Annotated in this window: 61 protein-coding genes (2 of these 61 only partly in view); 53 read left to right on the top strand and 8 right to left on the bottom strand. The window is 59.6% G+C overall.

All coding sequences use genetic code 11. The features are described from left to right. The 12 genes from JFT81_RS28855 to JFT81_RS28800 all read left to right on the top strand — a co-directional run. Positions 1-788, top strand: partial view of a DNA internalization-related competence protein ComEC/Rec2 gene (locus tag JFT81_RS28855; protein ID WP_201231031.1) — the end only. Its footprint begins 1,447 nt before the window's first position; the window shows 788 of its 2,235 coding nt (coding positions 1,448-2,235); the start codon falls outside the window, past its left edge; its stop codon occupies positions 786-788. Between the two features lie 101 nt (positions 789-889). Beyond that, positions 890-1,525: a MotA/TolQ/ExbB proton channel family protein gene (locus tag JFT81_RS28850; RefSeq protein ID WP_201231030.1), complete on the top strand. Its 636-nt coding sequence runs from the start codon at positions 890-892 to the stop codon at positions 1,523-1,525. Beyond that, the gene (locus tag JFT81_RS28845; protein ID WP_127929345.1) at positions 1,522-1,950 is read left to right on the top strand and encodes a biopolymer transporter ExbD; all 429 of its coding nucleotides are present in this window, start codon (positions 1,522-1,524) and stop codon (positions 1,948-1,950) included. The genes JFT81_RS28850 and JFT81_RS28845 overlap by 4 nt, the downstream gene beginning before the upstream one ends. Further along, the gene (lpxK, locus tag JFT81_RS28840) at positions 1,950-2,960 is read left to right on the top strand and encodes a tetraacyldisaccharide 4'-kinase (RefSeq protein ID WP_201231029.1); all 1,011 of its coding nucleotides are present in this window, start codon (positions 1,950-1,952) and stop codon (positions 2,958-2,960) included. The genes JFT81_RS28845 and lpxK overlap by 1 nt, the downstream gene beginning before the upstream one ends. Positions 2,961-2,982: 22 nt before the next feature. Next, positions 2,983-3,168, top strand: a complete 186-nt coding sequence (locus JFT81_RS28835; RefSeq protein WP_003174668.1) for a Trm112 family protein — start codon at positions 2,983-2,985, stop codon at positions 3,166-3,168. Next, positions 3,165-3,929 carry a 3-deoxy-manno-octulosonate cytidylyltransferase gene (kdsB, locus tag JFT81_RS28830; protein WP_201231028.1) on the top strand — a complete coding sequence of 255 codons (765 nt, stop codon included), beginning with the start codon at positions 3,165-3,167 and terminating at the stop codon, positions 3,927-3,929. The genes JFT81_RS28835 and kdsB overlap by 4 nt, the downstream gene beginning before the upstream one ends. Then, positions 3,929-4,393, top strand: a complete 465-nt coding sequence (locus tag JFT81_RS28825; protein WP_201231027.1) for a low molecular weight protein-tyrosine-phosphatase — start codon at positions 3,929-3,931, stop codon at positions 4,391-4,393. Before kdsB ends, JFT81_RS28825 begins: the two co-directional genes overlap by 1 nt. Further along, on the top strand, positions 4,390-5,409 hold the full coding sequence (gene murB / locus JFT81_RS28820) for a UDP-N-acetylmuramate dehydrogenase (protein ID WP_201231026.1): 1,020 nt from the start codon (positions 4,390-4,392) through the stop codon (positions 5,407-5,409). The genes JFT81_RS28825 and murB overlap by 4 nt, the downstream gene beginning before the upstream one ends. Before the next feature lie 332 nt (positions 5,410-5,741). Beyond that, on the top strand, positions 5,742-6,212 hold the full coding sequence (locus JFT81_RS28815; RefSeq protein ID WP_201231025.1) for a (2Fe-2S)-binding protein: 471 nt from the start codon (positions 5,742-5,744) through the stop codon (positions 6,210-6,212). Further along, a complete protein-coding gene (locus JFT81_RS28810; RefSeq protein ID WP_201231024.1) occupies positions 6,209-8,530 on the top strand; it encodes a xanthine dehydrogenase family protein molybdopterin-binding subunit in 2,322 nt (773 codons plus the stop codon). The genes JFT81_RS28815 and JFT81_RS28810 overlap by 4 nt, the downstream gene beginning before the upstream one ends. After that, positions 8,530-9,510, top strand: a complete 981-nt coding sequence (locus JFT81_RS28805) for an XdhC family protein (protein ID WP_201231023.1) — start codon at positions 8,530-8,532, stop codon at positions 9,508-9,510. Before JFT81_RS28810 ends, JFT81_RS28805 begins: the two co-directional genes overlap by 1 nt. After that, positions 9,507-10,106, top strand: a complete 600-nt coding sequence (locus JFT81_RS28800; protein ID WP_201231022.1) for a nucleotidyltransferase family protein — start codon at positions 9,507-9,509, stop codon at positions 10,104-10,106. The genes JFT81_RS28805 and JFT81_RS28800 overlap by 4 nt, the downstream gene beginning before the upstream one ends. 190 nt (positions 10,107-10,296) lie before the next feature. Here the strand turns inward: JFT81_RS28800 and rne are convergent, their stop codons facing one another. Further along, the gene (rne, locus tag JFT81_RS28795) at positions 10,297-13,557 is read right to left on the bottom strand and encodes a ribonuclease E (RefSeq protein ID WP_201231021.1); all 3,261 of its coding nucleotides are present in this window, start codon (positions 13,555-13,557) and stop codon (positions 10,297-10,299) included. 699 nt (positions 13,558-14,256) lie between these two features. Between rne and rluC the strand changes: the two genes are divergently transcribed. Genes rluC through sppA form a run of 3 tightly spaced genes read left to right on the top strand, consistent with a single transcriptional unit; the run spans position 14,257 to position 16,879 of the window. After that, positions 14,257-15,216, top strand: coding sequence for a 23S rRNA pseudouridine(955/2504/2580) synthase RluC (gene rluC / locus JFT81_RS28790; RefSeq protein WP_201231020.1), 960 nt, complete (start codon positions 14,257-14,259; stop codon positions 15,214-15,216). Further along, positions 15,203-15,865, top strand: a complete 663-nt coding sequence (locus JFT81_RS28785) for an HAD-IA family hydrolase (protein ID WP_201231019.1) — start codon at positions 15,203-15,205, stop codon at positions 15,863-15,865. Before rluC ends, JFT81_RS28785 begins: the two co-directional genes overlap by 14 nt. 24 nt (positions 15,866-15,889) lie before the next feature. Continuing rightward, positions 15,890-16,879: a signal peptide peptidase SppA gene (gene sppA / locus JFT81_RS28780; protein ID WP_201231018.1), complete on the top strand. Its 990-nt coding sequence runs from the start codon at positions 15,890-15,892 to the stop codon at positions 16,877-16,879. A gap of 94 nt (positions 16,880-16,973) precedes the next feature. Here sppA and JFT81_RS28775 read toward each other — a convergent pair whose 3' ends face one another. Further along, positions 16,974-17,552 (bottom strand): nucleoside triphosphate pyrophosphatase, encoded by a 579-nt coding sequence (locus JFT81_RS28775; RefSeq protein ID WP_201231017.1) that lies wholly within the window; start codon positions 17,550-17,552, stop codon positions 16,974-16,976. A gap of 105 nt (positions 17,553-17,657) precedes the next feature. On the opposite strand from JFT81_RS28775, the gene JFT81_RS28770 reads away from it, so the two are divergent. From JFT81_RS28770 to JFT81_RS28640, 27 genes are all read left to right on the top strand, one after another. Then, positions 17,658-18,185 (top strand): YceD family protein, encoded by a 528-nt coding sequence (locus tag JFT81_RS28770; protein ID WP_160059012.1) that lies wholly within the window; start codon positions 17,658-17,660, stop codon positions 18,183-18,185. 13 nt (positions 18,186-18,198) lie between these two features. Beyond that, positions 18,199-18,381 carry a 50S ribosomal protein L32 gene (rpmF, locus tag JFT81_RS28765; protein ID WP_008152339.1) on the top strand — a complete coding sequence of 61 codons (183 nt, stop codon included), beginning with the start codon at positions 18,199-18,201 and terminating at the stop codon, positions 18,379-18,381. A gap of 4 nt (positions 18,382-18,385) precedes the next feature. Continuing rightward, the gene (gene plsX / locus JFT81_RS28760; protein ID WP_201231016.1) at positions 18,386-19,396 is read left to right on the top strand and encodes a phosphate acyltransferase PlsX; all 1,011 of its coding nucleotides are present in this window, start codon (positions 18,386-18,388) and stop codon (positions 19,394-19,396) included. Positions 19,397-19,519: 123 nt separating this feature from the next. Further along, a complete protein-coding gene (fabD, locus tag JFT81_RS28755) occupies positions 19,520-20,458 on the top strand; it encodes an ACP S-malonyltransferase (RefSeq protein WP_201231015.1) in 939 nt (312 codons plus the stop codon). Positions 20,459-20,474: 16 nt separating this feature from the next. Beyond that, complete coding sequence (gene fabG / locus JFT81_RS28750) at positions 20,475-21,218, top strand: 3-oxoacyl-ACP reductase FabG (protein ID WP_008086267.1); 744 nt, start codon at positions 20,475-20,477, stop codon at positions 21,216-21,218. Positions 21,219-21,414: 196 nt separating this feature from the next. Continuing rightward, the gene (acpP, locus tag JFT81_RS28745) at positions 21,415-21,651 is read left to right on the top strand and encodes an acyl carrier protein (protein WP_003175607.1); all 237 of its coding nucleotides are present in this window, start codon (positions 21,415-21,417) and stop codon (positions 21,649-21,651) included. A gap of 112 nt (positions 21,652-21,763) precedes the next feature. After that, positions 21,764-23,008: a beta-ketoacyl-ACP synthase II gene (fabF, locus tag JFT81_RS28740; RefSeq protein WP_201231014.1), complete on the top strand. Its 1,245-nt coding sequence runs from the start codon at positions 21,764-21,766 to the stop codon at positions 23,006-23,008. Beyond that, positions 23,008-23,823 carry an aminodeoxychorismate lyase gene (gene pabC / locus JFT81_RS28735; protein WP_201231013.1) on the top strand — a complete coding sequence of 272 codons (816 nt, stop codon included), beginning with the start codon at positions 23,008-23,010 and terminating at the stop codon, positions 23,821-23,823. The genes fabF and pabC overlap by 1 nt, the downstream gene beginning before the upstream one ends. 3 nt (positions 23,824-23,826) lie before the next feature. Beyond that, the gene (gene mltG, locus JFT81_RS28730) at positions 23,827-24,996 is read left to right on the top strand and encodes an endolytic transglycosylase MltG (RefSeq protein WP_201231012.1); all 1,170 of its coding nucleotides are present in this window, start codon (positions 23,827-23,829) and stop codon (positions 24,994-24,996) included. 19 nt (positions 24,997-25,015) lie between these two features. Then, on the top strand, positions 25,016-25,648 hold the full coding sequence (gene tmk, locus JFT81_RS28725; protein WP_201231011.1) for a dTMP kinase: 633 nt from the start codon (positions 25,016-25,018) through the stop codon (positions 25,646-25,648). Continuing rightward, the gene (locus tag JFT81_RS28720) at positions 25,641-26,624 is read left to right on the top strand and encodes a DNA polymerase III subunit delta' (RefSeq protein WP_201231010.1); all 984 of its coding nucleotides are present in this window, start codon (positions 25,641-25,643) and stop codon (positions 26,622-26,624) included. The genes tmk and JFT81_RS28720 overlap by 8 nt, the downstream gene beginning before the upstream one ends. 42 nt (positions 26,625-26,666) lie before the next feature. Then, positions 26,667-27,023, top strand: coding sequence for a PilZ domain-containing protein (locus JFT81_RS28715; protein WP_201231009.1), 357 nt, complete (start codon positions 26,667-26,669; stop codon positions 27,021-27,023). A 14-nt stretch (positions 27,024-27,037) separates the two neighbouring features. Next, a complete protein-coding gene (locus tag JFT81_RS28710; protein ID WP_201231008.1) occupies positions 27,038-27,829 on the top strand; it encodes a TatD family hydrolase in 792 nt (263 codons plus the stop codon). Between the two features lie 351 nt (positions 27,830-28,180). Continuing rightward, a complete protein-coding gene (locus JFT81_RS28705) occupies positions 28,181-28,819 on the top strand; it encodes a TetR/AcrR family transcriptional regulator (RefSeq protein WP_007908276.1) in 639 nt (212 codons plus the stop codon). Between the two features lie 137 nt (positions 28,820-28,956). Next, positions 28,957-29,925 carry a radical SAM protein gene (locus tag JFT81_RS28700; RefSeq protein WP_201231007.1) on the top strand — a complete coding sequence of 323 codons (969 nt, stop codon included), beginning with the start codon at positions 28,957-28,959 and terminating at the stop codon, positions 29,923-29,925. Between the two features lie 168 nt (positions 29,926-30,093). Then, positions 30,094-30,699: a DUF4823 domain-containing protein gene (locus tag JFT81_RS28695; protein ID WP_201231006.1), complete on the top strand. Its 606-nt coding sequence runs from the start codon at positions 30,094-30,096 to the stop codon at positions 30,697-30,699. 15 nt (positions 30,700-30,714) lie between these two features. Then, positions 30,715-31,275, top strand: coding sequence for a DUF1285 domain-containing protein (locus JFT81_RS28690; protein WP_201231005.1), 561 nt, complete (start codon positions 30,715-30,717; stop codon positions 31,273-31,275). A gap of 200 nt (positions 31,276-31,475) precedes the next feature. After that, on the top strand, positions 31,476-32,192 hold the full coding sequence (locus JFT81_RS28685; RefSeq protein WP_201231004.1) for a FadR/GntR family transcriptional regulator: 717 nt from the start codon (positions 31,476-31,478) through the stop codon (positions 32,190-32,192). A 140-nt stretch (positions 32,193-32,332) separates the two neighbouring features. Beyond that, on the top strand, positions 32,333-33,208 hold the full coding sequence (locus JFT81_RS28680) for an SMP-30/gluconolactonase/LRE family protein (RefSeq protein WP_201231003.1): 876 nt from the start codon (positions 32,333-32,335) through the stop codon (positions 33,206-33,208). 270 nt (positions 33,209-33,478) lie between these two features. Beyond that, the gene (locus JFT81_RS28675) at positions 33,479-34,297 is read left to right on the top strand and encodes an SDR family oxidoreductase (RefSeq protein WP_201231002.1); all 819 of its coding nucleotides are present in this window, start codon (positions 33,479-33,481) and stop codon (positions 34,295-34,297) included. Positions 34,298-34,432: 135 nt separating this feature from the next. Beyond that, the gene (locus tag JFT81_RS28670; RefSeq protein WP_201231001.1) at positions 34,433-35,437 is read left to right on the top strand and encodes a substrate-binding domain-containing protein; all 1,005 of its coding nucleotides are present in this window, start codon (positions 34,433-34,435) and stop codon (positions 35,435-35,437) included. A gap of 55 nt (positions 35,438-35,492) precedes the next feature. Next, a complete protein-coding gene (gene araG / locus JFT81_RS28665) occupies positions 35,493-37,037 on the top strand; it encodes an L-arabinose ABC transporter ATP-binding protein AraG (protein ID WP_201231000.1) in 1,545 nt (514 codons plus the stop codon). 12 nt (positions 37,038-37,049) lie between these two features. Continuing rightward, a complete protein-coding gene (araH, locus tag JFT81_RS28660) occupies positions 37,050-38,018 on the top strand; it encodes an L-arabinose ABC transporter permease AraH (protein WP_129395010.1) in 969 nt (322 codons plus the stop codon). Between the two features lie 245 nt (positions 38,019-38,263). Continuing rightward, a complete protein-coding gene (locus tag JFT81_RS28655) occupies positions 38,264-38,977 on the top strand; it encodes a GntR family transcriptional regulator (protein WP_201230999.1) in 714 nt (237 codons plus the stop codon). After that, positions 38,974-39,972, top strand: a complete 999-nt coding sequence (locus JFT81_RS28650; protein ID WP_201230998.1) for an ADP-ribosylglycohydrolase family protein — start codon at positions 38,974-38,976, stop codon at positions 39,970-39,972. Before JFT81_RS28655 ends, JFT81_RS28650 begins: the two co-directional genes overlap by 4 nt. Before the next feature lie 201 nt (positions 39,973-40,173). Further along, positions 40,174-41,640, top strand: a complete 1,467-nt coding sequence (locus JFT81_RS28645; RefSeq protein ID WP_201230997.1) for a cytosine permease — start codon at positions 40,174-40,176, stop codon at positions 41,638-41,640. Continuing rightward, on the top strand, positions 41,633-42,562 hold the full coding sequence (locus JFT81_RS28640; protein ID WP_201230996.1) for a PfkB family carbohydrate kinase: 930 nt from the start codon (positions 41,633-41,635) through the stop codon (positions 42,560-42,562). The genes JFT81_RS28645 and JFT81_RS28640 overlap by 8 nt, the downstream gene beginning before the upstream one ends. 99 nt (positions 42,563-42,661) lie before the next feature. On the opposite strand, the gene JFT81_RS28635 is transcribed toward JFT81_RS28640, so the two are convergent. From JFT81_RS28635 to JFT81_RS28615, 5 genes are all read right to left on the bottom strand, one after another. Next, positions 42,662-43,042 (bottom strand): Rho termination factor N-terminal domain-containing protein, encoded by a 381-nt coding sequence (locus JFT81_RS28635; protein WP_201230995.1) that lies wholly within the window; start codon positions 43,040-43,042, stop codon positions 42,662-42,664. A 131-nt stretch (positions 43,043-43,173) separates the two neighbouring features. Further along, entirely contained in the window at positions 43,174-43,428 is a 255-nt protein-coding gene (locus JFT81_RS28630; RefSeq protein WP_092279308.1) for a hypothetical protein, read from the bottom strand. Positions 43,429-43,472: 44 nt separating this feature from the next. After that, positions 43,473-43,817, bottom strand: coding sequence for a hypothetical protein (locus JFT81_RS28625; RefSeq protein ID WP_201230994.1), 345 nt, complete (start codon positions 43,815-43,817; stop codon positions 43,473-43,475). Between the two features lie 82 nt (positions 43,818-43,899). After that, on the bottom strand, positions 43,900-45,096 hold the full coding sequence (locus tag JFT81_RS28620) for an MFS transporter (protein ID WP_201230993.1): 1,197 nt from the start codon (positions 45,094-45,096) through the stop codon (positions 43,900-43,902). A 110-nt stretch (positions 45,097-45,206) separates the two neighbouring features. After that, positions 45,207-45,860 (bottom strand): HD domain-containing protein, encoded by a 654-nt coding sequence (locus tag JFT81_RS28615; RefSeq protein WP_201230992.1) that lies wholly within the window; start codon positions 45,858-45,860, stop codon positions 45,207-45,209. 219 nt (positions 45,861-46,079) lie between these two features. Between JFT81_RS28615 and JFT81_RS28610 the strand changes: the two genes are divergently transcribed. The 11 genes from JFT81_RS28610 to JFT81_RS28560 all read left to right on the top strand — a co-directional run bounded on the left by JFT81_RS28610 (position 46,080) and on the right by JFT81_RS28560 (position 55,344). After that, complete coding sequence (locus JFT81_RS28610) at positions 46,080-46,559, top strand: GNAT family N-acetyltransferase (RefSeq protein WP_008085506.1); 480 nt, start codon at positions 46,080-46,082, stop codon at positions 46,557-46,559. A gap of 159 nt (positions 46,560-46,718) precedes the next feature. Further along, positions 46,719-47,381 (top strand): hypothetical protein, encoded by a 663-nt coding sequence (locus JFT81_RS28605; protein ID WP_201230991.1) that lies wholly within the window; start codon positions 46,719-46,721, stop codon positions 47,379-47,381. Continuing rightward, positions 47,378-47,872 (top strand): PAAR domain-containing protein, encoded by a 495-nt coding sequence (locus tag JFT81_RS28600; RefSeq protein WP_242485673.1) that lies wholly within the window; start codon positions 47,378-47,380, stop codon positions 47,870-47,872. The genes JFT81_RS28605 and JFT81_RS28600 overlap by 4 nt, the downstream gene beginning before the upstream one ends. A 5-nt stretch (positions 47,873-47,877) precedes the next feature. Then, complete coding sequence (locus tag JFT81_RS28595; RefSeq protein WP_201230990.1) at positions 47,878-48,606, top strand: alpha/beta hydrolase; 729 nt, start codon at positions 47,878-47,880, stop codon at positions 48,604-48,606. Between the two features lies 1 nt (position 48,607). Continuing rightward, the gene (locus tag JFT81_RS28590) at positions 48,608-49,138 is read left to right on the top strand and encodes a hypothetical protein (protein ID WP_201230989.1); all 531 of its coding nucleotides are present in this window, start codon (positions 48,608-48,610) and stop codon (positions 49,136-49,138) included. Next, positions 49,135-50,061, top strand: coding sequence for a hypothetical protein (locus tag JFT81_RS28585; RefSeq protein ID WP_201230988.1), 927 nt, complete (start codon positions 49,135-49,137; stop codon positions 50,059-50,061). The genes JFT81_RS28590 and JFT81_RS28585 overlap by 4 nt, the downstream gene beginning before the upstream one ends. Positions 50,062-50,150: 89 nt before the next feature. Then, the gene (locus tag JFT81_RS28580; RefSeq protein ID WP_201230987.1) at positions 50,151-51,140 is read left to right on the top strand and encodes a 2-dehydro-3-deoxygalactonokinase; all 990 of its coding nucleotides are present in this window, start codon (positions 50,151-50,153) and stop codon (positions 51,138-51,140) included. Positions 51,141-51,159: 19 nt separating this feature from the next. Then, positions 51,160-51,780, top strand: coding sequence for a 2-dehydro-3-deoxy-6-phosphogalactonate aldolase (locus tag JFT81_RS28575; RefSeq protein ID WP_150651138.1), 621 nt, complete (start codon positions 51,160-51,162; stop codon positions 51,778-51,780). A 60-nt stretch (positions 51,781-51,840) separates the two neighbouring features. After that, positions 51,841-52,989 (top strand): galactonate dehydratase, encoded by a 1,149-nt coding sequence (gene dgoD, locus JFT81_RS28570; RefSeq protein ID WP_201230986.1) that lies wholly within the window; start codon positions 51,841-51,843, stop codon positions 52,987-52,989. Between the two features lie 180 nt (positions 52,990-53,169). Next, the gene (locus JFT81_RS28565) at positions 53,170-54,480 is read left to right on the top strand and encodes an MFS transporter (protein ID WP_201230985.1); all 1,311 of its coding nucleotides are present in this window, start codon (positions 53,170-53,172) and stop codon (positions 54,478-54,480) included. A 60-nt stretch (positions 54,481-54,540) separates the two neighbouring features. Then, positions 54,541-55,344: an IclR family transcriptional regulator gene (locus JFT81_RS28560; RefSeq protein ID WP_201230984.1), complete on the top strand. Its 804-nt coding sequence runs from the start codon at positions 54,541-54,543 to the stop codon at positions 55,342-55,344. On the opposite strand, the gene JFT81_RS28555 is transcribed toward JFT81_RS28560, so the two are convergent. After that, positions 55,341-56,188: the 3' portion of an NAD(P)-dependent alcohol dehydrogenase gene (locus tag JFT81_RS28555; protein ID WP_201230983.1), read on the bottom strand. The gene runs 205 nt beyond the window's last position; only the last 848 of its 1,053 coding nucleotides appear in the window; the start codon falls outside the window, past its right edge; the stop codon is at positions 55,341-55,343. The two genes, JFT81_RS28560 and JFT81_RS28555, sit on opposite strands and share 4 nt — an antisense overlap.

Genomic DNA, 56,188 nt, shown 5'->3' with positions numbered 1-56,188 from the left:
CCCGTGAGCGAGTGGCCGAAGGGCTGGCGGACATCTGGCAAGTGGATGTCGGCCAGGGGCTGGCGATCCTCATCCGCACCCGCCATCACACGGTGCTGTACGACGCCGGACCGCGTTTCGGCGATTTCGATCTGGGTGAGCGCGTGGTGCTGCCGGCCTTGCGCAAACTGAATGTGGAAAAACTGGATTTGCTGCTGCTCAGTCATGCGGACGCCGATCACGCCGGTGGCGCACTGGCGGTGACGCGCGGTTTGCCCGTCGTTCAAGTCATCAGCGGCGACCCATTGGGCCTGGCGGACGAGTTGAACGCCGAGGCCTGCGCAAGCGGTCGGCAATGGCAGTGGGACGGTGTCAATTTCACACTGTGGCAATGGGCGGATGCCCACGACAGCAATCAACGCTCATGCGTGTTGCAGATCGAGGCCAACGGCGAGCGCCTGTTGCTGACCGGCGATATCGATACGTCGGCCGAGCGCGCTCTGCTCGACAGCCCTTTGGCGGTGCCAACGCAATGGTTGCAATCACCGCATCATGGCAGTCGCAGTTCATCTTCCACGGCGTTGCTCAAAGCATTGCAACCCGAGTCCGTACTGATTTCCCGTGGCCGCGGCAATTCCTTCGGTCATCCGCACCCGACGGTGCTCGCCCGCTATCGCAAACAAGGCCTGCGCATTTACGACAGCGCCGAACAGGGCGCCATTCGTCTGCAATTGGGCGCCTTCAAGGCCCCGCAGACGATGCGTCAACAACGGCGTTTCTGGCGTGAGCCGCCGGCTGTGGGCCGCTGATCGGGGCAAGGGCGAATGCGCCTTCACGGTCGTCGGGGCAGCGGGTCCTGATCGCGGATCGGTATGGTAAAGTGGCGCACTTTTTCGAGGGGACTGTCACTGTGTGGGAATTGGTCAAATCCGGCGGCTGGATGATGTTGCCGATCATTCTGAGTTCCATCGCGGCCATGGCGATTGTCGCCGAGCGCCTGTGGACCCTGCGCGCCAGTCGCGTCACCCCCGAGCATCTGCTGGGCCAGGTCTGGGTCTGGATCAAAGACAAACAGCTCAATAAAGAAAAGCTCAAGGAATTGCGCGCCAATTCGCCGCTGGGGGAAATCCTCGCTGCCGGTCTGGCCAACTCCAAGCATGGTCGCGAGATCATGAAAGAGTGCATCGAAGAGGCCGCTGCCCGGGTCATTCATGAGCTCGAACGCTACGTCAATGCGCTGGGCACCATCGCCGCCATGTCGCCGTTGCTGGGTCTGTTGGGCACCGTGCTGGGCATGATCGATATCTTCAGCGCGTTTACCGGTTCCGGCATGACGACTAATGCTTCGGTGCTCGCCGGTGGTATTTCCAAAGCGCTGATTACCACTGCTGCGGGCCTGATGGTCGGTATTCCGTCGGTATTCTTCCACCGTTTCCTGCAACGTCGTATCGATGAGCTGGTGGTCGGGATGGAGCAGGAAGCGATCAAACTGGTTGAAGTGGTGCAGGGCGACCGTGACGTCGATCTGGCCGAGGGCCGCGCGTGAAATTCCGTCGCAAGCCTCGGGAAACCATCGATATCAACCTCGCGTCGCTGATCGACGTGGTGTTCATCCTGTTGCTGTTTTTCGTCGTGACCACCACGTTTACCCGCGAAACCCAGTTGCGCGTTGATTTGCCGGAAGCCGTCAGCGGTTCACCGGCCGAAGATCAGCAACTCAAGCAGATCGACGTGGCCATCAGCGCTGAAGGCGTGTTTTCGGTGAACAACAGGATTTTGCCGAAGAACGATCTGGCGACCCTGATGGAAGCCATGCAGAAAGAGTCCAACGGCGACACGAACATGCCGTTGTCGATCAGTGCCGACGGCAAGACGCAGCACCAATCCGTGATCACCGCCATGGATGCGGCCGGCAAGCTCGGTTTCAGCCATCTGCGCATGACCACGGTCGAGGCGGCGCCCAAGTCCTGATGAGCCTGTCCGATCGTTTGCTCGCCGCGTGGTATCAGGGGCATCCGGCCCTGGCGCTGCTGCGGCCGCTGGAAAGTGTGTACCGCCGCGTGGTGGTGAAAAAACGTCAGCGTTTTCTCGAAGGTGAGGGCGAGATCTATCAGCCGCCCGTGCCATTGATCGTGGTCGGTAACATCACCGTTGGCGGCACCGGCAAGACCCCGATGATTCTCTGGCTGATCGAGCACTGCCGACGCAGCGGTTTGCGCGTCGGCGTGGTCAGCCGTGGTTACGGCGCCAAGCCGCCGCAACTGCCGTGGCGTGTTGAAGCCGAGCAAAGCGCAGAGATTGCCGGCGACGAACCGCTGCTGATTGTGCAGCGTACGGGTGTGCCGCTGATGATCGACCCTGATCGCAGCGCTGCGGTCAAAGCCTTGATTGCCAGCGAACCGCTGGATCTGATCCTTTCCGATGATGGTATGCAGCACTACCGTCTGGCCCGTGACCTGGAGCTGGTACTGATCGATGCTGCGCGTGGTCTGGGCAATAAACGTTGCCTGCCGGCAGGGCCGTTGCGCGAGCCGATCGAGCGTCTGCAAAGCGTCGACGGTGTGCTGTTCAATGGCGCCACCGAAGATCGCGAGGACGGATTTGCGTTTCGCCTGCAACCCACCGCGCTGGTCAATCTGCGCAGTGGCGAGCGCAAGCCGTTCGATCATTTTCCGGCCGGTCAGAGCGTGCACGCGGTTGCCGGGATCGGCAATCCGCAGCGTTTCTTCAACACCCTTGAAGCGCTAGACTGGCAGCCCGTCCCGCATGCGTTTGCCGACCACGCCGAGTACAGCGTGCAGGCCTTGAATTTCACACCGTCATTGCCGCTGGTGATGACCGAAAAGGACGCGGTGAAGTGCCGTGCCTTCGCTGCTGCCGACTGGTGGTATCTGGCGGTCGATGCTGTGCCGTCGCCGGCCTTCGTGGCGTGGTTTGACACACAACTGATGCGCCTGTTGCCAGATCGCCTTTTGCCTTAACTCTTTTATCCAGGGAATGTTCATGGACACCAAACTGCTCGATATCCTCGCGTGCCCGATCTGCAAAGGCCCGCTCAAGCTCAGCGCCGACAAGACCGAACTGATCAGCAAGGGTGCCGGCCTGGCTTACCCGATTCGCGATGGCATCCCGGTGATGCTCGAAAGCGAAGCCCGCACCCTGACCACTGACGAGCGTCTGGATAAATGACCACCGCCTTCACCGTTGTCATCCCGTCGCGTTACGCCTCGACCCGCCTGCCGGGCAAACCGCTGCTGTTGATCGCCGGCAAGCCGATGATCCAGCACGTCTGGGAACAGGCGAGCAAAAGCAGTGCGACCCGCGTGGTGGTTGCGACTGACGATGCGCGCATTGTCGAGGCTTGCAAGGGTTTCGGCGCCGAAGTGGTGCTGACCCGTGAAGATCACAACTCCGGAACTGATCGTCTGGCTGAAGTGGCGGAGAAACTGGGTCTTGAACCCGACGCGATCGTGGTTAACGTGCAAGGCGACGAGCCGTTGATTCCGCCGAGCGTGATCGATCAGGTGGCGGCTAACCTGGCCGCACATACCGAAGCGCGCATGGCCACTCTGGCCGAGCCGATCGAAGATGTCGAAACCCTGTTCAACCCGAACGTGGTCAAGGTCGTCAGCGATATGAACGGTCTGGCGCTGACGTTTAGCCGTGCCACTTTGCCGTGGGCCCGCGATGCCTTCGCCAACAGCCGCGAGCAATTGCCAGAAGGCGTGCCTTACCGCCGCCATATTGGCATTTATGCGTATCGCGCCGGTTTCCTCCAGGACTTCGTGAGTTGGGGCCCGTGCTGGCTGGAAAACACTGAATCGCTCGAGCAACTGCGTGCTCTGTGGCACGGCGTGCGGATTCATGTGGCTGATGCGCTGATCGCGCCGCCAACCGGTGTCGACACCGTCGAAGACCTTGAGCGCGTTCGTCGCCTGCTGGAGCCCTGATGCGCGTTCTGTTTGTGTGCCTGGGCAACATTTGCCGTTCGCCCACCGCTGAAGGCGTGTTGCGCTACAAACTGCGCGAAGCCGGGCTGGCAGATCAAGTCGAAGTAGCCTCCGCGGGCACCGGTGACTGGCATGTCGGCAACCCGCCGGACAAGCGCAGCCAGGCCGCGGCGAAAGTGCGCGGTTATGACCTCTCGGCGCAACGCGCGCAGCAGGTCAGCCGCGCCGACTTCGCCAGTTACGACCTGATCCTGGCCATGGACAACAGCAACCTGCGCAACCTCAAGGCGATGCAACCGTCCACCGGCAAAGCCGAGCTGGATCTGTTTCTGCGTCGTTATGCCGGGCTGGTCGATGAAGTGCCGGATCCGTATTACGACGGCGACCAGGGTTTCGAGCAGGTGCTGGATCTGATCGAAGCGGCCTGTGACCAATTGTTGATCGAAGTGAAGGGCCGGTTATGAGTTTGCAGGTGCAATCGCGGGTTTCCCTGAAACCGTTTAACAGTTTTGGTGTGGACGTTCGCGCGCAGCTGTTTGCCGAGGCCCATAGCGATGCCGATGTGTGTGAAGCGCTGGCCTATGCAGTGTCTCACCATGTGCCACTGCTGGTGATCGGCGGCGGCAGCAATCTGCTGCTGACCGCAGACATCCCGGCGCTGGTACTGCGCATGGCGACGCGTGGGATCCGCGTGATCAGCGATGATGGCAGCCGTGTGGTGATCGAGGCCGAGGCGGGCGAGCCGTGGCACGCGTTTGTTCAGCACACGCTGGCGCTGGGTTTTTCCGGGCTGGAGAACCTCAGCCTGATCCCCGGCACTGTCGGCGCGGCGCCGATGCAGAACATTGGCGCTTACGGTGTCGAGATCAAGGACGTGTTCGCCGGGCTTACCGCAATGGATCGCCAGACCGGCGAGCTGCGCGACTTCTCTCTGGAAGAGTGCAATTTCGGCTACCGCGACAGCCTGTTCAAACAGCAACCGGGGCGTTGGCTGATTTTGCGGGTGCGCTTCACGCTCGACCGCGTTGCGCACCTGCATCTGGAATACGGCCCGGTGCGTCAGCGCCTGACCGAACAGGGCATCGAGCAACCGACGCCCACCGACGTCAGCCGCGCGATCTGCAGCATCCGCAGTGAAAAGCTGCCGGATCCGGCAGTGCTGGGTAATGCCGGCAGTTTCTTCAAGAATCCGCTGGTATCGGCTGCGCTGGTGGCGCAGATCAAAGAGCAGCACCCGGATCTGGTGGCTTACGCGCAACCGGACGGGCAGATGAAACTCGCCGCCGGATGGCTGATCGAGCGCGCAGGCTGGAAAGGTTTCCGTGAGGCTGATGCCGGCGTGCACAAATTGCAGGCGCTGGTGTTGGTCAACTACGGCACGGCGACCGGGCTGCAACTGCTCGAACTGGCGCAACGCATCCAGAAAGATATTGCCGAACGTTTCAATGTCGAACTGGAAATGGAGCCCAACCGCTATTGAGGCTACGCTTTCAAAGCGCCATCCAGAGCCCTGCACTGATGAAAAAGTGCAGGGCTTTTTTGTTAACGCTGGGTTAACTTGGCGAGCTAACGATAACCGTCATTTGCTCCACCAAAGGCCCGGTGCAGACGTTCGCGTCGACACAAGAGAGCCTATGGCCAGAGGCACATCAGTCAGCCATGGAACCTGTGGCTTCCTCACCGCAGGTGCAGTGTTCAGCTTCACTGATGTGTATCGGCCGATTAGCCTGAGTCGATCTGCGTGAACCACCGCCACTCCTCGGCGGCAGATTGCTCGACCCCATAACCTCCAAAAAATATGCGGGCGTGCCCATGATTACCCTGAAACTCAATGGCCAGGATCATTCCCTCGACGTCACTGAAGACATGCCGCTGCTCTGGGCGATCCGTGATGTCGCCGGTTACAACGGCACCAAATTCGGTTGCGGCATGGGCCTGTGTGGCGCGTGCACCATTCACATCGACGGCTTGCCGGCGCGCAGTTGCATCACGCCGATCGGCTCGGTAATCGGCCAGAACGTCACCACCATCGACAACCTGCACGCCGACCCGGTCGGGCAAGTGGTCCAGCAAGCCTGGCTCGACACGGCGGTGGCTCAATGCGGTTTCTGTCAGGGCGGGCAGATCATGTCGGCCACGGCATTGCTCAAGACCCATCCGAACCCGAGCGACGAGCAGATCGAAGAAGCGATGGTCGGCAACATTTGCCGTTGCGGGACCTACAACCGGATCAAAAACGCGATTCGCCAAGCCTCCACCCATCTGAAGGAGGCGAAAGCATGAGCCGCCTTCCAAATGATTTCGCCCTGAGCAACCTCAGTCGCCGTGGGTTCCTCAAGGGCGTCGGTGCCACTGGCGCGTTGGTGCTGGCCGCGAGTTGGGGCTGGCAGGATGCATTGGCCGACGAGAAAGCAACGAAATTCGGCGCCGATGGCATGCCCAATGGCTGGATCGACGATCCGAAGGTTTACATCAGCATCGCCGCTGACGGCATTGTCACCGTGGTGTGCAACCGTTCCGAGATGGGCCAGGGAGTGCGCACCAGTCTGACCCTGGTCGTTGCCGATGAACTGGACGCTGATTGGGCTCACGTCAAAGTCCAGCAGGCGCCGGGTGATGAAGTGCGTTTCGGCAACCAGGACACCGACGGTTCGCGCAGCATGCGTCATTGGTACGAACCGATGCGCCGTTGCGGCGCAGCGGCCCGCACCATGCTTGAACAGGCTGCGGCCGCGCAATGGAACGTGCCAGTGGCCGAGTGTCACGCGCAGTTGCACAAAGTCATTCACAAAACCTCCGGCCGTGAGCTGGGCTATGGCGAACTCGCCGCCGCGGCCAGTGCGTTGGCGGTGCCCGCTCGCGACAGCCTGCGCCTCAAGCAGCCGTCGGAATTTCGCTACATCGGCAAGGAAGGCACCAAGGCCATCGACGGTGAGGACATCGTCAACGGTCGCGCGGTGTACGGCGCCGACGTGCATTTTGACGGCATGTTGTACGCGACCATTGCGCGTCCGGCGGTGTACGGCGGCAAGGTCAGATCCCTGGATGACAGCGCCGCGCTGAAAGTCCCAGGCGTGCTAAAAGTCATGCAGATCGAAGGCCGCCCTCTGCCTTCGGAGTTTCAGCCGTTGGGTGGCGTGGCCGTAGTGGCCAGTAATACCTGGGCGGCGATCAAGGGGCGCGAGGCGCTGAAGATCGAATGGGACGATGGCCCGAACGCGAGTTACGACTCGATCGCCTATCGCAAGGAATTGGAAGCCGCCTCGCTGAAACCCGGCAAAGTGGTGCGCAATACCGGCGATATCGACAAAGCCTTGAATGGCGCTGCCAGCACGCTCGAAGCGTCTTACTATTTGCCGCATCTGGCGCAGGCGCCGATGGAGCCGATGGTCGCCATCGCCCGTTACAACAATGGCGTTTGCGAGGCCTGGGCGCCAAGTCAGGCGCCGCAGGTGACTCGTGAGCGGATCGCCGAGCGTCTGGGGCTGCCGTTCGACAACGTCACCTTTAATGTCACTTTGCTCGGCGGCGGTTTTGGTCGTAAGTCCAAACCCGACTTTGTCGTCGAAGCGGCAATCCTCGCCAAGGAGTTTCCGGGCAAAGCCGTGCGCGTGCAGTGGACGCGCGAAGACGACATCCATAACTCGTATTTCCACACGGTGTCCGCTGAATACCTCAAGGCCGGTGTCGGCAAGGACGGCATGCCGTCCGGTTGGCTGCATCGCACCGTTGCGCCGAGCATCACCGCGCTGTTTGCGCCGGGCATGAATCACGAGGCGGCGTTCGAGTTGGGCATGGGTTTCACCAACATGGCTTACGCGATTCCCAATGTACGCCTGGAGAATCCTGAAGCTACCGTGCATACGCGAGTCGGCTGGTATCGCTCGGTGTCGAACATTCCTCACGGTTTCGCGATCCAGAGTTTCGTCGACGAACTGGCGCACAAGGCCGGTGAAGATCCGCTCAAGTATCAGATCAAATTGCTCGGCGCGGATCGGCAGATCGATCCGCGCACCTTAAGCGAAGAATGGAACTATGGCGAATCCCCCGAGCGTTATCCGATCGACACCGCGCGCATGCGAACGGTGCTGGAAACCGCTGCGAAAGCCGCCGGTTGGGGACGCAAACTGCCCAAGGGTCGTGGGCTGGGCCTGGCGGTGCATTACAGCTTCGTGACTTACGTGGCCGCAGTGATCGAGGTCGAGGTCAAGGATGATGGCACGTTGATCGTGCACAAGGCCGACATCGCCGTCGATTGCGGGCCGCAGATCAATCCTGAGCGCATTCGCTCGCAGTTCGAGGGCGCTTGCGTGATGGGCCTGGGCAACGCGGTACTGGGTGAAATCAGCTTCAAGGACGGCAAGGTGCAACAAGACAACTTTCATATGTACGAAGTGGCGCGCATGTCGCTGGCGCCGAAGGAAGTCGCCGTGCACCTGGTGACGCCGCCGGGCGACGTGCCGTTGGGTGGTGTCGGTGAGCCGGGCGTACCGCCCATTGCGCCGGCGCTGTGCAATGCGATTTTCGCCGCGACCGGTCAGCGCATTCGCAACTTGCCGGTGCGTTATCAGTTGCAGGGCTGGCAGAAGGCTCAAGCGTAATGGACAGCGTCGACCTCAACGTTCTGCGCAGTGTCCTTGAATGGCGCCGCGCCGGGCAGCGGGTGGTGTTGTTCAGTGTCGTGCAAACCTGGGGCACCGCGCCCCGGGCCCCCGGTGCCATGCTGGCGTTGCGCGAGGACGGCGTGGTGATTGGCTCGGTGTCGGGCGGCTGCGTCGAGGATGACTTGATCGCGCGCCTGCACGATGGCCGGATCGCCACCGACGGGCCACCGGTGCAATTGATCACCTACGGCGTCACGCGCGAGGAAGCCGCGCGTTTTGGTTTGCCTTGCGGTGGCACGCTGCGTCTGACCGAGGAGCGTGTTGGCGATCCATCGTGGGTTGCCGAGTTGTTGGCGCGTTGCGAAGCCCATGAAATTGTCGCCCGTGAGATGAATATCGAAACCGGCGAAGTGTTGTTATCGAGCGCCAGCAAGTCGGATTCGCTGACATTCGACGGGAAAACCCTGCGCGCGATTTATGGCCCACGCTGGCGCCTGTTGTTGATCGGTGCCGGGCAGCTTTCGCGCTACGTGGCGGATATGGCGCACTTGCTGGATTTCGAAGTGCTGATCTGCGACCCGCGCACCGAGTTCGTCTATGGATGGGAAGAGCATCACGGGCGTTTCGTTGCCGGGATGCCGGATGAGGCGGTACTGAGCATCCAGACCGACGAACGCACCGCGATTGTCGCGTTGACCCACGATCCACGGCTCGATGACATGGCGTTGCTGACGGCGCTCGATTCGCCTGCGTTCTATGTCGGCGCGCTCGGTTCGCGGGTCAACAGCCAGAAGCGTCGGGAGAATCTGGCTCAGCTAGGCTTGTCGGTACAAGCGATCGATCGATTGCACGGCCCGATTGGTTTGCACATCGGCAGCCATTCGCCGGCCGAAATCGCTTTGTCGCTGCTGGCGGAAATCGTCGCTATCAAGAATGGTGTCGAGCTGAAACAGAAAAAAACAGCGGAGAGCGTATGAGTCGATCCATCGCAGTGATCGTGTTGGCGGCGGGCGAGGGCAGCCGTTTTCGTGAAGTGGCGGGCGCCGACAAGGATAAGTTGCTGGCCGACTGCACTGGCCGCGACGGTGCGCTGCGCTCGGTCATCGAGCAGGTTCTCGTCAATCTGCCGGCCAGTCTTGATAAACGGGTGCTGGTGACCACTGAAGCACGGCCACAGGCGATGCGGATGGCGCAGGCTTATGACTGCGATATCGTTTCTATTGAATCGACCGGGATGGGGGACAGCATTGCTGCAGGTGTCGCGGCTTGCCCGGAGGCGGATGGCTGGTTGATTGTGCTGGGGGACATGCCGTTTATCTTGCCGTCGAGTATTGAACGGGTGGTCGCGGCCATTGCTGATGATGATGCGGTGAGTGTGCCGGTGCAGGATGGCGAGTATGGGCATCCGGTGGGGTTTGGCCGTTCGTTCGGTTCGGGGTTGCAGGGGTTGAGCGGTGATCGCGGGGCCAGACCGTTGTTCGCGCAGGGCAGGGTGGTGGAAGTGTCGGTGGATGACCTTGGTGTGTTGTGGGATATCGACGTGCCTGAATCTCTGGTATTCCCCAAATCCTGAACCTTGCTGAAATCCCCTGTGGGAGCGAGCCTGCTCGCGAATACGGTGGTTCAGTTACATGATTACTGTCTGAAACACCGTATTCGCGAGCAGGCTCGCTCCCACAAAGGTTTCGGTGATGCTCGAATTGGATGGATAAAAAAGCCCCGCCAGGCTTTCACCGGGCGGGGCTTTTTAACGGCTTTTGGAATCAGACGAGAGGTTTAGGCTCGTGTTCTTTTTCCTGGGCCTCTTGGTGATGCTCTGCCGCGTCCTGAACGGAGCGTGGCGCTTCAGCGATCACCGATTCAACCACGGCTTCTTCAGCGACCGGGGCAGGGGCTGCCTCGATTACTTCAGCAGCGGCTGGTTCGGCAACAACCGGAGCAGCAGCGGCAGCCAGTTCGGCTTCTTTCTGCAGACGCTCTTCTTCACGCTTGCGACGACGCACTTCACGTGGATCGTTCGGCGCACGACCGCTTGGCGTCAGCGCGCTGACCGGAGCGGCTTCAACCACTGGGGCAGGTGCTTCGGCGACCACGGGTGCCTCGACAACCGGTGTTTCAGCGACAGGTGCCGGTTCAGCAACAACGACTGGCTCGGCAGCCTTTGCTTCTTCGGCCACTGGAGCTTCAACAACCGGAGCTTCAGCGACTGGTGCTGGAGTTTCAGCGACAGTTGGCTCGGCAACCCAGTTGAATGCGGTCTGTTCTTCGCGAACTTCACGCACGGTCTCGGTGACGGTTTCAGCGACGGTTTCAACCGCCGGCTCGGCGACCACAACTGGCGCCGGGGCGACGAAGGCAGGCTCGGCAGCGACTTCAACCTGAGGCTGAGCTTCGCGAACCGGTGCCACTTCGACTTCCGGAGCAGCCACTACGTCTACTGGCGTCGTTGCTTCAACAACCGGCGCTTCAACTGGAGCGGTTTCCAGAGTGGCGGCGGTGGCGCGTTCGGCTTGCTCGTGAGCTTGTGCTTCGGCCGGAGCGCTGATCACGGTGCTGGCAACAGCAGCGGTTACGGCCAGGCCGGCAGCCAGATCGGCGGCGCTTGGCGCTTCAGCGTTTTCGCCGGCTTCGGATTCTTCCGAGCCTTCGATCACGTTGCCGTTGGCATCACGCTGACGCTCACGACGGTTGCTGCGACGGCGCTGACCGCGCGAACGACGACGTGGGCGATCGCCTTCGGCGCTCTCCGAACCGTCTTCCGGCAGTTGCTCTTCGTTGGTGATCACTTCTTCTTCAGCAGCGGCAGCAACGGCCTGTTCGGCGCGCGGTTGACGTTCTTCACGCGGCGGACGCGGAGCGCGCTCTTCGCGTGGCTGACGAACCGGACGCTCTTCAGCAGCCACCTCGGTGGTCACGGCAGGAGCGGCGTCCAGAGGCTCGCGCAGTTCACGTACACGTTCTTCACGCTCGCCACGTGGCTTGCGATCTTCACGCGGAGCACGTGGTGCACGTTCTTCACGCGGTGCACGTGGCGCGCGTTCTTCACGAGCGGCCGGTGCAGCTTCGGTACGGGCTTCACGCGGCTCGCGAACTTCGCGGGCTTCGCGTGGCTGACGCTCTTCACGCGGCTCGCGTGGGGCGCGTTCTTCACGTGGCGCACGCTCTTCGCGCGGTTTGCGTTCTTCATCGCGGCGACCATTACGGTTGCGGCTCTGCTGACGACCGTTGCGACGCTCTTCGTTACGGGCCGGACGCTCGGCAGCCGGTTTTTCAACCACGGCCGGAGCCACTGGCTCTTCTTTGGTAGCGAACAGGCTGACCAGCGACTTCACCAGACCTTTGAACAGGCTTGGCTCTGGCGCGGCAACTGGCGCAGGCGCCGGTGCAGCAGGGGCGGCAGCTTCAGTCGGAACCGGAGCGTTGGCACGGGCCGGGGCAGTCTTGACCGCGGCTTCCTGGCGAACCAGGGTGCGGGTCGCAGCGGCAGGCTGAACTTCTTCGACTTCGGCAGCGGCAGCAGCGATTTCGTAGCTGGACTGGTTGGTCGCGGCTTCCGGGCTGTCGTCACGCAGACGCTGAACTTCGAAATGCGGGGTTTCGAGGTGATCGTTCGGCAGAATGACGATGCGCGCACGGGTACGCAGTTCGATCTTGGTGATCGAGTTGCGTTTTTCGTTGAGCAGGAACGCGGCAACCGGAATCGGCACTTGAGCGCGGACTTCGGCGGTGCGGTCTTTCAGGGCTTCTTCTTCGATCAGGCGCAGAATGGCCAGCGACAGCGATTCAACGTCACGGATGATGCCGGTGCCGTTGCAACGCGGGCAGACGATGCCGCTGCTTTCGCCCAGCGATGGACGCAGGCGCTGACGCGACATTTCCAGCAGGCCGAAGCGCGAGATGCGGCCGATCTGCACGCGAGCGCGGTCGGCTTCCAGGCATTCGCGGACTTTCTCTTCCACGGCGCGCTGGTTCTTGGCAGGGGTCATGTCGATGAAGTCGATGACGATCAGGCCGCCGATGTCGCGCAGGCGCAACTGACGGGCGATTTCTTCGGCGGCTTCAAGGTTGGTCTGCAGAGCGGTTTCTTCGATGTCGCTGCCTTTAGTGGCGCGCGCCGAGTTGATGTCGATGGACACCAGGGCTTCGGTCGGATCGATGACGATGGAACCACCGGAAGGCAGTTCAACGACGCGCTGGAAAGCGGTCTCGATCTGGCTTTCAATCTGGAAACGGTTGAACAGCGGCACGCTGTCTTCGTACAGCTTGATCTTGCTGGCGTACTGCGGCATCACCTGACGGATGAAGGTCAGGGCTTCGTCCTGGGCTTCAACGCTGTCGATCAGCACTTCGCCGATGTCCTGGCGCAGGTAATCGCGGATGGCGCGGATGATCACGTTGCTTTCCTGGTAGATCAGGAAAGGCGCGGAACGGTCCAGCGACGCTTCTTTGATAGCGGTCCACAGTTGCAGCAGGTAGTCGAGGTCCCACTGCATTTCTTCGCTGCTGCGGCCCAGGCCGGCAGTGCGCACGATCAGACCCATGTCGGCTGGTGCAACCAGGCCGTTCAGCGCTTCACGCAGTTCGTTGCGCTCTTCGCCTTCGATGCGACGGGATATACCGCCGGCACGTGGGTTGTTCGGCATCAGCACGAGGTAACGACCGGCCAGGCTGATGAAGGTGGTCAGGGCTGCGCCCTTGTTGCCACGTTCTTCTTTTTCGACCTGAACGATGACTTCCTGGCCTTCGCTCAGGACGTCCTTGATATTGACGCGGCCTTCAGGGGCTTTCTTGAAGTATTCGCGGGAGATTTCTTTGAGGGGCAGGAAGCCATGGCGCTCAGAGCCGAAATCGACAAAGGCAGCCTCAAGGCTTGGTTCGATGCGAGTGATACGGCCTTTATAGATGTTGGCCTTTTTCTGCTCGCGTGCACCGGATTCGATGTCCAGGTCGTAGAGGCGTTGGCCATCTACCAGTGCAACACGCAACTCTTCGGGTTGAGTTGCGTTAATCAGCATTCTTTTCATGTAGTACCGTCGGTTTCCGGGCTGCCGGAAACGGCGTTCGGCACACACGACTTCTCACGGTCGGTGTCAGGTGCGTCGGGAGTGGTTGGCCATTCCCGTGTCCAGCGATATGCGGCCAATTGGGCCGATGTCGCGACGTACGCGTCCTGCTTGCTGTGGCTACTTAAGCACTCAGTCAGGAGGAGGAATCAACCAGCGGCTGTGGACGAGATGAAGCGTCTTGATAAAGCCTATTGCTACACAGTCCGGCGGTTGTGCATCTCCACCCTACACGTATCCCTGATAATTCGGGTGCTGCCGCGCGCAGAATCCGCAGCGGGTTGGCATTTACCGTGAGCTCCGAAAGGGGAGGTCACGCATCATGGCTAATTCAGGCGGTGTTTCCGAAACCTTCGCTCGGGGTCATTTGCAGCTGACTGCACTTTGTGAACTGGCCGTGAATATCTGCCTGCCAGGCGAGTAAAAACTCTGCTCGGCGGTGTAATTCAGGCCTCATGTCACCTGCGCTCGTTACAACTGCAAACTCCACCGTTACGTAGCGAAAGCCCCGTAGGACGGCCTCGCGTCCTGGTGAATTGCGTTGGTCAGGGCCGGTTTTTGACCGTGGTGCCGCTGTCCAGGCCGCTTTTGGCGGCGTTCGCGACTATAGCAGCAATGATTAAGTGCTTCAATTCCATAAAAATTGTTATCATCCGCGGCATGACAACTACTGCCCCTTCGACTCCAGGCGTTCAACTGCTTGAAGTCTCGCCGGAGTATGCCGGCCAACGAATCGACAATTTTCTCCTCGCCCGGCTCAAAGGCGTGCCCAAGACTTTGATTTACCGCATTTTGCGCAAAGGCGAAGTGCGTGTGAACAAGGGTCGGATCAAGCCCGAATACAAGCTGCAGGCAGGTGACATCGTGCGCGTGCCGCCGGTTCGCGTGCCTGAGCGCGACGAACCAGTGCCATTGGCTCAGGGGCTGTTGCAGCGCCTGGAAGCCTCGATCGTCTTCGAAGACAAAGCCCTGATCGTGATCAACAAGCCTGCCGGCATTGCGGTTCACGGCGGCAGCGGCTTGAATTTTGGCGTGATCGAAGCCTTTCGTCAGTTGCGTCCCGACGCCAAAGAGCTGGAGCTGGTGCACCGTCTCGACCGTGACACCTCTGGCCTGCTGATGATCGCCAAGAAGCGCAGCATGTTGCGCCACTTGCACGAGCAGTTGCGCGGCGATGGTATCGACAAGCGCTACATGGCGCTGGTGCGCGGCAACTGGGCGACCTCGATCAAGAAGGTCAGCGCGCCATTGCTCAAGAGCAATTTGCGTTCCGGTGAGCGCATGGTTGAGGTCAACGAAGAAGGCAAGGAAGCCCTGACAATGTTCAAGGTGCTGCGCCGCTTCGGTGATTTCGCCACCATGGTCGAGGCCAAGCCGGTCACCGGTCGTACCCACCAGATTCGCGTCCATACTCTGCATGCCGGCCATTGCATTGCCGGCGACAGCAAGTATGGCGACGAGGGTTTCACCAAGGAAATCCGCGATCTGGGTGGCAAGCGTCTGTTCCTGCACGCCTACATGCTGACCGTGCCGCTGCCCGATGGCGGCAAGCTGACCTTGCAGGCGCCGGTCGATGAAATGTGGGCCAAGACCGTGGAGCGATTGAGTGCGCCCGTCTGATTACAAACTGCTGATTTTCGATTGGGACGGCACGCTGGCCGATTCCATCCATCGGATCGTCGAGGCGATGCATTCTGCATCCGGGCGCTCCGGTTTCGAGTTGCGCGATGATTTTGCTGTCAAAGGCATCATCGGCCTGGGTCTGCCTGAGGCAATCCGCACCTTGTATCCGGAAATCAGCGACGCCGAAATGACCTTGTTTCGCGAGTATTACGCCGATCACTACATCGCCGCCGAAGCCGTGCCTTCGCCGTTGTTCGAGGGCGTCGTCGAGTCGATGGCGTCCTTTCGCGAGCAGGGTTATCACCTGGCTGTGGCGACCGGCAAGAATCGTCGCGGGCTGGATCGCGTGCTCAAGGCCAATGGCTGGGAAGAATATTTCGATATCACCCGTGCTGCCGATGAAACTGCGAGCAAGCCGCACCCTCTGATGCTGGAGCAGATCCTTGCGCATTGTGGTGTGCGTGCGGAGCAGGCGCTGATGGTCGGTGACTCGTCGTTCGATCTGCTGATGGCGCGTAATGCGGGGATGGATTCGGTGGCGGTCAGTTATGGCGCGCAATCGATCGAGTCGCTGCAGCAGTTCGAACCGCGCCTGTCGATCGACCGTTTTTCTGAATTGCATGCCTGGCTGGCGCAGCAGGCTTAATACGTTTTTGCTGGGGTGGATGGCATGACCGACGAATGGAAAGCACCGGCCAAGGCAAGTGCCGACGGCGGTGACGAGAAGAGCTGGAAGCTGTTGGAGAAAACTCTGCTTGCCGGTGTGCAGGAGCAGCGTCGTTCGCGGCGTTGGGGGATTTTTTTCAAGCTGCTGACGTTTGTTTATCTGTTTGTTGCGCTGATCCTGTTCACGCCGTTGATGGATATGGAGAAAAGCGCCACTCGTAGTTCTAACTACACCGCGCTGATCGACGTCACTGGTGTGATTGCCGACAAGGAGTCGGCCAGTGCCGACAATATCGTCGGCAGTCTGCGCGCGGCGTTCGAGGACAAGAAGGTTAAGGGTGTGATCCTGCGGATCAACAGCCCGGGTGGCAGCCCGGTGCAATCGGGTTATGTCTATGACGAGATCAAGCGTCTGCGCGGCCTGCATCCGGACATCAAGGTGTATGCGGTGATTTCCGATCTGGGTGCGTCCGGTGCCTATTACATCGCCAGCGCGGCGGATCAGATCTATGCCGACAAGGCCAGTCTGGTCGGCTCCATCGGTGTGACGGCGGCGGGTTATGGTTTTGTCGGCACCATGGAGAAGCTTGGTGTTGAACGTCGTACGTACACTTCGGGCGAGCACAAATCGTTTCTCGATCCGTTCCAGCCGCAGAAGCCTGAAGAAACCGCGTTCTGGCAGAGCGTGCTCGACACCACGCACAAGCAGTTCATCAACAGCGTCAAGCAGGGGCGTGGCGATCGCCTGAAGGACAAAGAGCATCCGGAGCTGTTCTCCGGGTTGGTCTGGTCGGGTGAGCAGGCGCTGCCGCTGGGTTTGATCGATGGCCTGGGTAACGCCAGTTCGGTAGCGCGTGATGTGATTGGCGAGAAAGAACTGGTGGACTTCACAGTTCAGGAATCGCCGTTCGACCGCTTCTCGAAAAAGCTCGGTGCCAGCGTGGCTGAGCAGTTGGCGATGTGGATGGGTTTCCACGGGCCTTCGTTGCGCTGATTCGTTGTAAAGATCAAAAGATCGCAGCCTGCGGCAGCTCCGACATGGGAATGTAAAAACCTGTAGGAAGCGCCGCAGGCTGCGATCTTTTGCTTTATGGAATCTGCACGCCTTCAGCCAGCAGCATGTCGATCAGGCGAATCAGTGGCAGGCCGATCAGGCTGGTGGCATCCGGGCCTTCGGTGGACTGGAACAGACTCACCCCCAACCCTTCAGCCTTGAAGCTGCCGGCGCAGTCGTACGGCTGCTCGATGCGCAGATAACGTTCGATACTCGCCTGATCGAGCTGGCGCATGTTTACGGTAAACGGCACGCAGTCGACCTGGCATTGGCCGGTGTGGCTGTTGAGCAGTGCCAGACCGGTCAGGAAGGTCACGCTGGCGCCACTGGCGGCCAGCAGTTGCTCGCGGGCCTTCTCGAAGGTGTGTGGCTTGCCGATGATCTGCTCGCCGAGTACGGCAACCTGATCGGAGCCGATAATCAGATGAGCGGGGTGGCTGGCAGCCAAGGCCCGGGCTTTTTGTTCGGCGAGGCGTTTGACCAGGTCGGTGGCGGACTCGTCCGGGCGGTGGCTTTCATCGATGTCCGGCGAGCTGCAGACGAACGGCAGGTGCAGGCGGGCGAGTAATTCGCGACGATAGGTCGAGCTTGAAGCGAGTAATAAAGGCAGCATTCGCGTCTCCTGAGGCAGGTATGAATTCTAGCGGAGGCACGCAAGTGACGGACAGGGCACAATTTCCTTTGACATGGGTGGGTGCATCCCTATAATGCTGCGCCTATGTTGAATGACCCGATTCCACCTCACGTTGACCCGCGCAAATTGGCTGACCGTGGCACCACCCTTCAAGGTGAAATGCTGCTGGCCGATTTGGAGAGACTCTGCGACCCGCTTTCCGACAATGTCGGTACGGTGCAGGCGAAATTCGTTTTTGAACGAGATGAACGTAAATCTGTGGTAATCCACAGCTTTATCGACACCGAGGTCAAAATGGTTTGCCAGCGTTGTCTTGAGCTGGTCACCCTGCCGATCCATAGCGAATGCAGTTACGCTGTGGTGAAGGAGGGTGCGAATACCCAGTCGTTACCGAAAGGTTATGACGTGCTGGAACTGGGCGAAGATCCATTGGATCTGCAGTCACTGGTCGAGGAGGAGCTTTTGCTCGCCTTGCCTATCGTGCCTGCTCATCATCCGGAAGAATGCCAGCAGCCGGCGGGTCTCGATGAGCCCGAACCGAGCGAGGACGAGTCAACGCGGTCCAACCCGTTCAGTGTATTGGCGCAGTTAAAGCGTGACCCAAACGTTTAGGAGTTAATCAATTATGGCTGTTCAGCAGAACAAAAAATCCCGCTCTGCCCGTGACATGCGTCGTTCGCACGACGCCCTGACGGCAAGCACTCTGTCTGTAGAAAAAACCACCGGTGAAATTCACCTGCGTCACCACGTATCGCCAGAAGGCGTATACCGTGGCCGTAAAGTGATCGACAAGGGCGCTGACGAGTAATCACTTGTCTGCTCAAGTCATCGCGATTGACGCAATGGGCGGGGACTTCGGTCCCCGCAGCATTGTTCAGGCCAGCCTCGCTTGCCTGTCTGCTACGCCCTCGCTGCACCTGACCCTCGTCGGTCAACCCTCCCTTCTCGAAGAACTGATCAACGGCCAATCGGCTGCCGATCGCGCGCGCCTGACGATTGTTGCGGCAAGCGAAGTCATCACCATGGACGAAAAACCGACCCAGGCCTTGCGTGGCAAGCCGGACTCGTCAATGCGTATCGCCCTTGAGCTGGTGCGTGATGGCAAGGCTCAGGCCTGTGTCAGCGCTGGCAATACCGGTGCGTTGATGGCCCTGTCGCGGTTTGTGCTGAAAACCTTGCCAGGCATTGACCGGCCGGCAATGGTTGCGGCGATTCCGACGCAGAAGGGTTATTGCCAATTGCTCGACCTGGGCGCCAACGTCGATTGCAGTGCCGAACATCTGTTGCAGTTCGCGGTGATGGGCTCTGTCGCGGCGCAGACGCTGGGTATCGCCCGTCCGCGTGTGGCGCTGCTGAATATCGGCACCGAAGACATCAAGGGCAATCAGCAGGTCAAGCTGGCGGCGACGCTGCTGCAGGCCGCCCGAGGCATCAACTACATCGGCTTCATTGAAGGTGATGGGTTGTATCGCGGTGAGGCTGACGTGGTGGTTTGTGACGGTTTCGTCGGCAACATTCTGCTCAAGTCCAGCGAAGGGCTGGCGACGATGATCGCTGCGCGCATTGAGGCGCTGTTCAAAAAGAACTTCGCCTCCCGTGTTGTTGGCGCTTTGGCGTTGCCCTTGATGAAGCGTTTGCAGGCTGATCTGGCACCGGCGCGACATAACGGCGCAAGCTTCCTCGGTCTGCAGGGCATTGTGGTGAAAAGTCACGGTTCGGCCGGGGTTCAGGGCTTTCAGAGTGCGATTCAGCGTGCGCTGATCGAGATTCAGGAGAACTTGCCCGAGCGCCTCCACGGTCGTCTGGGGGATTTGTTGTCTTAGGCGTTTTCGTCGGACAATGCTTAAATGTGACCGCCCGGTTCAAAGGGCCATCCAACTGTCAGTTTCTTGCGTCCCCAAGCGGGGCGTCATTTTCCGGCGACAAGATCATTAGGGGCTTGTTACATGTCTGCTTCCCTCGCATTCGTCTTTCCAGGACAGGGTTCGCAGTCCCTCGGCATGCTGGCCGAGTTGGGCGCGCAACATCCGCTGATCCTCGAAACTTTCAAAGAAGCATCCGATGCTCTGGGCTATGACCTGTGGGCGTTGACCCAGCAGGGCCCGGAAGAGCTGCTCAATCAAACCGATAAAACCCAACCGGCCATTCTGACCGCTTCGATCGCTCTGTGGCGTCTGTGGCTGGCTGAAGGTGGCGCGCGTCCGGCATTCGTTGCCGGTCACAGCCTGGGTGAATACAGTGCACTGGTTGCTGCCGGTAGCCTGACGCTGGCTGATGCGGTAAAGCTCGTTGAGCGCCGTGGTCAGTTAATGCAGGAAGCTGTTCCAGCCGGGCAGGGCGGCATGGCTGCCATCCTCGGTCTGGAAGACGCAGACGTGCTGGCAGCCTGCGTTGAAGCAGCGCAAGGCGAAGTGGTCAGCGCGGTGAACTTCAACTCTCCAGGCCAAGTGGTTATCGCAGGTGCCAAGGCTGCTGTGGAGCGCGCCATCGAAGGCTGCAAGGCTCGTGGCGCCAAGCGTGCCATGCCACTGCCGGTCAGCGTGCCATCGCACTGCGAACTGATGCGCCCGGCCGCCGAGCGTTTTGCCGAATCCATCGCCGCCATCGACTGGCAGGCGCCACAGATTCCGCTGGTGCAGAACGTCAGCGCGCAAGTGCCGGCCGATCTGGAAACCCTCAAGCGTGATCTGCTCGAACAACTCTACAAGCCAGTACGCTGGGTCGAGTCGGTACAGACGCTGGCCGCCAAGGGCGCGACCAATCTGGTCGAATGCGGCCCGGGCAAAGTGCTGGCCGGTCTGAACAAACGTTGCGCCGAAGGCGTTGCGACTTCCAACCTCAATACCCCAGACGCTTTCGCTGCCGCTCGTGCAGCGCAAGCCTGAATCAGGAGAAACTTGCATGAGTCTGCAAGGTAAAGTTGCACTGGTCACCGGTGCAAGCCGCGGTATCGGCCAGGCCATCGCATTGGAACTGGGTCGTCAGGGCGCCATCGTAGTGGGCACCGCGACTTCCGCTTCGGGCGCTGAGCGCATTGCCGCGACCCTGAAGGAAAACGGTATTCAAGGCACTGGCCTGGAACTCAATGTCACCAGCGACGAATCGGTCAGCGCGGTGTTGGCGAGCATTCAGGAACAGTTCGGTGCGCCAGTGGCGATCCTGGTCAATAATGCCGGTATCACCCGCGATAACCTGATGATGCGCATGAAAGACGATGAGTGGTACGACGTGATCGATACCAACCTGAACAGTCTATTCCGCCTGTCCAAGGGCGTTCTGCGCGGCATGACCAAGGCGCGTTGGGGCCGAATTATCAGTATTGGCTCGGTGGTGGGTGCAATGGGCAACGCTGGCCAAGTAAACTATGCAGCCGCCAAGGCCGGTCTGGAAGGTTTCAGCCGTGCAATGGCGCGTGAAGTCGGTTCGCGTTCGATTACGGTCAACTCGGTAACCCCAGGGTTCATCGACACCGATATGACCCGCGAGCTGCCGGAAGCACAGCGTGAAGCCTTGCAGACGCAGATTCCGCTGGGTCGTCTGGGACAAGCTCAAGAGATCGCCTCTGTGGTCGCTTTTCTTGCATCCGACGGTGCGGCATACGTCACTGGGGCTACAATCCCGGTGAACGGTGGGATGTACATGTAAGTAAAATGTGACGGATTGCTTCAAAAAAATGTCATACGAGCTGTCTAAAATCCGTTATAAAGCTGCAATCTATTTATAGGCAGAGGGCCGCAGGGTTTGAGGAGTGAAGCTTTCAGTTGAAAAGCTGAAAAGTCTTTCTATACACTTACCCACTGGCCAGCTGCCTGAATTTGTCCATTAGGAGTGAAAACAAGGTATGAGCACCATCGAAGAGCGCGTCAAGAAAATCGTTGCCGAGCAACTGGGCGTTAAAGAAGAAGAAGTGGTTAACACTGCTTCCTTCGTTGAAGACCTGGGTGCCGACTCCCTTGACACCGTTGAGCTGGTGATGGCTCTGGAAGAGGAATTCGAGACCGAAATCCCTGACGAAGAAGCTGAGAAGATCACTACTGTACAAGCTGCAATCGACTACGTTACTAGCCACCAGGCGTAATAGTTTGTAATCGTTGTTTGCTGTCATGGAAAAACCGCACTGCCATCATGGCGTGCGGTTTTTTCTTTAGGCCTGATGCAAAGTCGTCGTCATTTGAAAAAAGGAGAGTGCTGTGTCGCGTAGACGCGTCGTAGTCACCGGTATGGGTATGTTGTCGCCACTGGGCACGGATGTGCCGAGCAGTTGGCAGGGCATTCTGGCTGGCCGCAGTGGCATTGGTCTGATCGAACACACCGACCTTTCTGCCTATTCCACCCGCTTTGGCGGCTCGGTGAAGGGCTTCAATGTCGAGGAATACCTGTCGGTCAAGGAAGCACGCAAGCTCGATCTGTTCATTCAGTACGGTCTCGCAGCGGGTTTTCAGGCGGTTCGCAACTCGGGTCTGGAAGTCACCGACGCCAACCGTGAGCGCATTGGCGTGGCCATGGGTTCGGGTATCGGCGGTCTGACCAACATCGAAGAAACCAGCCGTACTCTGCATGAGACGGGTCCGCGTCGAATTTCGCCATTCTTCGTGCCAGGCTCGATCATCAATATGATTTCCGGCTTCCTGTCCATCCATCTGGGTGCACAGGGGCCTAACTACGCTATCGCCACTGCATGTACCACCGGTACGCACTGTATTGGCATGGCGGCGCGCAACATCATGTACGACGAAGCCGACGTGATGATCGCCGGCGGTGCCGAAATGGCCGCGTGCGGTCTCGGCATGGGCGGCTTCGGCGCATCCCGTGCACTGTCGACTCGCAATGATGAGCCAACCCGTGCCAGCCGTCCGTGGGACAAGGGCCGAGATGGTTTCGTGCTGTCCGACGGTGCCGGTGCTCTGGTGCTCGAAGAGCTGGAACACGCCAAGGCTCGCGGTGCGACCATCTACGCCGAGTTGATCGGTTTCGGTACCAGCGGCGATGCGTTCCACATGACCTCGCCACCTGCCGACGGCGCCGGTGCAGCGCGCTGCATCACCAATGCGCTACGCGATGCGAAGATCAACGCCGATCAAGTGCAATACATCAACGCCCACGGTACTTCGACGCCAGCCGGTGACCTTGCCGAAGCAAATGCGCTGAAGAGTGTATTCGGCGACCACGCGTACAAACTGGCGGTCAGCTCCACCAAGTCCATGACCGGTCACCTGTTGGGTGCGGCGGGCGCGGTAGAGGCGATTTTCAGTGTGCTGGCAATCAACAGCCAGGTGGCACCGCCGACCATCAACCTCGAAGAGCCGGACGAAGGCTGCGATCTCGATTTCGTGCCGCACACTGCGCGCAACATGGACATCGATGTCGTGCTGTCCAACTCCTTCGGTTTTGGCGGCACGAACGGCACCTTGGCGTTCCGTCGGTTCGCCGGCTGATGGACAGCTGGGTCGACGGTCAACCGGCTGACGCTCTGTCGCTGAAAGATCGCGGCCTGGCTTACGGCGATGGTCTGTTCGAGACCATCGCCGTGCGCGGCGGCCAGCCGCTGTTGCTGGATCGCCATCTGGCGCGTTTGGCCGACGGCTGTTCGCGTCTGGCCATCGCGGCGGATATCGAACTGATTCGCCAGGAGTTGCTGAGCTACGCGGCAGCGATGGGCGAGGGCGTGCTCAAGCTCATCCTCAGCCGTGGCGACGGTTTGCGAGGTTACGCGCCCGATCCTGCGGCGCCGGGGCGACGTATTCTGCAAAGCAATCCTCCTGCGGCCTATCCCGCCGTTCACGGCGAACAAGGTGTACGCCTGTTTCCGTGCAGCACACGTTTGAGCCATCAGCCTTTGCTCGCCGGACTGAAACACCTCAACCGACTGGAACAGGTCCTCGCCCGCGCCGAATGGCAGGACAGCGAGCATGCCGAAGGCTTGATGCTCGACCAGGCCGGTCGCGTCATTGAGGGGGTGTTCAGCAATCTGTTCCTGGTGCGTGACGGTGTGTTGATCACCCCGGATCTGAAACGCTGCGGTGTCGCGGGTGTGATGCGCGCCGAAATTTTGTTTCAGGCCGAGTCATTGGCGATCCCCTCGCAAATCGCCGACATCAACCTCGAACAGCTGCAATGGGCTGATGAAGTCTTTCTCTGCAACAGCGTGTATGGCGTCTGGCCGGTACGCGCCTACGCTGCACTGAGCTGGTCGGTTGGCCCGCTCACCCGTAAACTGCAAACCATTTCCCGCGCCCTACTGGATGCCTGATTCGTGAGACGTAAACTCTTGCTGCTGCTGGAAACCGGATTGGTTCTGGCAGGGCTGCTGCTGGGCGCCAGCGCCTGGAAGATTAATTCTGCGCTGGAACAGCCCCTGAACATCACGCAGGAAGAACTGCTGGATGTGCCGAAAGGCTCGACCCCAACCCGTACTCTCCTTGGACTGGAAACCGATGGCGTCATCAAGGACGCGTTCTGGCTTCGGGTCTATTGGCGTTTCAACCTCGCCGGCACGCCGATCCACAGCGGTGAATACCGCATGCAGCCAGGCATGACCGTCAACAGTCTGATCGACTTGTGGAAACGCGGCGAAGTGGTTCAGTACAGCCTGACCCTGGTCGAAGGCTGGAATTTCCATCAAGTGCGCGCCGCGTTGGCCAAGGACGAAAAGATCGAGCAGACCCTCACAGGTTTGAGCGACAGCGATGTCATGGCAAAGATTGGCCATAAGGGCCTGTTTCCGGAAGGGCGTTTCTTCCCCGACACCTACCGCTTTGTGCGTGGCATGTCCGATGCCGAATTACTGAAAAAGTCTTTCGATCGGCTCGATGAAGTGCTGGCCAGTGAATGGGCAAAACGTTCGGCTGATGTGCCTTACAGCGAGCCGTATCAAGCGCTGATCATGGCCTCGCTGGTCGAGAAGGAAACCGGCGTGCCCCAGGAACGTGGGCAGATTGCCGGTGTTTTCGTGCGGCGGATGGCCTTGGGCATGCAGTTGCAGACCGATCCGACAGTGATCTACGGTTTGGGTGACCGTTACACCGGCAAATTGACCCGGGCGCATTTGAAAGAGCCAACGGCGTATAACACTTACGTGATTCCTGGCTTGCCGCCGACGCCGATCGCAATGGTCGGGCGTGAAGCGATTCATGCGGCGCTGAATCCGGTGGAAGGCACCAGCCTGTATTTCGTCGCGCGTGGCGACGGCAGCCATGTGTTCTCCGACGATCTCGATGCGCATAACAGTGCGGTGCGTGAGTACCAACTCAAGCGGCGAGCTGATTATCGCTCCAGCCCGGCGCCAGCGGCGCCCCCTGAGGCCGCCCCGGCTGCTGAGGACGCCATTCCCGCGGCCTCGCCGGATACCGCGCCGCAAGCGCTGCCACAGTCGCCAGCGCAACCGCCGGCAGCGGAAACCGCCGCCCCACAAAACACGCAATGACTTTGATTAAGGACTGCCTGTGACTGGCTTGTTTATTACCCTGGAAGGCCCGGAAGGCGCCGGCAAGAGCACCAATCGTGAATACCTCGCCGAGCGTCTGCGTAGCGCCGGTATCGAAGTGCTGTTGACCCGTGAGCCCGGCGGTACGCCGCTGGCCGAGCGAATTCGCGACGTGCTGCTGGCTCCGGCCGACGAAGTGATGAACCCGGACACTGAACTGCTGTTGGTCTTCGCCGCCCGCGCTCAGCACTTGGCGCAAGTGATCCGCCCGGCGCTGGCCCGTGGCGCGGTGGTGCTGTGCGATCGTTTCACCGATTCGACTTATGCCTATCAGGGTGGCGGTCGTGGTTTGTCGCTGGAGCGTATCGCCACGCTGGAAACTTTCGTGCAGGGCGACCTGCGTCCGGACCTGACGCTGATTTTCGATCTGCCGGTGGAAATCGGCCTGGCCCGCGCCAGTGCCCGTGGCCGTCTGGATCGGTTTGAACTGGAAGGACGGGCGTTTTTCGAAGCTGTGCGCAGTGCGTTCCTGAAGCGCGCCGAAGCCGATCCTGCGCGCTATGTGCGCATCGATGCCGGTCAACCACTGGCCAATGTTCAACAATCGCTGGATACCTTGCTCCCGAACTTGCTGGAGTTGGCCCGTGGCTGAGGCCTATCCATGGCAGGACAGCCTCTGGCAGCAACTGGCCGGGCGTAGTCAGCACGCGCACGCCTACCTGCTGCATGGCCCCGCCGGGATCGGCAAGCGGGCGCTGGCCGAGCGCTTGATGGCAAGCCTGTTGTGTCAGCGTCCGACGCCGCAAGCCTGCGGCGAGTGCAAATCCTGTCTGCTGCTCAAGGCCGGCAGCCATCCGGACAATTACATCCTCGAACCAGAGGAAGCCGACAAGGCGATCAAGGTCGACCAGGTGCGCGATCTCGTCAGCTTCGTGGTGCAGACCGCGCAACTGGGCGGGCGCAAAGTGGTGTTGATCGAGCCTGTCGAGTCGATGAACATCAACGCCGCCAACGCCTTGCTGAAAAGCCTTGAAGAGCCATCCGGCGATACCGTTTTGCTGCTTGTCAGCCATCAGACCAGTCGTTTGCTGCCGACCATCAAGAGCCGTTGCGTGCAACAGGCCTGTCCGCTGCCGAGCGAAGCGATGAGCCTGCAGTGGCTGGCTCAGGCGCTGCCGGACTGTTCGGCTGAGGAGCGCGTCGAGTTGCTGACGCTGGCCGCCGGTTCGCCGTTGATGGCGGTCAGTCTGCAAGCGCAAGGCGTGCGTGAACAGCGTGCGCAGGTGGTCGAGGGTGTGAAGAAGTTGCTCAAGCAACAGCAGTCGCCGACGCAACTGGCCGAGGAATGGAAAAACATCCCGATGCTGCGTCTGTTTGACTGGTTCTGCGACTGGTCGAGCCTGATCCTGCGCTATCAATTGACTCAGGATGAGGCAGGCCTGGGGCTGACTGATATGCGCAAGGTCGTGCAGTACCTCGCGCAGAAAACGGCACAGGGCAAAGTCCTCGAGATTCAGGACTGGATTCTCGCCCAGCGGCAGAAAGTCATGAGCAAGGCCAACCTCAACCCGGCCTTGTTGCTGGAAGCGTTGTTGGTGCAATGGGCGGGATTGCCTGGCCAAAGATAACAATGTGTACCTAGACTCTGAGCATCAGCAGTGGAGGTCATCATGAATGAACCCGTCAGCCCCGGGCCGCGTAACGGCATTTTGTCCCTGACCATCAAGGACAAGTCGGTGCTTTACGCCGCTTACATGCCGTTCATCAGGAATGGTGGCCTGTTCATCCCGACCAACAAGAGCTACAGGTTGGGCGATGAGGTGTTCATGCTGCTCAACCTGATGGACGAGGCGGAGAAGATTCCAGTGGCCGGCAAGGTCACCTGGATCACCCCCAAAGGTGCGCAAGGCAACCGCGCCGCCGGTGTCGGCGTGCAGTTCAACGATGGCGACAACACCGCTCGCAGTCGCATCGAAACCCATCTGGCCGGAGCCCTCAAGTCCGACCGTCCTACTCATACGATGTAAGTAGCCGTATTTTTATGCTCGTAGATTCCCATTGTCACCTTGATCGCCTCGACCTTGCCGCCCATGACGGCTCGCTGGATGCTGCACTCGATGCGGCCCGGCAGCGCGGCGTAGGGCACTTTCTGTGCATCGGCGTGAGTGCCGACAACGCCGCCGACGTCAAAGCCCTGGCTGAGCGTTATGACGACGTCGATTGCTCGGTTGGCGTGCATCCACTGGATGTGCAACCGGGTGCAGCCCCGGCACTGGACTGGCTGCTGCACGAACTCAATCATCCGAAAGTGGTGGCGATCGGTGAAACCGGTCTGGACTATCACTACGAACCGGAAGCCGCCGAGTTGCAGCAGGAGTCATTCCGCCTGCACCTGCAAGCGGCGCAGCAAACCGGTAAGCCGGTGATCATCCATACCCGCGGCGCGCGTGCCGATACCCTTGAACTGCTGCGCGAAGCGGCGCTGCCCCAGGCCGGTGTGCTGCATTGCTTCACCGAAGACTGGGACATGGCCAAAGCTGCTTTGGACATGGGTTATTACATCTCCCTGTCGGGGATTGTCACCTTTCGCAATGCCGATGCGCTGCGCGATGTCGCGAGCAAGGTCCCGGCCGATCGACTGTTGGTGGAAACCGATTCGCCGTATCTGGCGCCTATCCCTTATCGCGGCAAACCGAACCTGCCGCAGTACGTGCGCGAAGTGGCGGAATTTCTGGCGATGTTGCGCGGTGAAAGCTACGAGCGCTTCGCCGAGCAGACCACCGAAAACTTCAAACGCCTGTTTCCGTTGGCCAGTGTTAAATCTGCCGAGTAACGGGCGGCCAAATCGCAGGCAAAAAAAACCCGGGTTCTGGGGGGTGAATCCGGGTTAAGACCATTAGGAGTAAAACAAAGGCACGCGGTCCTTTGGTACCTTTATCGGCGCGACACTTGGGGGAGATGTCGACCGACAGTTCAAGTATTGATCAGTCTGGCGTGCAGTCCAGTTGGCCGGTCGGGGTTTTTAAACAAATTTGGAATACGTTTGCTTCAGTTGAGTTCTCATTGCGCCCAAAACGTTCTCAAAACGAACAAGAAACACAGATATGGTCGGATGATCCGTGCATTTTTGCGCAAGTTAGGCATAATACGCGGCTTCGAATTTTGACCCTTCAGACCTTTTCTTATGCACAAAGAACCTCGTAAGGTCCGTGAATTTCGTCGCCGCGAGCAAGAAATTCTCGATACCGCGCTCAAGCTGTTCCTCGACCAAGGTGAAGACAGTGTCACCGTCGAGATGATTGCTGATGCCGTCGGTATCGGCAAAGGCACGATCTACAAGCACTTCAAGTCCAAGGCCGAGATCTATCTGCGCCTGATGCTCGATTACGAGCGCGATTTGAACGAGCTGCTGCATTCGGCCGATGTCGACAAGGACAAGGAAGCGCTGTCCCGCGCCTACTTCGAATTCCGCATGCGTGACCCGCAGCGCTATCGCCTGTTCGATCGTCTCGAAGAGAAGGTGGTCAAGGGTAATCAGGTGCCGGAAATGGTCGAGGAGCTGCACAAGATCCGTGCCTCGAACTTTGAACGCCTGACCCTGCTGATCAAGGGCCGTATCAGTGAAGGCAAGCTCGAAGACGTGCCGCCGTACTTCCATTACTGCGCATCCTGGGCGTTGGTGCACGGCGCTGTTGCGCTGTACCACTCGCCGTTCTGGAGCAATGTGCTGGAAGATCAGGAAGGTTTCTTCCAATTCCTGATGGACATTGGCGTGCGGATGGGCAACAAGCGCAAGCGCGACCCGGAAACGCCTAGCAGCTGAGCCATTCAGCTGCCTTATTGCGCCATTGTTTCGCTACATGACGCAGTACCGCAGGAATATACTCAGGCATAGGGCTTGCTAAAACTTGATTTGTGAGTCAAGTTTTAGCGGCTCGAAATTCTTTCGCCGGAGTGATCATGATCGTTGACCGTCAAGGCAGGCGCTTTCGCAATTTGCGGATCAGCCTGACCTCAGCCTGCAATTACGCTTGTACCTACTGCGTGCCCAACGGCAAGCGGCTGGTGGCTGCGCAGGATGAACTGTCGGCCGAAGCCATGGCGCGTGGCGTCGAGTATCTGATCGAAGCTGCCGGCATCGAGCGTTTGCGCATCACTGGCGGTGAGCCGCTGGTCAGCCCCAAACTCGAATCGTTCATGACCGCCGTCGGCAAGATGGGCCTCGAAGACATCAGTCTGACCACCAACGGCCAACTCCTCGCAAAAAAACTCCCGCTGCTGGTGGATGCCGGTCTGTGTCGGATCAACGTGTCCCTCGATACCCTCGACGCTGCGGCATTCCGTAGCATCGCCCGTGGTGGCGACCTGGCCACCGTCCTCGACGGCATGGATAAGGCCGCGGCGGCGGGGATGAAGATCAAGGTCAACATGGTGCCGTTGCGCGGGCAGAACCTCGATCAGGTGATGCCGTTGCTCGATTACTGCCTGGCGCGCGGATTCGAACTGCGGTTCATCGAGCTGATGCGCATGGGGCATCTGGCCAAAGACTCCAATGCGTTCCTGCAACAGTTTGTCAGCCTGCAACAATTGCTTGAGCTGATCGGCGAGCGCTACGAGTATGCGCAAACCGATGCACCCGTAGACGCTACGGCCGTGCGCTACGCGATCCCCGGTCTGGGCAACTTCGGCGTGATTGCCAACGAAAGCGTACCGTTCTGTAGGACTTGCTCACGCTTGCGCCTGTCGTCGACCGGTTGGCTGCATGGTTGCCTGTCGTCGAGCAACCGCCACTATGTCGGCGATCTGCTCGACAAGCCGCGCCACCAGGCGCTGCCGGCGTTGCAACGTCTCTTGGTGAAAGCCTTGGGCGACAAGCAGGAAGTGGCGTTCTCCGGCGGCGCGACAGTCATGAAAATCATCGGCGGCTAAACGGGCCTCTTCGCGGGCAAGCCTTGCTCCTACGGGATTACGCATACCGTAGGAGCAAGGCTTGCCCGCGAAAGCGATCTAACCTTCAACGAAAAAACAGAGCTGGCGCAAAAGCTGCATCCAACGGCCATTCGCCGGTTTTCCGTCACCGGCCTCTGGAGGAATAGGATGCGTAGCCTGGTTTTGCTGCTGGCCGTTTTGGCGCTTGGCGGCTGTATGACTGTCAGCGATATGGCCGAAGGCACTCGCTACCAGATGAGCGATGCTGGCTTGCTGGATCACAGCGATAGCCGTCGGGTGAATAACTTCCGCATTCAGCCGGATTCGTTTGTCTATATCGCTCAGGGGGCGTTTGCGCCGCCGGGCGGTTCCTACCCACGGCCGAACGTGGTCGCCGAAGAAGCGTTCAAGAGCTTTGTCGAATACTTCCCCATGGTTCGCCGCGCCCGTGCGCCGGAAGGCCTCGATCAGGCAATGGGCGAAGCCCGTGATGCCGGTGCGCACTATCTGCTGTACACGCGGTTTGCCAAGGCTGACGACCGCATCGGCAACTCCGATGAATGGCTCGACCAGGAAGCTGTGGATCGCCTCGGCATCGACGGCGGCGTGATTCAGATCATGTTGATCGAGACCAGCACCCAGTATTTGATTGATACTGCACGGATCAAGAGTCGTGGCGGTTTACTGACGTTCCACGACAACAAACCCGAAGACCTGATCGGCCCGCCGCTTGCCCAATACGCACGCAGCCTGTTAGGTGTCAGCGACCAGTAATTCAAGGAGTACGCCATGAGTGGCCCGCAAAAAGCCAATGACCTGTTGGGACAGATCCCCAAAACCAAAGGCTTGCCGCCGGTGCACTTGTGGAACCCGGACTTCTGCGGCGACATCGACATGCGCATTGCCCGTGACGGCACCTGGTACTACCTGGGTACGCCGATCGGGCGCAAGCCGATGGTCAAGCTGTTCTCGACGATCATGCGCCGCGACGGCGACGATTACTTTCTGATCACCCCGGTCGAGAAAGTCGGGATCAAAGTCGACGACGCGCCGTTCGTGGCGATTGCGGTCGAGGTTGAAGGCGAAGGGGAGGCGCAGGTTTTGCGCTTCACCACCAACGTCGATGAGACTGCCGAGGCGGGGACTGAGCATCCGATCCGGGTCGAGATCGATCCGGCGACGCAAGAGCCGGCGCCTTACGTGCATGTGCGCACTAATCTCGAAGCGTTGATCCACCGCAACGTGTTCTATCAATTGGTCGAGTTGGCGGTCAGCCGTGAAATCGACGGTCAGCGCTGGCTAGGCGTCTGGAGCGGCGGCGAATTCTTCCGCATCGGCCTCGAACCCTGATCAATACAAATCCCTAACTGTGGGAGCGAGCCTGCTCGCGAAAGCGGTGTATCAGTCAGCCCAAGTATTGACTGACATAACGCTTTCGCGAGCAGGCTCGTTCCCACATTGGTTTTGTGCAGTGCCCGAAAAATCCCGATTGACTGTTAATCATATGATCATTAGCTTGAGCATCCATCGCGATCCGCTTTGAGGTGTTCATGTCCAGCAGCTTTCACGCGTCGACGGTCGACTGGCTCGGCAGCTGGATAGCCGCCGGCCAGGTCAAACCGGGGCAGACCATCAAGGTCGAGGCCGATCTGGGCGAGCAGCTCGGGGTCAGCCGTACCGTCATCCGCGAAGCAATCAAAACCCTTGTCGCCAAAGGCATGCTCGAAGTCGGGCCGAAAGTCGGCACCCGCGTGTTGCCGGTGCGGCGCTGGAATCTATTCGATCCGCAAGTGGTCGGCTGGCTGTCGCGCAATGGCTTGCCGGAAAACTTCGTCGATGACCTGCTCGACCTGCGCCGCACCATCGAACCGATGGCCGTGCGCTGGGCTTGCGAGCGGGCGACGCTGGCACAGATTGATGCGGTGCAACTGGCCTACAACGCCCTTGAGCGCGCGGTCGACAGCGGCGTTGATTACAACCGCGCCGATCAGGCCTTTCACGAATGCATTCTGGCCGCGAGCCACAATCAGTTCATCGAACAAATGGTTCCGGCCCTTGGCGCGCTGCTGGCGGTGTCGTTTGAAGTGTCTGCTGCCGACCCCGATGAACTGCGCCGCACATTACCGATCCACAAAGACATGGCCGACGCCATCGCCGCCCGCGATTCTGCGCGCGGCGTGTGGGCCTGCATGACCCTGATCGACAACGCCGACCTGGCGATCAAACGCTTTTATCCAAAAGTCATGGCCGACAAAAAAGCCGGCTGAACAGACACACCCTTGTAGGAGCAGGGCTTGCCCGCGAAGGCGTAGTGTCAGTCCGCGCAAAGGTCGAATGTAATAGCCCTTTCGCGGGCAAGCCTTGCTCCTACAGGATCAAGTACAAAAACAACAAAGAAGGAGTTGATATGCCGTGGACCGCCCTGACCCAACACCGCGCCCAACTCGGTGAAGGCCCGTTCTGGGATGCGCCGACCCAGGCGTTGTACTGGGTCGATATCGCTGGCAAACAGGCCCTGCGCCTGATCGGCCAGAACGTACAGATCTGGCAGATGCCTGAACACATTTCGGCATTCATCCCCTGCAACAGCGGCGATGCGCTGGTGATCCTGAGCAGCGGCGTCTACCGCCTCGATCTCGATTCTCCTGGCCTCGAACCGCGCCTGAGCCTGTTTTGCGTCGCCGACCCGCAACCCGGCAATCGCCCCAACGAAGCGCGCTGCGATGCCCAGGGTCGCTTGTGGCTCGGCACCATGCAGAACAACATCGGCGAGCAAGGCGAGGATCTGCCGGTGATCCGCCGTTCCGGAGGCCTGTTCCGCATCGATCCCGATAAACGCGTGACACCGTTGCTGCGCGGTCTGGGGATTCCCAACACGCTGCTGTGGAGCGATGACGGCACCACCCTGCTGTTCGGCGACAGCCTCGACAGCACGCTGTACCGCCATTTCATCCACACCGACGGTAACCTCGACATCGCCCACGTCTGGTACGGCCCCGATCAACAGGGCGGCCCGGATGGTTCGGCGATGGACGCCGAAGGCTATGTGTGGAATGCCCGTTGGGACGGCAGTTGCCTGTTGCGCTTGACGCCCGATGGCAACGTTGACCGCAAGATTGATCTGCCCGTCAGCCGTCCGACCAGTTGCGTGTTCGGCGGCGACGATTTGAAAACCCTGTACATCACCAGTGCCCAGAGTCCGGTCAACCATCCACTGGATGGCGCGGTGCTGTCGATGCGCGTCGACGTACCCGGAAAACTCTGCACGCGCTTTGCTGGTTGATCCCAGAATATGGGATGCAAAATTATATATTGAGATTATTTGGCGGTCGGGTTTATAGTCGGCTGCAGCAGTAACACGCACTCACACTTAAAAAGAACAAAACAGGTGAAGTGATGCAGCGAATCTCTATCGCACTCCCACGTGGAGTCCGCGTCTCGCAACGGCCCGCAGCCGTCGGCCGCGCCTGCCTGTTTCATTCAATACGCCTTCCAGACCGGACATCGCCAGATGCCCGGTTGTTTTGGGGCTGCGAAACAGGAGTTCTGATCCATGGCTGAACCTCTTTGCCTGCCGCCGGTGCCCGCGCCGCCGAAGGGCGAGCGTCTGAAAAACAAGGTCGTGTTGCTGACCGGCGCCGCTCAGGGCATCGGTGAAGCGATCGTTGCGGCATTTGCCTCGCAGCAAGCGAAACTGCTGATCAGCGATATCCAGGCCGAGAAGGTCGAGCAGGTTGCCGCGCACTGGCGTGAACAGGGCTTTGATGTACAGGCGATCAAGGCGGATGTCTCGCGCCAGCATGATCTGCACGTCATGGCCAAACGCGCCGTTGAACTGCACGGGCGCATCGATGTGCTGGTCAACTGCGCCGGGGTCAACGTGTTCCGTGATCCGCTGGAAATGACCGACGAAGATTGGCATCGCTGCTTCGCCATCGACCTCGATGGCGCCTGGTTCGGTTGCAAAGCGGTGTTGCCGCAGATGATCGAGCAGGGCGTCGGCAGCATCATCAACATTGCCTCGACCCATTCCAGCCACATCATTCCCGGCTGCTTCCCGTACCCGGTGGCCAAACACGGTTTGCTCGGCCTGACCCGCGCGCTCGGTATCGAATATGCGGCGAAAGGCATTCGCGTCAACGCCATCGCCCCGGGCTACATTGAAACCCAGCTGAACGTCGATTACTGGAACGGTTTCGCCGACCCGCACGCCGAACGTCAACGCGCCTTCGATCTGCACCCGCCGAAACGCATCGGTCAGCCGCTGGAAGTGGCGATGACGGCAGTGTTGCTGGCCAGTGATGAAGCGCCGTTCATCAATGCTTCATGCATCACCATCGATGGTGGTCGCTCGGTGATGTACCACGACTGAGCACTGCGGCTTTCATGCGGATAAATCCGCTTGAAATCCAATCATCATACGATATGACTATTTTCAACAGGCTTTGCAGGACCTTGATTTAACGCTTTTCAAAATTTGCTCAAAAAAATAACAAGGAGTCAGCTTATGAAACGTCGTTTCGGGATTCGTACCCTGTGCAGTACCGCCCTGGCGGTCACCGCGTTCAGCCTGAGCAGTTCGCTGTTCGCTGCCGACACCGTGAAAATCGGTTTTCTGGTCAAGCAGGCTGAAGAGCCGTGGTTCCAGACCGAGTGGGCCTTCGCCGAGAAGGCCGCCAAGGACAAGGGTTTTGAACTGATCAAAATCGCTGTGCCCGATGGCGAGAAAACCCTCTCGGCCATCGACAGCCTCGCTGCCAACGGCGCCAAGGGCTTCGTGATCTGCCCGCCGGACGTCTCGCTCGGCCCGGCAATCATGGCCAAAGCCAAACTCAATGACCTGAAAGTAATTGCCGTCGACGACCGTTTCGTCGACGCCAATGGCAAATTCATGGAAGACGTGCCGTACCTCGGCATGGCTGCGTTCGAAGTCGGTCAGAAGCAGGGCGCCGCCATGGCCGCCGAAGCGAAGAAGCGTAACTGGGACTGGAAAGACACCTACGCGGTGGTCAACACCTACAACGAACTCGACACCGGCAAGAAACGCACCGACGGCTCGGTGAAGTCACTCGAAGACGCCGGTATGCCGAAAGACCACATCCTCTTTGCCGCGCTGAAAACCCTCGACGTGCCCGGCAGCATGGACGCCACCAACTCGGCGCTGGTGAAACTGCCGAGTGCGGCGAAGAACCTGATCATCGGCGGCATGAACGACAACACCGTGCTCGGCGGCGTGCGCGCCACGGAAGCCGCCGGGTTTGCCGCGGCCAACGTGATCGGCATTGGCATCAATGGCACTGACGCCATCGGCGAACTGAAAAAGCCTAACAGCGGCTTTTTCGGCTCGATGCTGCCAAGCCCGCACATCGAGGGCTACAAGACTGCTGAAATGATGTTCGAGTGGGTCACCACCGGCAAAGAACCGCCGAAGTACACCGCCATGGACGACGTCACCCTGATCACTCGCGAGAACTTCAAGCAAGAGCTGGAAAAAATCGGCTTGTGGAACTGACGCAGCAGCGGCCCGGTCAGCCGGGCCGTTTGATCGGTGTGATAGAGGTGGCTTTATGCACGCGCAAGTACAGACACAACAACACAGCTCCGGCGGCAGCCTGCGCTTCAACGGGATCGGCAAAACCTTTCCCGGCGTGAAAGCGCTGGACGGCATCAGCTTCGTCGCCCATCCCGGCCAGGTTCACGCCTTGATGGGCGAGAACGGGGCTGGCAAATCGACTTTGCTGAAAATCCTCGGCGGCGCCTACATTCCGAGCAGTGGCGAGTTGCAGATCGGCGAGCAGACGATGGCGTTCAAGTCGACGGCTGACAGCATCGGCAGCGGCGTCGCGGTGATTCACCAGGAACTGCATCTGGTGCCGGAAATGACCGTCGCCGAGAACCTGTTTCTCGGTCATCTGCCGGCCAGTTTCGGTTTGATCAATCGCAGCACATTGCGCCAGCAAGCGTTGAATTGCCTCAAAGGCCTGGCCGACGAAATCGATCCGCAGACCAAGGTCGGGCGCTTGTCGCTCGGCCAGCGGCAACTGGTGGAAATCGCCAAAGCGCTGTCGCGTGGCGCCCACGTCATCGCCTTCGACGAACCGACCAGCAGCCTCTCGGCCCGTGAAATCGACCGCTTGATGGCGATCATCGGCCGCTTGCGCGATGAGGGCAAAGTCGTGCTTTACGTGTCCCATCGCATGGAAGAAGTGTTCCGCATCTGCGACGCCGTGACCGTGTTCAAGGACGGTCGCTACGTGCGCACCTTCGACGACATGAGCCAGCTGACCCACGATCAACTGGTGACCTGCATGGTCGGTCGTGACATTCAGGACATCTACGATTACCGCCATCGTCCACGCGGCGCGGTGGCGTTGAAGGTCGATGGCCTGCTCGGTCCGGGTCTGCGCGAACCGATCAGTTTCGAAGCGCACAAAGGCGAGATTCTTGGCTTGTTCGGGTTGGTCGGGGCAGGGCGCACCGAGCTGTTTCGCCTGCTCAGTGGTCTGGAGCGCAACACTGCCGGACGCCTTGAGCTGCGCGGCCATGAACTGAAATTACGTTCACCGCGCGACGCGATTGCCGCCGGCATTCTGCTGTGCCCGGAGGATCGCAAGAAGGAAGGCATCATCCCGCTGGCCAGCGTTGCCGAGAACATCAACATCAGTGCGCGTGGCGCCAACTCCGGCCTCGGCTGCCTGATTCGCGGGCTGTGGGAAAAGGGCAACGCCGACAAGCAAATCAAGGCGCTGAAAGTCAAAACCCCGCATGCCGGCCAGCAGATCAAATTCCTCTCCGGCGGCAATCAGCAGAAGGCCATTCTCGGCCGCTGGTTGTCGATGCCGATGAAAGTCTTGCTGCTCGACGAACCGACTCGCGGCATCGACATCGGCGCCAAAGCGGAGATCTACCAGATCATCCATAACCTAGCCGCCGAGGGTATTTCGGTGATCGTGGTGTCCAGCGATCTGATGGAAGTGATGGGCATTTCCGACCGCATTCTGGTGCTCTGCGAAGGCGCCCTGCGCGGCGAAATCAGCCGTGACCAGGCCAATGAATCCAACCTGCTGCAACTGGCTTTGCCGCGCCACCGCGCTGACGGCGTGGCGAACTGAGAGGTGACTATGATGACAACCCAGAAAGAAACCCTGCCGACCGAGCGCAAACCGTTGGACATGCGCCGCTTCCTCGATGATTGGGTCATGTTGCTGGCGGCGATCGGCATCTTTATCGCCTGCACGCTGTTGATCGATAACTTCCTTTCGCCGCTGAACATGCGCGGCTTGGGCCTGGCGATCTCCACCACCGGGATCGCGGCGTGCACAATGTTGTATTGCCTGGCGTCGGGGCATTTCGACCTGTCGGTGGGTTCGGTGATTGCCTGCGCCGGTGTGGTGGCGGCGGTGGTCATGCGTGACACCAACAGCGTCTTCCTCGGTGTTTGCGCGGCGCTGGTGATGGGCCTGATAGTCGGGTTGATCAACGGCATCGTGATTGCCAAATTACGGGTCAATGCGTTGATCACCACGTTGGCGACCATGCAGATCGTCCGTGGCCTGGCCTATATTTTTGCCAACGGCAAAGCGGTGGGCGTGTCGCAGGAATCGTTCTTCGTGTTTGGTAACGGCCAGTTGTTCGGCGTGCCGGTGCCGATCCTGATCACGATTGTTTGCTTCCTGTTCTTCGGCTGGCTGCTGAATTACACCACCTACGGGCGCAACACCATGGCGATTGGCGGCAACCAGGAAGCGGCTTTGCTGGCGGGTGTGAACGTTGATCGGACCAAGATCATTATCTTCGCCGTGCACGGTGTGATTGGTGCGCTGGCGGGGGTGATCCTGGCGTCGCGGATGACGTCGGGGCAGCCGATGATCGGCCAGGGTTTCGAGCTGACGGTGATCTCGGCTTGCGTGTTGGGCGGGGTGTCGTTGAGCGGCGGGATCGGCATGATTCGACATGTGATTGCCGGGGTGTTGATTTTGGCGATCATCGAGAATGCGATGAACTTGAAGAATATTGATACCTTCTACCAGTACGTGATTCGCGGGTCGATTCTGCTGCTGGCCGTGGTCATCGACCGCCTCAAACAACGCTAAGATCAAGAGCCCCTCACCCCAACCCTTTCCCAGAGGGAGAGGGGGAAAGGGAGCAGATCTCCTGGCTTTTCAAAACCTGAGTTCGACTCGATATTTCAGGTCGATGTAAGTAGAACAAACACCTCGATCAGTCCCCTCTCCCTCCGGGAGAGGGCTAGGGTGAGGGTGCTTTGACCTTCAACCTTCCGTCACTTCCCCTAAATTTCCCTTGCTCGCCCGAACCCGTTTCGGTTATCACTTTGTACATGATTAGACAGGTACGATTTGACAAGAAACAACGGGTGGTCGACGAACTCGTCCGGCGCATCGAAAGCGGCCTCATGGAGGACGGCTTTCTGTTGCCCGGCGAGCATCAGTTGGCTCAAGAATTCAAGGTCAGCCGTGGCACGCTGCGCGAAGCGCTGGCCGAACTGAAGCGGCGCAAGTACATCGCCACGCAAAGCGGGGTCGGCTCCATCGTCACGTTCGACGGTGTCGCACTCGATCAGCGCAGCGGCTGGGCGCAGGCGCTGGCCGACAGCGGCGCGCTGATCAACACCGAAGTGCTGCGTCTGGAAGCCGTGACCCGGCCGGATCTGATGTCGCGGTTTGGCACCGACCAATTCATCACCCTCGACCGCCGTCGCCGTTCCACCGAAGGCACGCTGGTGTCCCTTGAACGCTCTTTGATGCCGGCCACCGGCGGCCTGGAAAGCTTGCCGCGCGTCGGTCTGATCGACAATTCCCTGACCATTACGCTGGCTGCCTACGGCTATGTCGGCGAGCGCGGCGATCAGTGGATCGGCGCGGAGCCATTGAACGCCGAAGACGCCGAACTGCTGGGCCGCGCGGAAGGCACGGTGTTCCTCAAAGCCCTGCGTACCACCTACGACCGGCAGAACCGTTTCATGGAACTGGTCGAAAGCCTGCTCGACCCGGTGCATTTCCGTCTGCACCTGCAATTTGGAGAATCGAAATGACTGCGCTCAACCGTGCCCTCGGTGCGTTTTATGGCCTGGCCCTCGGTGATGCGCTGGGCATGCCGACACAATCGCTGAACCGCGAAACGATCAAAACCCGCTTCGGCCAGATCACTGACCTGCAGGACGCCGGCCCGCTGCAACCTATCGCCGCGAACATGCCCAAAGGCTCGATCACCGATGACACCGAACAGGCGATTCTGGTCGGCGAATTGCTGGTCGAAGGCAAGGGCCACATCGAACCTGCCATCCTTGCGCAACGGCTGATCGAGTGGGAAGCGGCGATGCAGGCCAAGGGCTCGCAGGACTTGCTCGGGCCATCGACCAAACGCGCTATCGAGATGATCCTCGCCGGCCATTCGCCAGAGGAGGCCGGGCGCTACGGCACCACCAACGGCGCGGCAATGCGCATCACCCCGGTGGGCATCGCGGCCGATGTGGCCGATCCCAAGCGCTTTATTGCCGCGGTAGTGCAGGCCTGTCAGGTGACCCATAACACCACGCTGGGTATTTCCAGCGCAGCAGCGGTGGCGGCAGTGGTCTCCGCCGGGATCAACGGCATGGATCTCGGTGAGGCGTTGAACCTCGCCCAGCAAATTGCTCAGCAGGCGGAAGCACACGGTCACTGGGTGGCCGGTGGACGCATTGCCTCGCGCATCAGTTGGGCACGCACTATCAGCGTCGACAGCGACAAAGCCTTACTCGCCGATTTGCTCTACGACGTGATCGGTACGTCGGTGGCGTCGCAGGAATCGGTGGTGGTCTCGTTTGCGCTGGCGCAGCAAGTCGCCGTCGGTGAGATGAGCGCGTTCGATGCGCTGTGCATGGCGGCGAGTCTGGGGGGCGACACTGACACCATCGCCGCGATTCTCGGGGCAATGCTCGGGGCCTGCCTGGGTCTTGAGAGTTGGCCGGTGCCGATGATTGAAACGGTGAAAGCGGTCAATCATCTGGAGCTTGAGCCATTGGTGCACGGGCTGTTGGCCTTGCGCTGATTCGACTGATGCCTTCGCGAGCAGGCTCGCTCCCACAGTTACAGCGTGATCCCTGTGGGAGCGAGCCTGCTCGCGAAGGACTCGCTACGGTTCTGAATCATTCATCTGCAATGGATCGCACAGACAGGCCCAGGACGGCCGGGATGTCTCGTTTTTTGCGTCATTGCCACAACCACAAAAAAGGCAAACAGGAGCACCTTCATGAGTTCATCAAACGCCGGGCAAAGCGCCGGGCAACTGGAAACCCGCGGCATCGAACCGGTGCCGGAAGCCGAGTGCAACGGTCATCCGCTGCAACTGTTCTGGGTCTGGTTCGCCGCCAACATTTCTATCCTCGGCCTACCGCTGGGTGCCACGCTCGTCGCCTTTCGCGGACTGGCGATCTGGCAGGCGATCATCGTCGCGATCATCGGCGCCGCCGGTTCGTTTGCCGTGGTCGGGATCATCTCGATTGCCGGTCGTCGTGGCCGCGCACCAAGCCTGACCTTGTCGCGAGCGATCTTCGGCGTGCGCGGCAATATCGGCCCGACGCTGGTCTCGCTGATGTCGCGTCTCGGTTGGGAAACCGTCAACACCACGACCGCTGCATTCGTGCTGCTGTCGCTGTGCTCGATCCTGTTCGGCTCGCCGGTCGAAGCGAAAAGTGCGCCGGTACTGACACTGATCTTCATCGCGATTTTTGTCTTGCTGACCCTATCGGTGTCCGGCCTCGGCCACGCCACTTTGCTGGTGATCCAGAAGTGGGCGACCTACGTGTTCGGTGCCCTGAACCTGCTGGTCGGCGGCTTCCTCTGCGCCACCATCGACTGGAGCGCGGTGTTCAACGCAACGCCTGCGCCGATGAGCGCGATGATCATCGGCATCGGCACCATGGCCGCCGGCACCGGGATCGGTTGGGCCAATGCGGGCGCCGACATGTCGCGCTATCAGCATCGCAGCGTCAAAGCCGTGCGTCTGGTCGCGTCCGCTGCATTCGGCGCGGGCATTCCGCTGGTGCTGCTGATCACCCTCGGCGGCCTACTCTCGGTAGGCAACAATGACCTCGCTTCGGCGACTGACCCGATCGTGGCGATCCGCGACATGCTGCCGACGTGGATGGCCGTGCCGTACCTGATCACCGCATTCGGTGGCCTGCTGCTGTCGAACAACCTGTCGGTGTACTCCGCCGGTTTGACCACGCTGACCCTCGGCCTGAAGGTCAAACGCGTTTACGCGGTGGTGGTCGATATCGTTGCGATCTTCGCCGGTTCGATCTACTTCATGCTGATCGCGGACAGCTTCTACGGCCCGTTCATCACCTTCATTTCCCTGCTGGCGGTGCCGATCACCGCGTGGGTCGGAATTTTCATCGTCGACCTGATTCACCGTCACTACTACAGCCCGAAAGACCTGCTCGACGTCAGCCCGAGTAGCGCTTACTGGTATCACGGTGGCATCGAGTGGCGCGCGTTCGGCGCGTGGGCCGTTGCCATCGTCCTCGGGTTCAGTTTCACCACCATTGGCACCACGGCGGAAAACATCTGGTTCAAGGGCTTCCTGTCCGACTCGTGGCTGGGCCACAACGGCCTCGGCTGGATCGTGACCTTCGTGGTCGCCGGTGGCATTTACTTCGTACTCGGCGGGGCGAAAGATCGCCGCGCCGCGCAAACCGAGAATGCTCATGCCTAAGATGTTGCACACCGGCCAGGTCATCATCGACCTGGTCATGGCAGTGGATAAGCTGCCGCAAATTGGCGGTGACGTCCTCGCGCAATCGGCTGGTTTTGAAGCGGGCGGCGGTTTCAACGTGATGGCGGCGGCGGTGCGTAATGGCCTGCCGGTGGTTTATCTCGGTCGCCACGGCACCGGACGTTTCGGTGATCTGGCGCGACAGGCGATGACGGCTGAAGGCATTCAGATCGGTATCAGCGAACCGGCGCAGCGTGACACTGGTTTGTGTGTGGCGCTGACTGACGCTTCGGCGGAGCGCAGTTTCATCTCCTACATTGGCGCTGAAGGTGAGGTGACGATCGATGACCTGAACAGCGTGGCGGCCGAGGCGGGCGATTACGTTTACCTCAGCGGTTACAGCCTGCTCCACGAGGGCAAGGCGCAGGCGTTGCTCGACTGGACGCTGACGTTGCCGAAGACAATCCATGTGGTGTTCGATCCGGGGCCGTTGGTGGAATCACCGGATTCGCCGTTGATGCAGGCGCTGTTGCCGCGTATCGATGTGTGGACCAGCAACAGTGTTGAAGCATTGCGGTTTACTGGCGCTGAAGAGATTGCTGTGGCGCTGGATCGTCTGTCTAAGCATCTGCCTGAAGACGTGCTGATGGTCGTGCGTGATGGCCCGCAAGGCTGCTGGATTCATCGAGGTGATGAGCGTCGGCATGTGTCGGGGTTTGCGGTGAAAGCGCTGGATAGCAATGGTGCTGGTGATGCGCATGCCGGGGTATTTGTTGCCGGGCTGGCGCAAGGTTTGAGCGCCTACGAAGCAGCGCGGCGGGCGAATGCGGCAGCGGCTATCGCGGTGACCCGCTGGGGGCCGGCGACTTCGCCGGGGACGGCTGAAGTGGATGCGTTTATCTGTAAGTCCGGCGGCGATTGATCTACCGCCTTCGCGAGCAAGCTCTGCTCCTACAAGGAACGCGATGACTTGTGGGAGCAAAGCTTGCTCGCGAAGGGGCTAACAGCCCCGCAACAAAACTCAGCCGGCCTCGCGCAACGCTTTGATCAACTCTTGTTTACGCATCGAAGACCGCCCGGGAATCTTTTTCGCCCGGGCTTCCTTCATCAAACTGTCCACCGTTTGCGTATCGCGTGAAGCCTTGCTGTCTCGCGAATGCCCCTCACGACTGGCCACTGCGCGCCGCGATGACTCCTCGCGATCTTGGGACTTGGCGCTCGCCGGTTTCTTGCGTCCGGAACCACCGGCCTTTTCGCCGCCGCCCGATTGTTTGTTCACCGTCGCCCAGGCCCGCGCCTCGGCTTCATCCTTCGACAAACCGTTTTTCTCGTAGCTGTCTTCGATGTGTTCTGCCTTGCGCTTCTGTTCGGCGGTGTATTTGTCTTTGCTTCCACGAGGCATGGGATTTCTCCTTGCATCAGCAGATGATTTTCAATGCAGGAGCCGCAGGCTGCGATCTGTTGATCTTCAAAATCAACAGATCGCAACCTACGGCAGCCCCTACATGATTAACGATCACACAATCACGTTGCTCAGCTATCGAGCTTGCGTGCAGCCTCGACACCGGCGGCGCTGAGCTTAATCGGCAGGTTCAGCGAATGCTCGCCGGCCTCGTTACAGGTCACATGGCCGTGGTGAATCAGTCCGCGATCCTGCAGGGCGGCGAGTGCGCTGGCCACGACTTTCTCGCCCCGGTAATTGTCCAGCACCTCCTTGCCCAGTCCACTTGGATGAGCGTGCAGCAGGCGGGTCAGGACTTCTTTTTCCAGGTTTTTATCGACGTTCATGGTTACCTCTTCATGGGTGTGAATAGGACGCTCGCGTCGGCGAACTACTGGCCGGAGCCTTCGGAGCCCGAGCCACCGGTGGTGGTTTTCGAGCCAATGCCGGGGCCGGCGTTATCTGGCGCTGCAGGGGAGTCAGGGGTGTTCATGCCGCCCTGGCGACCGGGATCGCTGCCCTGGGTGCGCGGGTCGGTGCCGGTGGCGGGAGGTTGGTTGATCAATGGTACGCCTGAGCCATCGGTGTTCATGCCGGGGGCACTGTTGATGGCGGGGGCGCGGGGTGCCGGGGTCGGATCGGTAGGGCCGGTCCCTGCTGCGGTGGCGGATGCGGCGAAAACCGCGGGGCAGAGCAGGGCGCTGAATACGAAAGCGGTCAACCTTGACGAGATCATAGGGCTTCTCCAGTGATTGGAATCCTTACCTGTCGTTGGTCTGCCCTATGATCGGATTGGTGCCTGAGGAACGACGAACGGTCTAGATCGCCGTCGCCGTTTTGGCGTTGAATCGACGCCAGAGTAGACGACTCACAGTGATCAGCCAGTTCACAAGCGCGACTGCCAATACCGTGAGCAGCAACGTCGCCATGCCCTGTTCAACGATGATTTTCCCGGCCAGCAACGGAAAGCCGAACACGCCGATGAAGTAAGAAAGACTGAACAGCAACAGCGCCTGCGAGGTGGTGCCAGACGGTGCTTCATTAGCCGCCAGTCCGTTGATCACCGAGTAAGTCAGGCCATAACCGACCCCGAGCATGATCGCCGCCAACAGATAACTGAATCCGCTGTGCACACCAAACGCGAACATCACAATCGAACCCAGCATCAACCCCGACAGCAGGCACGACGCCCGCAGCGGATCACGCTTGACCACATAGCCCGCGATCAACATCCGACTGCTGATCGCCGCACTCATGAAGCCCAGAAAGAACAACGAGTAGTCCAGCGATCGCGCAGCGGCGTAACTGGTCTGGAAACTCGACAGGCCGCCAAATACACAACCACCGAGGCCGACCATGATGATCGCAAACACCGCGCGCGAGCCGAGCACTTGGGTGGTCGCCTGCCAGCTGATTCTCGCGGCGGACGTGGCTTGCGTGCTTTGCAATCGCGCGCCGAGACGCCAGAACAGCAGCACACCGATCAGGCTCGCCAACGCCGCCAGATAAAACGCCGAAGTCACCGGCCAGCCCAGCGCACTGGCCGCACGCCCGAGCAACGGGCCGCTGCCGATCCCGGTCATCATGCTGCCGGAGAGTAGGGCAAAGTACTTCGCCCGCTGCGCCGGGGTCACCAGACTGGCGACGATGATCGGCCCGAGGGTGTAAAAGACACCCCAACCCAATCCCAGCAACAAACCGAAAAACAACAGCAGATGACCAAACCCCGGCGTCATCGCAAAACCCAGACTCGCGGCAACCAACAGCAGGCCGAACAAGGCAATCGAACGCGCCGCGCCGAGCAGATCCGACAGATGCCCGGACACCAGCACCGCGACAAACGTGCTGACCATCGCCGCCGAAATCACACTGCCCGCATCGTGTTCATTACCGCCGCGCGAACCGATCAACAGCGACAGCAAAAACGTCGAGCCATACGACAGCGACAACAGATAACTGGCGAGGCAAAACAGGCCGAACAACTTGCCTGACACTGCGGGTGTTGCGTGAGACATGACGCGGTTCCTTGACCGGAAAAGTGAGCGTCATCTGTTTAACACGCAGTGCCTGCGGATTACGTCTGAGGTTGGCGAACTCAGCATCGTTGCAGGCCGGAGTATTGGGCTCAGGCGATGCCGATCTCTTCCTTGAACTGTTCCATGAAACCCTTCAGGCGCTGATGGCGAATCTGCGCCAGACGCTGGCCGGCGGCGGTCTGGAAACCGTCGGCGAGGTGCAGCAGTTTGGTCTGGAAATGATCGAGGCAAAAATGTTTGTCGTCGTAGTCGCGATGTTTCGCTTCGGGATCCTGCGGGTCATACAGCGCTGAGCCCATACGCCCGGCGACGTAGAAGGTGCGTGCGACGCCGAGCATGCCTAGCGAGTCGAGACGATCGGCGTCCTGGACGATTTTCGCTTCGAGAGTGAGCGGGGTGATGTTGGCGGAGAAACTGTGCGCTTCGATGGCGTGCGCCACCGCGGCGATTTTTTCTTCCGGCCAGTTCATTTCTGCCAATACCGCCGAAGCTTTTGCCGCCGCCAGACGCGAGGCTTGTGAGCGCAGCGGCGAGTTTTTTTCCACGGCCACGCCATCGTGGAGCAGCACGGCGGCGACTAGAACTTCCAGGTCGCCACCTTCTTCGGCCTGAAGCGTAAGAACGTTGTGCCAGACACGCTGTAAGTGCGCGAGGTCATGCGCACCGTCGTCTGACGGCTCCAGAGCGTGGGGCAGCAAACTGGCGGCGAGTGTGGAAAGTGGCGCAAAAACAGTGTCTTTCATAAGCATCCTTGCAGGCGTACCTGAATTTGAAACACATGATACTTCTGTGGCGAGGGGATTCATCCCCGTTGGGGCGCGAAGCGGCCTTGAAAAATGGGACTGCTGCGCAGTCCAACGGGGATAAATCCCCTCGCCACTGGGTTCTCATCAGGTTTGGAGTGTGACGAGCGCCGTCCACGGCCTTAGTATGGCGTTTTCCTTTTCCGACAAGGCCCGTCCATGACGATCGAAATCCGCCCGGCGACCCCCAGCGATGCCCCGCAAATCCTCGCCTTCATCACCGAACTGGCCGATTTCGAAAAAGCCCGCCACGAAGTCATCGCCAGCGTCGCTGACATCGAACGCAGCCTGTTCAGCGAAGGCGCCACCGCCCACGGCCTGATCTGCCTGCGCGACGGCTTGCCGATCGGCTTTGCGGTGTTCTTCTTCAGCTATTCAACCTGGCTGGGCAGCAACTGCCTGTACCTCGAAGACCTCTACATCACCCCCGAACAACGTGGCGGCGGCGCCGGCAAAACCCTGCTGCGCCACCTGGCGAAAATCGCCTGCGCCAACGATTGCGGGCGCTTCGAATGGAGCGTGCTCGACTGGAACACCCCGGCCATCGATTTCTACAAATCCCTCGGTGCACAGCCGCAGGAGGAGTGGGTGAGGTATCGCATGGATGGCAAGGTTCTGCGTGAGTTTGCCGAGGGCTGAAAACAATGATGGCAATCCAATGCTAATTCGATTGTCGCCAACCCTTTAGTCCGGCATTCTACGCGCCATTTTTGCGCGCTCACGGATGACACCTGCAATGCCTCTGGCAAACTTTCTCCACGCCCGTGGAGTCTTCGCTGCGTCAATGAGTGACCGGCGATGAGCGGACTACGGGCGTCGATCCGCCTCTACGGTCTGGTCAAAAACCTCGGCTCCAGCGACAACCCGACCCGTCAGCCAGTGGATATTCTCTGCACCGTCAATCGCTTGGGCGGCAAGGCCATCCGTGCGTTTGTCTCGCGTCTCGATGCCGAGTTGATGGCGCGCAGTGCGGGCTACGATGACTACCGCGTGATACCGCTGCGTACGTTCGATCCCAACGGATTCATCGATGCGCATCAAGGTTGGCTGACCCTGCACGTGTGCTGCGGATTTATCGCACCCGCCGGGCAATCGATTTTTCACCAGGGCGTGCTGTCGCCGATGGGCTGGTATGTCTACTCGGAAACTGGCCGCTGGACAGCCGAGCGCTATCTGGATTTCGGCCCGCAAATGGCCGAACTGCTGCAAACCACCTACGACCAACATCGACTGACCGGTTACAACACCTGGCTCAACCAACTCGACGACACCACAACTGCCGAATTGAACTGGCATGCCGACGAAGCCTGGCAACAACTGCAAACCCTCACACCCCCGAACAGCCGCGAGCATTGTCACGCGCTGTTTGATTCTGTCGACAACCGCTGGCGCTTTGCCGCGACCGACGTCGATCTCCACCAGCCGCACCCGGAACCCCTAAAGCAAGGAGCTTTGAATTGAGTGGTAAACCCGCTGCACGCGTCACCGACCCGACCGACTGCCCATTGCCAGGCCACGGCAACAACCCGATTGTTTCCGGCTCGCCCGACGTCTTCTTCGACGGCCTCGCCGCCGCGCGCATGACCGATAAATCGGCGTGTGGCAGTCCGATTACCGGAGCTGTTTCCGGCACGGTATTCATCAACGGCCTGAACGCCGCGATGCTCGACAGCACCGGCGGGCACGGCAATGTCGTGGTCGGTGGTTCAGGGACGGTGATTATTGGCCAGAGTGGCGGCGGGGCGGCGTTTAGCGGATTGCTGCCGATGCCGGTGCATTTCAATGATCGGATGCAGGTGATCAATGAAGCCACGGGAGAACCTATCCCCGATCATCCTTATGCGATCCAGCGAGGTGATGGGCGTATTGAACATGGCATCACCGATGAGCAAGGCTTTACCCATATGGTCAGCTCTCATTTGCCAGAATCCATAAAACTATTTGTAGAGTGACTGACATGGAAGTTGCAAATCCTGACCTTAAAAATTGCACGAAACTGGCGGCGAGTCATGACTTGACCTGCAAGACTGACCAAACCCCAAAGACAGCTGCGGTGAGTGTCAAAAAGGTAGTAGTGTTTTTCATTGGTGGTGCTGGTGATAAAGAACAGTACTATGTGAGTCAACCACCTCACGGTAATGTGACCACTGCACAAGTTCAGTTGCCAAAAAAATTGAGCGATGTGCAAATGGCGAAAGTGGATTCGGTGTATCTGAGCTATAAAGATGTACGTGGAAAGAAAGATATAGATAAGTATGTGGTGCGTCACTTGGCGGGTGATAAGTCAATTCATATAAGTATTGTTGGTCATAGTCTTGGTGGGTGGAATGGCGCCCATCTGTCAACCATACTCAAGGAGCAAGGTTACACAGTTAAGTCCTTGGTCACACTTGATCCTGTTGGTGGAGGGTTAGGGGTTTGGCTAATTTCAGATATATACGCTACTACCCCAAAGCCTTGTACGGAGTTCTGGATAAATATATTGGCCGCTCCGGCGAAGCCTAATCAGTCCGATGATATAGCCGACGACGGGGAGCGATGGAAAATGAGTGCTGGTCCAGATGTCAATGTGTCGGTAAATGCCAATCACGAATCTGCGGGCGCCATGTTCAGAGCAAAGGTCCTTGGAGAGAAGTCGGCATGTGATCTTATCGCTGAAAGAATTATCAATTACCTGGAGTCGTGAAATGAGAATGCTGCTTGTGATCCTTGTTTTGACTTCGTGTATTTCGTGCGCAAAGAGAGCGCCTTTGCCGGAATCCGATCTTGAGTTTATTTCCGTTGGTAGAAGTGAGGAAAGTGCCCTTTTGGATGTTCGCTTTAGTTCGAATACTGATCTCTTGCGTTTCTTTGAGGAAAAAGCTGGTCAAAATCAGGTGGGTGACACTTTGATCTGTTCATTGGATAAAAATGGACACTTCGATACCAAGCAGGATCTGGTCCGATATCTTGAAGGAGAAGTGGCTGAGGTGGAGAGTGAGACTTCAGGGGTAAAGCATTTTTACTCGGCTGAGGTTTTCGCAGTGTATACCCCGGATGGCGGAACTCTGAGTAAGTTTATTAGCAAGGAGCAGTTATTGAGTGTGTTGGGCGTGCGTGAAGATTTGGCTTGTAAATTCAGGACTGCCGCCTATTCCTACGGTCCTTATTATTCAAATCCTATGAAGGTTCCCGCTTCTGCTTTTACTCATGCCATTGAACAGAAACGTGAGCAATGAAGATAAGGTATTCGAGGTTGTTTTTGATTGCCGGGTTTGTGTTGTGTTCGTCCTGCCTGCATCTCGACGTTCCACCTGCCAGGCTTGAGTTTGTCTCGATCAATCATGCATTTTCTTCCTTGTACGATCTGCGTTTCACCTCTGACCGAAACCTCATCGATTTGTACGAAGTGCATGGACAGAGAGGCCAGATTGGAACCTCGATTCATTGCTCGCTGAATGGTGACCTGAATTTTTCCGTCGAACATCAGATCGCTCTCGAAGCTTCGGGGACGGTCAGTGAAATGCGTTTGATCGAAGGCGACCGCCGGTATGAGATGTTTGCAAGGATCAACCTGAAGAATCACGCCCTCAACGACGGCAGGGAGTGGGTCAGGCCCGTTGAGTTGGTGCAGATCCTCAAACCGAAGGAATACATTCCATGCACGGTGGTGATCACCGCGTTTCCGTATGTCGCCTATTATTCGAGAGTCATGTACATCCCCACGTCGCGATTCATTGCCCAGTTGGAAAACCCTCGTGTGGCACCGTCGCGTGTCTCGCTTAAACCCTCTGACCAGCCGCGTTCATTGCTGCCACTTGCGTCGGTGTGCATCGTGCGCTGGCGCTATGAACTGGCGCTGGGATATGACCAGATCGACAGTCTCGGGCTCTGCAGTGATGTGCCCTACGCCGGCATGCTGGCCTCGTTCGCACCGAGCAAGACGAAGTTGCGGATTATTTCAGGTTCAGAGGAAACCCCGGCACCCTTTGCGGCGTACACCATCATTCGCGGTGACGGACGTCTGGAACCCGGAATAACTGACGAGAAAGGCCGTACGCATGAGGTCGGATCCACTGAGCACGAAACATTGAGGGTGATCATCAACAAGAGTCTTGACGTCGTTGAACGTTGGACTCCATGGACTAACTCCGTCCCATAATATGGGATGTAAAATTACATATTGAGATTTTCAGCTTGAGAGGTCTATAGTCCGTCGCACTCACTGCCAAAAACAAAACAGGTGAAGCGATGCAGGCGCAATTGATCGCGCTCGACTGGGGGACGACCTCATTACGTGCTTACAAACTCGCGGCGGGCGGCGTGGTGCTGGAGCAGCGCGCGCTGTCGTTCGGGATCATGCAGTTGCCCAAGACCCCGCGAATCATCAACGGTCGCGAATGCACCGATGGTTTTGAATTGGCCTTCGACGATGCGTGCGGCGACTGGCTCGATGCGCAGCCGGATCTGCCGGTGATCGCTTGCGGCATGGTCGGCAGTGCGCAGGGCTGGCGCGAAGCGGCCTACTGCGAAACGCCGGCAAATGTCGCCAATCTCGGAAACTCCCTACAAACCGTTATCAGTCTGCGCGGCACGCAGGTGCACATCGTGCCGGGCGTGATTCAGCGTTCGCGTTTGCCGAATGTGATGCGTGGCGAAGAAACCCAAGTCCTCGGCGTACTGCAAAATCTGCCGGTCGAGGCGGGCAGTGATCTATTGATCGGCCTGCCAGGCAGCCACTCGAAATGGGTGGAAGTGGTCGATGGCTGCATCACTCATTTCGATACGTTCATGACCGGCGAAGTGTTCGCCGTGCTCAGCGAACACAGCATTCTTGGTCGAACCCAGCAGCAAGGCACGGCGTTCGATGGTCAGGCGTTTGACCGTGGCGCGCAGATCGCGCTGTCTGCTGACGGCGAACTCGGTGTGCTGTCGACTTTGTTCAGCGCCCGAACACTGGGCCTGACCGGTGAACTCAGCCCTACGGCGCAGGCCGATTATCTGTCCGGCCTGATGATCGGCCATGAACTGGCGGCGCTCGCCACGGTTCAGCGGCGTCGCCGCCACAATCCGAATCTTCCTTCGATCATCCTCATCGGCAACGCGCAACTCTGTGCGCGCTACAGCCGCGCCCTCGACGCCTGTGGTTTCGCCAACGTGACGCTGGCCGAGCAGGCCACCGAGCGTGGGCTGTGGCAATTGGCGCTGGCCGCCGGACTGATCGATTCCTCATCCCGTTAACCCTGACTGGAGGCCTGACATGCTCAAGCAAGCACTGGCGCAAAACGGTCTGATAGCAATCCTGCGTGGCCTGCACCCGCAGGAAGCCGCCGCTGTCGGAGAAGTCCTGTATGCCGCCGGATTTCGTGTCATTGAAGTACCGCTCAATTCCCCTTCGCCGTACGAAAGTATCCGCATTCTGCGTAAGACCCTGCCCGCCGATTGCCTGATCGGAGCCGGTACGGTGCTGACGCCGGAGCAGGTCGAGTTGGTGAAAGAGGCCGGCGGCCAAGTGATCGTCATGCCGCACAGCGACGCCAAGGTGTTGCGCGCGGCGAAAGCGGCGGGGCTGTTCCTGTCGCCGGGCGTTGCCACACCCACCGAAGCGTTCGCGGCGCTGGAGGAGGGCGCGGACATTCTCAAGCTGTTCCCGGCCGAGCAGATGGGGCCCGCGGTCGTCAAAGCCTGGCTTGCGGTGTTGCCGGCGGGGACGGTGCTGGCGCCGGTCGGCGGTATCACGCCGGACAACATGCAGGCATTTATCGATGCCGGCGTGAAAGGTTTCGGCCTCGGTTCCGGGCTGTTCAAACCGGGCATGACGCCGGAGCAAGTGGCGGTGAATGCCAAGGCCTACGTGGCCGCGTGGAAGGCCCTTCGCTAAGACTTTTGGCGCTGCGTGCGCTGCATCTAATAAGAGCTGCATTTACAAAAGAGAGCAGAGATGAAAATCACCAAACTCACGACCTTTATCGTTCCGCCGCGCTGGTGCTTCCTCAAGGTCGAAACCGATGAGGGCGTGACCGGTTGGGGCGAGCCCGTGGTTGAAGGTCGCGCACATACTGTTGCAGCTGCCGTTGAAGAATTGTCCGACTACCTGATCGGCAAAGACCCACGCAACATCGAGGACATCTGGACGGTGTTATACCGCGGCGGCTTCTACCGTGGCGGCGCCATCCACATGAGCGCGCTGGCCGGTATCGACCAGGCGCTGTGGGACATCAAGGGCAAGGCCCTCGGCGTCTCGGTCAGCGATCTGCTCGGTGGTCAGGTGCGCGACAAGATTCGCGTGTATTCGTGGATCGGTGGCGACCGTCCGGCCGACACCGCGCGTGCGGCGAAGGAAGCCGTGAGCCGTGGTTTCACCGCCGTGAAAATGAACGGCACCGAAGAGCTGCAGTTCCTCGACTCCTTCGAGAAAGTCGATCTGGCGCTGGCCAACGTTGCCGCCGTGCGTGATGCGGTCGGGCCAAACGTCGGCATCGGCGTCGACTTCCACGGCCGCGTGCACAAGCCGATGGCCAAAGTGCTGATGAAGGAACTCGACCCGTACAAACTGATGTTTATCGAAGAGCCGGTGCTCAGCGAGAACTATGAAGCGCTGAAGGAACTGGCGCCGCTGACCAGCACGCCGATCGCCCTCGGTGAGCGGCTGTTCTCGCGTTGGGATTTTAAACGCGTGTTGAGCGAAGGCTACGTCGACATCATCCAGCCGGACGCTTCTCACGCCGGCGGCATCACCGAAACCCGCAAGATCGCCAACATGGCCGAGGCCTATGACGTGGCGCTGGCGCTGCATTGCCCGCTGGGCCCGATTGCGCTGGCGGCATGTTTGCAACTGGACGCGGCTTGTTACAACGCGTTTATCCAGGAACAGAGCCTGGGCATCCATTACAACGAGAGCAACGATCTGCTCGACTACGTGAAGGACCCGCGGGTGTTCGACTACGACAAGGGTTTTGTGAAGATCCCGAACGGACCGGGCCTGGGTATCGAGATCAACGAGGAATACGTGATCGAGCGCGCAGCCGTAGGGCATCGCTGGCGCAACCCGATCTGGCGTCATGCCGATGGCAGTTTTGCCGAGTGGTGAGTCTGCGCTGACACACCGAAAGTCCCTGTGGGAGCTGGCTTGCCAGCGATGATGGCAGCACATCCAGCATTGTTTTGACAGACACACCGCCATCGCTGGCAAGCCATCTCCCACAGTTTTATCTCCATGGATGGGAGATTTGCGTCATGACCTCAATAAACATAAGAAGAGGCATCTCTCATGCAACCGCAAACCCTCACCGGGCAGGCGTCTTTAGTCACGCCCAGCCGCAAGCGGTTTTTCATCATGGTGTTGCTGTTTATCACCGTGGTCATCAACTACCTCGACCGCAGTAACCTGTCGATTGCCGCCCCGGCGCTGACCAGTGAGCTAGGCATCGATCCGATTCACGTCGGGCTGATCTTTTCGGCGTTTGGCTGGACCTACGCGGCCATGCAGATCCCCGGCGGCTGGCTGGTGGATCGTGTGCCGCCACGCATTCTCTATAGCGTCGCGCTGCTGCTGTGGTCGCTGGCCACGGTGATGCTCGGTTTCGCTGCGAGTTTCATTGCGCTGTTTGTGCTGCGCATGGCGGTCGGCGCGCTGGAAGCGCCGGCGTATCCGATCAACAGCCGCGTGGTCACAACGTGGTTTCCGGAGCGTGAACGCGCTACGGCGATTGGTTTCTACACCTCCGGGCAGTTCGTTGGTCTGGCATTCCTGACCCCGGTTCTTGCCTGGCTGCAACACGAATTCGGCTGGCACATGGTGTTCGTCGCAACCGGCGCCGTCGGCATCATCTGGGCAGCCATCTGGTACGCGGTCTATCGAGAGCCGCGAGATTTCAAGGGCGCCAACGAAGCCGAAATCGACCTGATCCGCGAGGGCGGTGGTCTGGTCGATATTCAGCAAGAGTCAGCCAGGGTCAAAGCCAAATTCAGCTGGACGGATCTCGGTATCGTCCTGACCAAACGCAAATTGTGGGGCATCTACCTCGGCCAGTTCTGCCTGAACTCGACGCTGTGGTTTTTCCTGACGTGGTTCCCGACCTATCTGGTGAAGTATCGCGGCATGGACTTCATCAAGTCCGGCCTGCTGGCGTCGCTGCCGTTTCTCGCCGCGTTTGTTGGCGTGTTGTGTTCAGGGTTCTTTTCCGATTTCCTGATCCGTCGCGGCTATACCGTGGGTTTCGCGCGCAAGTTGCCAATCATTGGCGGGTTGCTGATTTCTACCTCGATCATCGGCGCCAACTTCGTCGAGTCGACCCCGCTGGTGATTGCCTTTCTGGCGTTGGCGTTTTTCGGTAACGGTCTGGCTTCGATCACCTGGTCGCTGGTGTCGACGCTCGCTCCGGCACGTTTGCTCGGTTTGACCGGCGGGGTGTTCAACTTCATCGGCAACCTGTCGGCGATTGCCACGCCGATCGTCATCGGCTTTCTTGCCAGCGGCGATTCGTTCGCGCCGGCGATCACCTATATCGCGGTTCTCGCATTGATCGGCGCTTTGTCCTACGTGCTGTTGGTCGGTAAGGTCGAGCGTATCGAGTTGTAGTGGTCAACGTCGGGCGACCATAATGCCGCCCGTTCCCTCGCTCAACGGTAAAGGCTGGATATGCAGGAAGACGCTCCGGAAAAAACCAAGGACGCCGCGCCCACCGGCACGCAAACGCTGCTGCGCGGCCTAGGTGTGGTGCAAGCGGTGGCCAGTGGTGCGCGCGATCTCAAGGAGATTGCCCGGCTGATCGGCACCACCCGCAGCACCACTCATCGCCTGGCCAGTTGTCTGGTGGACGAGCGCTACCTTCGCGTGGTGCCGCAAGTCGGTTATCTGTTGGGACCGAAGCTGATCGAGCTGGGTTTCCAGGCACGCGAAGAGTTGCCGCTGGTGAGTCTGGCCGGGCCGTATCTGGACGAGTTGTCGGCACTGACCGGCGACACCGTTCATTTGGGGATTCGTGAAGGCGATGAAGTGCTGTATCTGCTGAAGAATCCGGGGCGTAATGGCCCGGAAATGCGTTCGCGGGTCGGCCATCGCATGCCGTTGGCGCGCACCGGGATCGGCAAGGCGTTGATGCTCGATGATTCAGCGCAGGATTGGCAACGGCTGTACGACATCAGCCTGCCGGCGGGTGGGAAAAGTCAGTTCCGGCCGCAGCATCCCCAGCAGTCGTGGGAACAGCTTGAGCAGCGCATGAGCGAATACGTCGCCGGTGGCTACGCATTCGATCTGGAGGATAACGAGCCATCGATCCGTTGCGTGGCGGCGCCGATCCGCGATGCGAGTAAACGCATCGTCGCAGCGATCAGTATCGCCAGTACGGTGCCGTACATGCCGCTGGAAAAAATGGCCGAGCTGATTCCCCTGATCAAAGGGGTCACAGCTCGGTTGTCAGCGGAGCTTGGCGCTAAGGTTTAAACCTTGAGCGTTGCCATGTCGATGACGAAACGGTATTTCACGTCGCCAGCGATCATGCGGGCGTAAGCCTCGTTGATCTGGCGAATGTCGAGCATTTCGATGTCGCAGGTGATGTTGTGCTCGGCGCAGAAATCCAGCACTTCCTGGGTTTCGGCGACGCCACCGATCAACGAACCGGCCAGCACGCGACGGCCCAGCACCAGTTTGGCGGCATGGACTGGCGGATCGATCGGCTCGATCAGCCCGACCAGAATGTGCACACCGTCGAAACGCAAGGTGTCGAGGTAGGGGTTGAGGTCGTGCTGCACCGGAATGGTGTCGAGCAGGAAGTCGAAGTGACCGGCGGCGGCCTTCATCTGCTCGTCGTCGGTGGAGACGATCACGTGATCGGCGCCCTGACGACGACCTTCCTCAGCCTTGCTCGCCGAACGGGTGAACAAGGTCACTTCAGCGCCCATGGCTTTGGCGAACTTGATGCCCATATGGCCGAGGCCACCCATGCCGAGAATCCCGACCTTGTCGCCAGCCTTGACGCCGTAGTGCTTGAGCGGCGAGTAGGTGGTGATGCCGGCGCAGAGGATCGGTGCGGCGGCGGCCAGATCGAGCTTCTCCGGGATGCGTACGACGAAGTGCTCGCTGACGACGATGCTGTCCGAATAACCGCCCATGGTGTTGCTGCCATCGACCCGATCCGGGGTGGCGTAGGTCATGGTCGGACCTTCGAGGCAGTATTGCTCAAGGTTCGATTGGCAGGCTTCGCAGGTGCGGCAGGAGTCGACCATGCAGCCAACGCCAACCAGATCGCCTACTTTGTGACGGGTAACATTCGCACCGACGGCGGTGA

Source organism: Pseudomonas sp. TH43 (assembly GCF_016650635.1).
GTDB lineage: Bacteria > Pseudomonadota > Gammaproteobacteria > Pseudomonadales > Pseudomonadaceae > Aquipseudomonas.
This window is presented reverse-complemented; position numbering and strand designations above follow the sequence as displayed.

Bases quoted from the DNA above. Each gene is read 5' to 3' on its own strand.
- lpxK (WP_201231029.1), top strand. From the start codon at position 1,950: ATGAGCCTGTCCGATCGTTTGCTCGCCGCGTGGTATCAGGGGCATCCG.
- JFT81_RS28835 (WP_003174668.1), top strand. From the start codon at position 2,983: ATGGACACCAAACTGCTCGATATCCTCGCGTGCCCGATCTGCAAAGGC.
- kdsB (WP_201231028.1), top strand. From the start codon at position 3,165: ATGACCACCGCCTTCACCGTTGTCATCCCGTCGCGTTACGCCTCGACC.
- JFT81_RS28825 (WP_201231027.1), top strand. From the start codon at position 3,929: ATGCGCGTTCTGTTTGTGTGCCTGGGCAACATTTGCCGTTCGCCCACC.
- murB (WP_201231026.1), top strand. From the start codon at position 4,390: ATGAGTTTGCAGGTGCAATCGCGGGTTTCCCTGAAACCGTTTAACAGT.
- JFT81_RS28815 (WP_201231025.1), top strand. From the start codon at position 5,742: ATGATTACCCTGAAACTCAATGGCCAGGATCATTCCCTCGACGTCACT.
- JFT81_RS28810 (WP_201231024.1), top strand. From the start codon at position 6,209: ATGAGCCGCCTTCCAAATGATTTCGCCCTGAGCAACCTCAGTCGCCGT.
- JFT81_RS28805 (WP_201231023.1), top strand. From the start codon at position 8,530: ATGGACAGCGTCGACCTCAACGTTCTGCGCAGTGTCCTTGAATGGCGC.
- JFT81_RS28800 (WP_201231022.1), top strand. From the start codon at position 9,507: ATGAGTCGATCCATCGCAGTGATCGTGTTGGCGGCGGGCGAGGGCAGC.
- rne (WP_201231021.1), bottom strand. From the start codon at position 13,557: ATGAAAAGAATGCTGATTAACGCAACTCAACCCGAAGAGTTGCGTGTT.
- rluC (WP_201231020.1), top strand. From the start codon at position 14,257: ATGACAACTACTGCCCCTTCGACTCCAGGCGTTCAACTGCTTGAAGTC.
- sppA (WP_201231018.1), top strand. From the start codon at position 15,890: ATGACCGACGAATGGAAAGCACCGGCCAAGGCAAGTGCCGACGGCGGT.
- JFT81_RS28775 (WP_201231017.1), bottom strand. From the start codon at position 17,552: ATGCTGCCTTTATTACTCGCTTCAAGCTCGACCTATCGTCGCGAATTA.
- JFT81_RS28770 (WP_160059012.1), top strand. From the start codon at position 17,658: ATGTTGAATGACCCGATTCCACCTCACGTTGACCCGCGCAAATTGGCT.
- rpmF (WP_008152339.1), top strand. From the start codon at position 18,199: ATGGCTGTTCAGCAGAACAAAAAATCCCGCTCTGCCCGTGACATGCGT.
- fabD (WP_201231015.1), top strand. From the start codon at position 19,520: ATGTCTGCTTCCCTCGCATTCGTCTTTCCAGGACAGGGTTCGCAGTCC.
- fabG (WP_008086267.1), top strand. From the start codon at position 20,475: ATGAGTCTGCAAGGTAAAGTTGCACTGGTCACCGGTGCAAGCCGCGGT.
- acpP (WP_003175607.1), top strand. From the start codon at position 21,415: ATGAGCACCATCGAAGAGCGCGTCAAGAAAATCGTTGCCGAGCAACTG.
- pabC (WP_201231013.1), top strand. From the start codon at position 23,008: ATGGACAGCTGGGTCGACGGTCAACCGGCTGACGCTCTGTCGCTGAAA.
- JFT81_RS28715 (WP_201231009.1), top strand. From the start codon at position 26,667: ATGAATGAACCCGTCAGCCCCGGGCCGCGTAACGGCATTTTGTCCCTG.
- JFT81_RS28710 (WP_201231008.1), top strand. From the start codon at position 27,038: ATGCTCGTAGATTCCCATTGTCACCTTGATCGCCTCGACCTTGCCGCC.
- JFT81_RS28705 (WP_007908276.1), top strand. From the start codon at position 28,181: ATGCACAAAGAACCTCGTAAGGTCCGTGAATTTCGTCGCCGCGAGCAA.
- JFT81_RS28700 (WP_201231007.1), top strand. From the start codon at position 28,957: ATGATCGTTGACCGTCAAGGCAGGCGCTTTCGCAATTTGCGGATCAGC.
- JFT81_RS28695 (WP_201231006.1), top strand. From the start codon at position 30,094: ATGCGTAGCCTGGTTTTGCTGCTGGCCGTTTTGGCGCTTGGCGGCTGT.
- JFT81_RS28690 (WP_201231005.1), top strand. From the start codon at position 30,715: ATGAGTGGCCCGCAAAAAGCCAATGACCTGTTGGGACAGATCCCCAAA.
- JFT81_RS28685 (WP_201231004.1), top strand. From the start codon at position 31,476: ATGTCCAGCAGCTTTCACGCGTCGACGGTCGACTGGCTCGGCAGCTGG.
- JFT81_RS28680 (WP_201231003.1), top strand. From the start codon at position 32,333: ATGCCGTGGACCGCCCTGACCCAACACCGCGCCCAACTCGGTGAAGGC.
- JFT81_RS28675 (WP_201231002.1), top strand. From the start codon at position 33,479: ATGGCTGAACCTCTTTGCCTGCCGCCGGTGCCCGCGCCGCCGAAGGGC.
- JFT81_RS28670 (WP_201231001.1), top strand. From the start codon at position 34,433: ATGAAACGTCGTTTCGGGATTCGTACCCTGTGCAGTACCGCCCTGGCG.
- araG (WP_201231000.1), top strand. From the start codon at position 35,493: ATGCACGCGCAAGTACAGACACAACAACACAGCTCCGGCGGCAGCCTG.
- araH (WP_129395010.1), top strand. From the start codon at position 37,050: ATGACAACCCAGAAAGAAACCCTGCCGACCGAGCGCAAACCGTTGGAC.
- JFT81_RS28655 (WP_201230999.1), top strand. From the start codon at position 38,264: ATGATTAGACAGGTACGATTTGACAAGAAACAACGGGTGGTCGACGAA.
- JFT81_RS28650 (WP_201230998.1), top strand. From the start codon at position 38,974: ATGACTGCGCTCAACCGTGCCCTCGGTGCGTTTTATGGCCTGGCCCTC.
- JFT81_RS28645 (WP_201230997.1), top strand. From the start codon at position 40,174: ATGAGTTCATCAAACGCCGGGCAAAGCGCCGGGCAACTGGAAACCCGC.
- JFT81_RS28640 (WP_201230996.1), top strand. From the start codon at position 41,633: ATGCCTAAGATGTTGCACACCGGCCAGGTCATCATCGACCTGGTCATG.
- JFT81_RS28635 (WP_201230995.1), bottom strand. From the start codon at position 43,042: ATGCCTCGTGGAAGCAAAGACAAATACACCGCCGAACAGAAGCGCAAG.
- JFT81_RS28630 (WP_092279308.1), bottom strand. From the start codon at position 43,428: ATGAACGTCGATAAAAACCTGGAAAAAGAAGTCCTGACCCGCCTGCTG.
- JFT81_RS28625 (WP_201230994.1), bottom strand. From the start codon at position 43,817: ATGATCTCGTCAAGGTTGACCGCTTTCGTATTCAGCGCCCTGCTCTGC.
- JFT81_RS28620 (WP_201230993.1), bottom strand. From the start codon at position 45,096: ATGTCTCACGCAACACCCGCAGTGTCAGGCAAGTTGTTCGGCCTGTTT.
- JFT81_RS28615 (WP_201230992.1), bottom strand. From the start codon at position 45,860: ATGAAAGACACTGTTTTTGCGCCACTTTCCACACTCGCCGCCAGTTTG.
- JFT81_RS28610 (WP_008085506.1), top strand. From the start codon at position 46,080: ATGACGATCGAAATCCGCCCGGCGACCCCCAGCGATGCCCCGCAAATC.
- JFT81_RS28605 (WP_201230991.1), top strand. From the start codon at position 46,719: ATGAGCGGACTACGGGCGTCGATCCGCCTCTACGGTCTGGTCAAAAAC.
- JFT81_RS28595 (WP_201230990.1), top strand. From the start codon at position 47,878: ATGGAAGTTGCAAATCCTGACCTTAAAAATTGCACGAAACTGGCGGCG.
- JFT81_RS28590 (WP_201230989.1), top strand. From the start codon at position 48,608: ATGAGAATGCTGCTTGTGATCCTTGTTTTGACTTCGTGTATTTCGTGC.
- JFT81_RS28585 (WP_201230988.1), top strand. From the start codon at position 49,135: ATGAAGATAAGGTATTCGAGGTTGTTTTTGATTGCCGGGTTTGTGTTG.
- JFT81_RS28580 (WP_201230987.1), top strand. From the start codon at position 50,151: ATGCAGGCGCAATTGATCGCGCTCGACTGGGGGACGACCTCATTACGT.
- JFT81_RS28575 (WP_150651138.1), top strand. From the start codon at position 51,160: ATGCTCAAGCAAGCACTGGCGCAAAACGGTCTGATAGCAATCCTGCGT.
- dgoD (WP_201230986.1), top strand. From the start codon at position 51,841: ATGAAAATCACCAAACTCACGACCTTTATCGTTCCGCCGCGCTGGTGC.
- JFT81_RS28565 (WP_201230985.1), top strand. From the start codon at position 53,170: ATGCAACCGCAAACCCTCACCGGGCAGGCGTCTTTAGTCACGCCCAGC.
- JFT81_RS28560 (WP_201230984.1), top strand. From the start codon at position 54,541: ATGCAGGAAGACGCTCCGGAAAAAACCAAGGACGCCGCGCCCACCGGC.